The organism is Pseudomonas sp. IT-P4, assembly GCF_949767755.1.
GTDB classification, from domain to species: domain Bacteria; phylum Pseudomonadota; class Gammaproteobacteria; order Pseudomonadales; family Pseudomonadaceae; genus Aquipseudomonas; species Aquipseudomonas monachiensis.
In genome coordinates this window covers 1-45,621 of sequence record NZ_CATKPX010000039.1, presented here as the reverse complement: position 1 = coordinate 45,621, position 45,621 = coordinate 1, and the positions used below count along the sequence as shown (strand labels likewise).

The 45,621-nt window shown below is 60.3% G+C and carries 38 protein-coding genes and 1 pseudogene; 19 read left to right on the top strand and 20 right to left on the bottom strand.

Annotated elements, in window-relative coordinates; all coding sequences use genetic code 11:
- The 4 genes and pseudogenes from ACM6IT_RS17190 to ACM6IT_RS17175 form a co-directional block, all read right to left on the bottom strand.
- Nucleotides 1–495 (bottom strand): contractile injection system protein, VgrG/Pvc8 family (locus ACM6IT_RS17190; protein WP_414918396.1); only part of this gene is annotated, 495 nt, incomplete at its 3' end.
- A 272-nt stretch (nucleotides 496–767) separates the two neighbouring features.
- The gene (locus ACM6IT_RS17185; protein ID WP_414914028.1) at nucleotides 768–1,094 is read right to left on the bottom strand and encodes a DUF6124 family protein; all 327 of its coding nucleotides are present in this window, start codon (nucleotides 1,092–1,094) and stop codon (nucleotides 768–770) included.
- A gap of 417 nt (nucleotides 1,095–1,511) precedes the next feature.
- A complete protein-coding gene (locus tag ACM6IT_RS17180; RefSeq protein ID WP_414914027.1) occupies nucleotides 1,512–1,880 on the bottom strand; it encodes a DUF4440 domain-containing protein in 369 nt (122 codons plus the stop codon).
- Nucleotides 1,881–1,927: 47 nt separating this feature from the next.
- Nucleotides 1,928–2,110: pseudogene (locus tag ACM6IT_RS17175) on the bottom strand (phosphohydrolase); the annotation flags it as partial.
- Between the two features lie 267 nt (nucleotides 2,111–2,377).
- Here ACM6IT_RS17175 and ACM6IT_RS17170 point away from each other — a divergent pair.
- Nucleotides 2,378–2,632, top strand: coding sequence for a hypothetical protein (locus tag ACM6IT_RS17170; RefSeq protein ID WP_409078301.1), 255 nt, complete (start codon nucleotides 2,378–2,380; stop codon nucleotides 2,630–2,632).
- Between the two features lie 210 nt (nucleotides 2,633–2,842).
- On the opposite strand, the gene ACM6IT_RS17165 is transcribed toward ACM6IT_RS17170, so the two are convergent.
- The 9 genes from ACM6IT_RS17165 to ACM6IT_RS17125 all read right to left on the bottom strand — a co-directional run bounded on the left by ACM6IT_RS17165 (nucleotide 2,843) and on the right by ACM6IT_RS17125 (nucleotide 14,781).
- Nucleotides 2,843–3,823: a peptide ABC transporter ATP-binding protein gene (locus ACM6IT_RS17165; protein WP_056728287.1), complete on the bottom strand. Its 981-nt coding sequence runs from the start codon at nucleotides 3,821–3,823 to the stop codon at nucleotides 2,843–2,845.
- Complete coding sequence (locus tag ACM6IT_RS17160; protein ID WP_056728291.1) at nucleotides 3,823–4,791, bottom strand: ABC transporter ATP-binding protein; 969 nt, start codon at nucleotides 4,789–4,791, stop codon at nucleotides 3,823–3,825. The genes ACM6IT_RS17165 and ACM6IT_RS17160 overlap by 1 nt, the downstream gene beginning before the upstream one ends.
- Before the next feature lie 10 nt (nucleotides 4,792–4,801).
- Nucleotides 4,802–5,713, bottom strand: a complete 912-nt coding sequence (locus ACM6IT_RS17155; RefSeq protein WP_056728293.1) for an ABC transporter permease subunit — start codon at nucleotides 5,711–5,713, stop codon at nucleotides 4,802–4,804.
- Nucleotides 5,714–5,723: 10 nt separating this feature from the next.
- Nucleotides 5,724–6,734, bottom strand: a complete 1,011-nt coding sequence (locus ACM6IT_RS17150) for an ABC transporter permease subunit (RefSeq protein WP_056728294.1) — start codon at nucleotides 6,732–6,734, stop codon at nucleotides 5,724–5,726.
- Nucleotides 6,735–6,806: 72 nt separating this feature from the next.
- Entirely contained in the window at nucleotides 6,807–8,402 is a 1,596-nt protein-coding gene (locus tag ACM6IT_RS17145) for an ABC transporter substrate-binding protein (RefSeq protein ID WP_414918395.1), read from the bottom strand.
- Between the two features lie 78 nt (nucleotides 8,403–8,480).
- Entirely contained in the window at nucleotides 8,481–9,914 is a 1,434-nt protein-coding gene (locus ACM6IT_RS17140; protein WP_056728298.1) for an OprD family porin, read from the bottom strand.
- A gap of 174 nt (nucleotides 9,915–10,088) precedes the next feature.
- Entirely contained in the window at nucleotides 10,089–11,690 is a 1,602-nt protein-coding gene (locus ACM6IT_RS17135) for an ABC transporter substrate-binding protein (protein ID WP_414914026.1), read from the bottom strand.
- A gap of 302 nt (nucleotides 11,691–11,992) precedes the next feature.
- Nucleotides 11,993–13,618 carry an ABC transporter substrate-binding protein gene (locus tag ACM6IT_RS17130; RefSeq protein WP_056728300.1) on the bottom strand — a complete coding sequence of 542 codons (1,626 nt, stop codon included), beginning with the start codon at nucleotides 13,616–13,618 and terminating at the stop codon, nucleotides 11,993–11,995.
- 446 nt (nucleotides 13,619–14,064) lie between these two features.
- Nucleotides 14,065–14,781 carry an SIMPL domain-containing protein gene (locus ACM6IT_RS17125; RefSeq protein WP_223542499.1) on the bottom strand — a complete coding sequence of 239 codons (717 nt, stop codon included), beginning with the start codon at nucleotides 14,779–14,781 and terminating at the stop codon, nucleotides 14,065–14,067.
- A gap of 378 nt (nucleotides 14,782–15,159) precedes the next feature.
- Between ACM6IT_RS17125 and ACM6IT_RS17120 the strand changes: the two genes are divergently transcribed.
- The 9 genes from ACM6IT_RS17120 (at nucleotide 15,160) to ACM6IT_RS17080 (ending at nucleotide 26,681) form a co-directional block, all read left to right on the top strand.
- The gene (locus tag ACM6IT_RS17120; protein WP_056728304.1) at nucleotides 15,160–16,422 is read left to right on the top strand and encodes an ATP-binding protein; all 1,263 of its coding nucleotides are present in this window, start codon (nucleotides 15,160–15,162) and stop codon (nucleotides 16,420–16,422) included.
- On the top strand, nucleotides 16,415–16,975 hold the full coding sequence (locus ACM6IT_RS17115) for a response regulator transcription factor (protein ID WP_007973041.1): 561 nt from the start codon (nucleotides 16,415–16,417) through the stop codon (nucleotides 16,973–16,975). The genes ACM6IT_RS17120 and ACM6IT_RS17115 overlap by 8 nt, the downstream gene beginning before the upstream one ends.
- A 97-nt stretch (nucleotides 16,976–17,072) precedes the next feature.
- Nucleotides 17,073–18,800: an ABC transporter ATP-binding protein/permease gene (locus ACM6IT_RS17110; RefSeq protein ID WP_056728306.1), complete on the top strand. Its 1,728-nt coding sequence runs from the start codon at nucleotides 17,073–17,075 to the stop codon at nucleotides 18,798–18,800.
- A 156-nt stretch (nucleotides 18,801–18,956) separates the two neighbouring features.
- Entirely contained in the window at nucleotides 18,957–19,706 is a 750-nt protein-coding gene (locus tag ACM6IT_RS17105) for a FadR/GntR family transcriptional regulator (RefSeq protein WP_177336501.1), read from the top strand.
- A gap of 350 nt (nucleotides 19,707–20,056) precedes the next feature.
- Complete coding sequence (gene kdgD / locus ACM6IT_RS17100) at nucleotides 20,057–20,968, top strand: 5-dehydro-4-deoxyglucarate dehydratase (RefSeq protein WP_056728312.1); 912 nt, start codon at nucleotides 20,057–20,059, stop codon at nucleotides 20,966–20,968.
- A 61-nt stretch (nucleotides 20,969–21,029) separates the two neighbouring features.
- Entirely contained in the window at nucleotides 21,030–22,475 is a 1,446-nt protein-coding gene (locus tag ACM6IT_RS17095; RefSeq protein ID WP_414914024.1) for an aldehyde dehydrogenase family protein, read from the top strand.
- A gap of 146 nt (nucleotides 22,476–22,621) precedes the next feature.
- Entirely contained in the window at nucleotides 22,622–23,989 is a 1,368-nt protein-coding gene (locus ACM6IT_RS17090; RefSeq protein ID WP_409078300.1) for an MFS transporter, read from the top strand.
- 11 nt (nucleotides 23,990–24,000) lie between these two features.
- Nucleotides 24,001–25,554, top strand: coding sequence for a galactarate dehydratase (garD, locus tag ACM6IT_RS17085; protein WP_056728321.1), 1,554 nt, complete (start codon nucleotides 24,001–24,003; stop codon nucleotides 25,552–25,554).
- A gap of 185 nt (nucleotides 25,555–25,739) precedes the next feature.
- Nucleotides 25,740–26,681 (top strand): AEC family transporter, encoded by a 942-nt coding sequence (locus ACM6IT_RS17080; protein ID WP_056728322.1) that lies wholly within the window; start codon nucleotides 25,740–25,742, stop codon nucleotides 26,679–26,681.
- Nucleotides 26,682–26,781: 100 nt separating this feature from the next.
- Here the strand turns inward: ACM6IT_RS17080 and ACM6IT_RS17075 are convergent, their stop codons facing one another.
- The 6 genes from ACM6IT_RS17075 to gatC form a co-directional block, all read right to left on the bottom strand.
- A complete protein-coding gene (locus ACM6IT_RS17075) occupies nucleotides 26,782–27,162 on the bottom strand; it encodes a carboxymuconolactone decarboxylase family protein (protein ID WP_046040018.1) in 381 nt (126 codons plus the stop codon).
- Nucleotides 27,159–28,220, bottom strand: a complete 1,062-nt coding sequence (locus tag ACM6IT_RS17070; protein WP_414918394.1) for a calcium/sodium antiporter — start codon at nucleotides 28,218–28,220, stop codon at nucleotides 27,159–27,161. The genes ACM6IT_RS17075 and ACM6IT_RS17070 overlap by 4 nt, the downstream gene beginning before the upstream one ends.
- A 50-nt stretch (nucleotides 28,221–28,270) precedes the next feature.
- Nucleotides 28,271–28,645, bottom strand: a complete 375-nt coding sequence (locus ACM6IT_RS17065; protein WP_223542495.1) for a septal ring lytic transglycosylase RlpA family protein — start codon at nucleotides 28,643–28,645, stop codon at nucleotides 28,271–28,273.
- Nucleotides 28,646–28,834: 189 nt separating this feature from the next.
- Complete coding sequence (gene gatB / locus ACM6IT_RS17060; RefSeq protein ID WP_056728336.1) at nucleotides 28,835–30,280, bottom strand: Asp-tRNA(Asn)/Glu-tRNA(Gln) amidotransferase subunit GatB; 1,446 nt, start codon at nucleotides 30,278–30,280, stop codon at nucleotides 28,835–28,837.
- Nucleotides 30,281–30,290: 10 nt separating this feature from the next.
- On the bottom strand, nucleotides 30,291–31,742 hold the full coding sequence (gene gatA, locus ACM6IT_RS17055) for an Asp-tRNA(Asn)/Glu-tRNA(Gln) amidotransferase subunit GatA (protein WP_414918393.1): 1,452 nt from the start codon (nucleotides 31,740–31,742) through the stop codon (nucleotides 30,291–30,293).
- A gap of 17 nt (nucleotides 31,743–31,759) precedes the next feature.
- Nucleotides 31,760–32,047, bottom strand: coding sequence for an Asp-tRNA(Asn)/Glu-tRNA(Gln) amidotransferase subunit GatC (gene gatC / locus ACM6IT_RS17050; RefSeq protein ID WP_007901429.1), 288 nt, complete (start codon nucleotides 32,045–32,047; stop codon nucleotides 31,760–31,762).
- A gap of 210 nt (nucleotides 32,048–32,257) precedes the next feature.
- Between gatC and mreB the strand changes: the two genes are divergently transcribed.
- The 8 genes from mreB to tldD all read left to right on the top strand — a co-directional run bounded on the left by mreB (nucleotide 32,258) and on the right by tldD (nucleotide 43,453).
- Complete coding sequence (mreB, locus tag ACM6IT_RS17045; protein WP_002555108.1) at nucleotides 32,258–33,295, top strand: rod shape-determining protein MreB; 1,038 nt, start codon at nucleotides 32,258–32,260, stop codon at nucleotides 33,293–33,295.
- A gap of 143 nt (nucleotides 33,296–33,438) precedes the next feature.
- The gene (mreC, locus tag ACM6IT_RS17040; protein WP_409078339.1) at nucleotides 33,439–34,560 is read left to right on the top strand and encodes a rod shape-determining protein MreC; all 1,122 of its coding nucleotides are present in this window, start codon (nucleotides 33,439–33,441) and stop codon (nucleotides 34,558–34,560) included.
- Nucleotides 34,560–35,051, top strand: coding sequence for a rod shape-determining protein MreD (gene mreD / locus ACM6IT_RS17035; RefSeq protein ID WP_007970244.1), 492 nt, complete (start codon nucleotides 34,560–34,562; stop codon nucleotides 35,049–35,051). Before mreC ends, mreD begins: the two co-directional genes overlap by 1 nt.
- A gap of 32 nt (nucleotides 35,052–35,083) precedes the next feature.
- The gene (locus ACM6IT_RS17030; protein WP_414918392.1) at nucleotides 35,084–35,692 is read left to right on the top strand and encodes a Maf family protein; all 609 of its coding nucleotides are present in this window, start codon (nucleotides 35,084–35,086) and stop codon (nucleotides 35,690–35,692) included.
- Nucleotides 35,693–35,737: 45 nt separating this feature from the next.
- A complete protein-coding gene (rng, locus tag ACM6IT_RS17025; protein WP_056728345.1) occupies nucleotides 35,738–37,195 on the top strand; it encodes a ribonuclease G in 1,458 nt (485 codons plus the stop codon).
- Between the two features lie 75 nt (nucleotides 37,196–37,270).
- The gene (locus tag ACM6IT_RS17020) at nucleotides 37,271–41,074 is read left to right on the top strand and encodes a YhdP family protein (RefSeq protein ID WP_414918391.1); all 3,804 of its coding nucleotides are present in this window, start codon (nucleotides 37,271–37,273) and stop codon (nucleotides 41,072–41,074) included.
- A 69-nt stretch (nucleotides 41,075–41,143) separates the two neighbouring features.
- Nucleotides 41,144–41,998 (top strand): carbon-nitrogen hydrolase family protein, encoded by an 855-nt coding sequence (locus ACM6IT_RS17015; protein ID WP_056728349.1) that lies wholly within the window; start codon nucleotides 41,144–41,146, stop codon nucleotides 41,996–41,998.
- Between the two features lie 12 nt (nucleotides 41,999–42,010).
- The gene (tldD, locus tag ACM6IT_RS17010) at nucleotides 42,011–43,453 is read left to right on the top strand and encodes a metalloprotease TldD (RefSeq protein WP_056728350.1); all 1,443 of its coding nucleotides are present in this window, start codon (nucleotides 42,011–42,013) and stop codon (nucleotides 43,451–43,453) included.
- 124 nt (nucleotides 43,454–43,577) lie between these two features.
- Here the strand turns inward: tldD and yjgA are convergent, their stop codons facing one another.
- Complete coding sequence (yjgA, locus tag ACM6IT_RS17005; RefSeq protein WP_056728351.1) at nucleotides 43,578–44,102, bottom strand: ribosome biogenesis factor YjgA; 525 nt, start codon at nucleotides 44,100–44,102, stop codon at nucleotides 43,578–43,580.
- Between the two features lie 108 nt (nucleotides 44,103–44,210).
- On the opposite strand from yjgA, the gene pmbA reads away from it, so the two are divergent.
- Complete coding sequence (pmbA, locus tag ACM6IT_RS17000) at nucleotides 44,211–45,557, top strand: metalloprotease PmbA (RefSeq protein WP_056728352.1); 1,347 nt, start codon at nucleotides 44,211–44,213, stop codon at nucleotides 45,555–45,557.
- Nucleotides 45,558–45,621: the final 64 nt, after the last annotated feature.

Genomic DNA, 45,621 nt, shown 5'->3' with positions numbered 1-45,621 from the left:
TTCGCGCCGGGGGTACTCGCGGTGCAGGTGGAAGAGGAAGTCCTGGCCCCGGAAATCGTGACGGCCGCGCAGGATGTGCTCGACGATTTCCGGCACCGACCGGTGCTGGTAGATCCGGTATTGCCGGCCCCGCGCGAGCAGCGCCAGACGCGGTTGCAGGGTGACTTCGTAGCGTGCCTCGTCGACGGAAGCGGACAGGCGTTTGAAGCCACTGATTACCCCGTGCAAGGTGCGCAGCGGCTTGACTTCGGACGGTTCGAAGATCAGCGACGAGACCTTTTCCGGCAGTGCGTGCAGGCTGAAGCTGGCGGGTTGGCCAAGCATGAGCTCGGCGTCGATGTCGAGTTGGCTGGAGGTGAACTCGATGTGGTAGCTGAACGGCTGGCTGAGGTGTTCTTCGCCGTGGAAGGCCAGGACGTCGAGGGGGGCGTCCAGCTCCCGGACCCAGAGTGTGTGGCGGCTGTGGTCGAACAAGGTGCGCAGTACGTTGGACAAAATCAGGCCTCCCTGGGCTGTTGAAGCGGACGGGGAGGCTTCGTTGCCTCCCGCGTTCAAGCGCTCGACAGCTTTCAGGAAGGTAAAAAAGGTTGATATAGGAAGCATCCGACGCTCGCGTAGGATGCATCCGAGTGTTGATGCAACGTACCTGTAGGACCGTTCGCGATTTTGTCGGCGCCAGGTGCAGCGGCTGCTTTTTGACAGGGTTAAAACAATGGAGCCGAGCGCTGTGGCGAGGAAGCCGCTTCCTGCGCCACAAGGTTCAGCACTTAATCCAGCGGAGCGACGTTATCCAGTGCGCGGTTGACTGCCAGGTCGGCCAGCATGATCACCTGTTGGATACCCAGCAACATGCTGCGCTGCGGGCCGTCCAGGAAGGTGGCGAAATCGCTGGCCATGACGCTTGCCGAGGCCAGTGATTCGCAGGCATGGGCCAACAGGCTTTCGGTGTCGATGTCGGGTGCAATGACGAACATCGTGCTGGGATTGTGCGGTGCGTTGCTTTTCAGGATGGCGGGTTTTAGATGGAGTCTGGAAGCGCGGTGGGTGGCGCTTTCGGCTTCTGATTCAGGGGGATTGGGCGTGTGTTTAACCATGGCGCGTCTCCTATGAAAACTCGAACCACCATGACCTATCGCTAAACAAGTAAGGGTGGCAGCTGTACGCAGGTTAGCGATCCGGGACACAGGAACCCCGGGTAGACCCGCAGGTCTCCCACGCACAGCCGCCATGACACAAATTGCAGACATGAAAGACTGCACTTAAGTCTGGGGCGCTGTGACGCCTATGAATGGTTTGGATCGCTAAACCCGGCCGCTGGATTGGCAGCGGCGCGCAAACGATAGAGACCAGGGTCCTAGCGCACAAGCCGGCGGATTCTGGCGTAGTTGTAGGCAATGGCGCAAGGCGGTGTAGTTGCACTTCGAGTCCTACAACCGCTCTGGATTTGTCCGCCGCAAACCCCTGTAGCGAGCTTGCTCGCGAGGGATCCGGATTCGCCATGAATGCCTGCGTCATTGTTCACTGGGAATCAATGTCCCCTGGTGGAAAACCATCTGCCACTGCTCGCCCCGATTACGCCAGATGGAGCTACGCAAACTGTGGACTGCGCCGGGATGGCCGTGGCTGTCGACGTAACAATGATAAGTCACCAAGGCGGTCTCTTCTGACAATGCCTTGATGGCAAAATGGCTGATGCTCCGTTGGATAAACGACTCATGGGGCAACTGCTCGACCACCTCGGCCTTGCTCCAGATGCCGCCAATGGCGCTGAACTCGATAAAGTCATCCGCGAGCAAGCGTGAGATTTCTTCAGCATTTCGTCGAGTCGTGTGTGACAGGAGGCGTTGTTCAAGTTGCAGCAGTGTTTGCGACAGATCCATGGCGCTTGTCCTTTCCTGAGTTGTGCAGGTTCAGTGCTCCTGGCGCATCAGCCAATCCCGATCTCTTCCTTGAACTGCTCCACAAACCCCTTCAAACGCTCATGACGAACCTGCGCCAGACGTTGCCCCGTCGCAGTCTGGAAACCGTCTGCCAGGTGCAGCAGCTTGGTCTGGAAATGGTCGATACAGAAGCGAGTGTCGTCATAGTCGCGGTCATTGGCCTGTTGATCATGCTGCGTCCTTTGAGTAAACGTGCCGATCGCGGAAGTCCTGTCCTGCGTACATCCCGCGAATCCTGCGAGGAATTCTGTGGGAGCACAAGCGTTCTGGAAGGCGGAACACGCTTTGATCTTTTCGGCATAACTTTTATTCCAAACCAGTCTCCAAACCCATGGCATTTTCCCCCGATCGACAACGTCCAACTGGAGAACCCGGCTGATCGGAACTAGATTTGACTCAGCGCCAGACAGGCACTCAACGAAAGGACGGAATCGGCTATGAACAGATTGTTTCGCGTTTTACTGCTGTTGAAGGTGATGGTGATGCTCTCGCTCGGCACTTCGATGGCGTGGGCCGAGTGTATCGATCATGGGGAACAGGCTTCGAGCGGGCAGGCGGGTTATGCGGGGTTGATGATCGCCAAGTCCGAATCGGAACCGGGAGATCAGGGGCAGGGTGGTGCGGACAACGACGATGACTCGACCACCGACGAGCCGGACACCGATGAAGAAGAGGGCGACAGCCAGACGTAGTCGCTCGATAGCGGGCAAAAGAAAACCCCTTCTACCTGAGTGATGCTCAATCGAGGTGGAAGGGGTCGGGTTAACGCGTATTTACTTGAACTGCTCAATCCCTGTGGGAGCGGGCTTGCTCCGGGCGGCGTTCCGACGAAAGCGATCTGTCAGTCGACATTGATGTTGACTGGAATGACGCCTTCGCGAGCAAGCCCGCTCCCACATTTTTTATGCCGCGCCGTCGAGGAATTGCTCGGCGTAGTGGCAAGCCACCTGGCGGTTGTCGAGCAGGCGCAGGGCCGGCTCTTCAGTGCTGCAACGCTCGGTGGCGTACGGGCAGCGCTTGTGGAAGGCGCAGCCGGACGGCGGGTTCAGCGGGTTGGGCAGTTCACCGACGATCTTGATTTTTGGCTTGTCCGGATCCGGGTGGATGGCCGGCGTCGCCGACAGCAGCGCCTGGGTATAGGGGTGCAGAGGGCGTGAGTAAATGTCCTCTTTCGTGCCCATTTCCACCGGACGACCGAGGTACATCACCATCACGTGGTCGGCAACGTGGCGTACCACTGCCAGGTTGTGGGAGATGAACACGTAGGCGGTGTTGAACTCTTGCTGCAAATCCATGAACAGGTTGAGCACCTGCGCCTGAATCGACACGTCCAGCGCCGAGGTCGGTTCGTCCGCCACCAGCACTTTCGGTTGCAGCATCATCGCCCGGGCCAGGGCGATTCGCTGGCGCTGGCCGCCGGAGAACATGTGCGGATAACGCTGATAGTGCTCGGGACGCAAGCCCACCTGCTTCATCATCGCCTGGACTTTCTCGCGACGTTCGGAGGCGCTCAGGCTGGTGTTGATCAGAAGCGGTTCTGCAAGCTGATCACCGACTTTCTGCCGTGGGTTCAACGAGGCGTACGGGCTCTGGAACACCATCTGCACGTCTTTGCGCAGTTGCTTGCGCTGGGCCTTGTCGGCCCCGGCAACTTCCTGCCCGGCGATTTTCAAGGAGCCGGAGGACGGCTCTTCGATCAGGGTCAGGGCACGTGCCAGGGTGGACTTGCCGCAACCCGACTCGCCGACGACAGCGAGGGTCTTGCCGGCTTCCAGTTCGAACGACACGCCGTTGAGGGCGCGCACGGTGGCGTGCCCCTTGAACAGGCCTCGGGACACCTCGTAGTGACGGGTCAGGTCGCGGGCGGTAAGAACGACGGCCATTACGCCACCTCCTGGTTCAGCGGGTAGAAGCAGCGAGCGAGGCTGTTGCTTTTCTGGTCAAGGGCCGGACGTTGTTGACGGCAGTTGTCTTTCACGTACGGGCAGCGCGGCGACAGCAGGCAACCCTGCGGACGGTCGTAGCGACCGGGCACGATGCCCGGCAGGGTCGACAAACGCGCGGCGCCGAGGCTGTGTTCCGGAATCGCCTTGAGCAGCGCTTCGCTATACGGGTGCGCCGGGATGTCGAACAGTTGCGGCACCTGACCGACTTCGACCGCCTGGCCGGCGTACATCACGCACACGCGCTGGGCGGTTTCGGCCACGACGGCGAGGTCGTGGGTGATCAGCACCAGGCCCATGTTCTGCTCTTTCTGCAACGCCAGCAGCAGGTCCATGATCTGTGCCTGGATGGTCACGTCCAGCGCCGTTGTCGGTTCGTCGGCGATCAGCAGTTTCGGTTCGCCGGCAATCGCCATGGCAATCGCGACACGCTGGCTCATGCCACCGGACAGTTGATGCGGGTAAGCGTCCATACGGCTGGCGGCACCCGGGATCTCGACTTTTTCCAGCAGTTCGATGGCGCGTTTGCGGGCCGCCTTGCCGGACATTTTCAGGTGCAGGCGCAGCACTTCTTCAATCTGGAAGCCGACGGTGTAGCTCGGGTTCAGCGCGGTCATCGGATCCTGGAAGACCATGGACAGGTCTTTACCGACGATCTGTCGACGCTGACGATTGTTGAGCTTGAGCATGTTCTTGCCGTCGAAGTTCAGGGCGTCAGCGGTGACGATCCCCGGATGCTCGATCAGGCCCATCAGCGCCATCATGGTCACGGATTTGCCGGAGCCGGACTCGCCAACGATGGCCAGCACTTCGCCCTTGTCCACTTTCAGGTCGAGGCCATCGACCACTGGCGTGGCGTTTTTGTCGCCGAAGCGAACGTTGAGATTCTTGATTTCTAGCAGTGACATGGGAATCTCCTCAGGCGGCGTTCTTGAGTTTCGGGTCCAGCGCATCGCGCAGGCCGTCGCCCATCAGGTTGATTGCCAGCACGCTGAGCAAAATGGTCAAACCAGGCAGGCTCACCACCCACCAGGCGCGTTCGATGTAGTCGCGGGCCGAAGCCAGCATGGTGCCCCACTCAGGGGTTGGCGGTTGTACGCCAAGGCCGAGGAAGCCCAGTGCGGCGGCATCGAGGATCGCCGAGGAGAAGCTCAGGGTGGCCTGAACGATCAGCGGCGCCATGCAGTTGGGTAGCACGGTGACGAACATCAGGCGCGGCAAGCCGGCACCGGCCAGGCGCGCGGCGGTCACGTAGTCGCGGTTCAGTTCGCCCATCACCGCAGCGCGGGTCAGGCGAACGTACGACGGCAGGGACACCACGGCGATGGCGATCACGGTGTTGATCAGGCCAGGGCCGAGGATGGCGACGATCGCCACGGCCAGCAGCAGGGACGGCAGGGCCAGCATTATGTCCATCAGACGCATGATGGTCGGACCGAGCACGCGCGGGAAGAACCCGGCGAACAGGCCCAGCAGGATGCCCGGAATCAGTGACATCACCACCGACGACAAGCCGATCAGCAGCGACAGGCGCGAACCCTGGATCAGTCGCGACAGCAGGTCGCGGCCCAGTTCATCGGTACCGAGCAGGAACTGCAGTTGCCCACCTTCGAGCCAGGCTGGCGGGGTCAGCAGGAAATCGCGGTACTGCTCGCTAGGATCGTGAGGGGCAACCCACGGGGCGAAGATGGCGCAGAAAATCACCAGCAGCATGAACATCAGGCCGGCGACGGCGCCTTTGTTCTTGGAGAACGCTTGCCAGAATTCTTTGTATGGAGACGGGTACAGCAGGCTTTGATCGACTGCTACCGATGGAATTGGAGTGGTCATGGTCATGATCTCAGCGCTGATGACGGATGCGTGGGTTGGCAAAGCCGTAGAGGATGTCCACTACGAAGTTGACCAGAATCACCAGGCAGGCGATTAACAGGATGCCGTTTTGTACGACCGGGTAGTCCCGGGCACCAATGGCTTCGATCAGCCATTTGCCGATGCCGGGCCACGAGAAGATGGTTTCGGTCAGGACCGCACCGGCCAGCAGCGTTCCGACTTGCAGGCCGACCACCGTCAGTACCGGGATCAGCGCGTTACGCAGGCCGTGTACGAACACGACGCGCGCCGGCGACAGGCCTTTGGCCTTGGCGGTGCGAATGTAGTCTTCACGCAGCACTTCGAGCATCGACGAGCGGGTCATCCGCGCGATCACTGCCAGCGGAATGGTGCCGAGCACAATGGCCGGCAGGATCAGGTGGTGCAGGGCGTCGAAGAAGGCGTCCGGCTCGTCGGCCAGCAGCGTGTCGATCAGCATGAAGCCGGTGCGCGGCTCGATGTCGTAGAGCAGGTCGATCCGCCCGGACACCGGGGTCCAGCCCAGGCTCACCGAGAAGAACATGATCAGGATCAGGCCCCACCAGAAGATCGGCATCGAGTATCCCGCCAGGGAGACACCCATCACCCCATGGTCGAACAGGGATCCTCGCTTGAGTGCCGCGATCACCCCGGCCAGAAGGCCCAGGATGCCGGCGAACAACAGGGCGGCCATGGACAGTTCCAGGGTCGCGGGGAACAGGGAGGTGAATTCGCTCCACACACTTTCACGGGTACGCAGGGATTCCCCGAGATCGCCGTGGGCCAGCTTGCCGATGTAATCCAGGTACTGGGCATACAGGGGTTTGTTCAGACCTAGGCGTTCCATTGCCTGAGCGTGCATTTCGGGATCGACCCTGCGTTCTCCCATCATGACTTCCACGGGGTCGCCCGGGATCATGCGAATCAACGCGAAAGTCAGCAGGGTGATGCCGAAGAACGTGGGGATCAATAACCCCAGTCGGCGGGCAATAAAACTAAACATCGTGTGTTGTACCTCATCAGCCGGTTAGGCGTGCCCGGCATGCCTGGGTCAGGAATGCCGGGAGTTTTCTTATTACTTCACCTGGGTGGTGGCGAAGTTATTCGTGGTCAGGGGGCTAATGTGATAGCCCTCTACGTTGTTGCGCATTGCGGTAAACATTCTAGTGTGGGCCAAGCTGATCCACGGTTGGTCCTGGTTGAAAATAAGCTGGGCCTGCTCGTACAGGGCTGCACGCTCGGCCGGGTCGGTTTTTTCCCGGGCCTGATCGATCAGGGCCTGGAACTTGTCATTGCACCAGCGCGCGTAGTTTTCGCCGTTCTTGGCCGCTTCACAACTGAGCATAGGCGTCAGGAAGTTATCCGGGTCGCCGTTATCGCCCGCCCATCCGGCGGAAACCATGTCGTGCTCGCCGTTTTTCGCGCGTTTGAGCATTTCGCCCCATTCCATCACGCGAATGTCGATCTTGATCCCGACCTTGGCCAGGTCGGCCTGCATCATCTGCGCACCGAGCATCGGGTTCGGGTTGGTTGCACCGCCTCCGTTGCGGGTGAACAGGGTGAAGGTGGTGCCTTCCGGTACGCCGGCTTCCTTGAGCAGGGCACGGGCCTTGTCCAGATCGCGGACCGGGTTCTTCAGGGTGTGGTTGTAGCCCAGCAGGGTGTCCGGGAACGGGTTGACGGCGGCTGTTGCATTGCCCTTGCCGAACAGCGCGTTGACAGCCGCTTCCTTGTCGAAGGCGATGTCGATGGCTTTACGCACCCGTACATCGCTAAGGTACTTGTGCGTGGTGTTGATGGCGATGTACGCGACGGTCATCGCATTCAGCTCATCGACTTTCAGCTTGTCGTCTTTCCTGATGCTCGGAATGTCATCCGGTTTTGGATACAGCGCGACCTGGCACTCGTTGGCCTTGAGCTTCTGCAGGCGCACGTTGTTGTCGGTGGCGATGGCCAGGATCAGCGCATCAGCCGGAGGCTTGCCTCGGAAGTAGTCCGGGTTGGCCTTGAAGCGAACCTGGGCGTCCTTGTTGTAGCGCTGGAAGACGAACGGGCCGGTGCCGACCGGCTTGTTGTTCAGGTCGCCGGTCTTGTTGGCCTTGAGCAACTGGTCGGCGTACTCGGCGGAGTAGATCGACGAGAAGGCCATGGCGATGTCGGCCAGGAACGGCGCTTCGCGACGGGTCAGGGTGAACTTGACCGTGTTGTCGTCGACTTTCTCGACGCTTTTCAGCAGTTCCTTGAAGCCCATGCTTTCAAAGTACGGGAAGCCCACGCTCGACAGTTTGTGCCATGGATGAATCGGGTCCAGCTGGCGCTGGAAACTCCAGACCACGTCGTCGGCATTCATGTCGCGGGTCGGCTTGAAGTATTCGGTGGTGTGGAACTTGACGCCTTTACGCAGATGAAACGTGTAGCTCAGACCGTCTTCGCTGATGTCCCAGGAATCGGCCAGTGCCGGAATCACTTCGGTGGTACCGGGCTTGAAGTCTGCCAGGCGATTGAAGATGGTTTCGGCCACCGCATCGGCTGTGACTGCAGTCGTGTACTGGACCATGTCGAAGCCTTCGGGGCTGTTTTCGGTACAAACCACCAGGGGTTTGGCCGAGACACCAACAGCGACACTGAGCAACGCAGCCGCGATGGCCGCACGTAGGGGAAGCATTTTCATCAAGAACCCTCTGCAATCAGTTAAAGGACAAAAGCCGAACGGCCGATCCGTCATTGAATCAGCCGTTCGGCACGGGCATTACAGGATGTTGAACGGAACCGTGGTCACGAGACGGAACTCGTTGATGCTGCCATCAGCCTGGTTTTCGCTGGCACGGTGAGCGGTGTAGGTGCCGCGAATCGTGGTGGCCTTGAGCGGGCCGCTCTGCACGGCGTAGGTCGCGCCGATGCCGTATTCATAGTGGTGTTCGCCATCCTGGGACTGGATGCCATCGTAACCCTTGCCTGCCACGCCGCCGTTGCCGGTGTAGTGAGTACCGTCGATACCCCAGCCGCGAGCCTGGTAGATGTTGAACTTCAGGCCTGGCACGCCGTATTCGGCCATGTTCAGACCGTAGGCAACCTGGAACGATTTTTCGTTCGGGCCGTTGAAGTCCGACAGCAGGGAGTTGGCCAGGTAGATACCGTTGGTTTCGTGCAGGTAGTCGAAGTACTCGTTACCGTTCACTTCCTGATACGAGAGGGTCAGGGTATGGGCCTGGTGGGTCAGGCCGAACGACAGCGAGTAGGTGTCGTTGTCGATATCGCCGATCAGGGCTTTACCGGTTTCCTTGGTTTTGTAGTAGTTCAGGCCGGTGGTCAGGCTCAATACCTGGCTGTCGCCCAGTACGTGGGAGGCGCCGAAGTAGTACTGGTTCCAGATGTCTTCAGCCTGGGTCGCCCAGAGGCTGGTGGTCAGGCTGGCAAATGGGGTGTAGGTGATACCGCCGGTGTGAACGTGGTCGGTTTCGACGATGCCGTTGGCGTATTCGGTGCGGAATTTGCGCTGGCTTTCTTCGGTACGCGGTGAGTTGCGGTCGAAGGTGGCCAGGTCGAAGGCCAGGTTGTTCAGCTCTTCGCTGTGCAGGGCCACGCCCTGGAAGCTCGAAGGCAGTGCACGGTTACCGATTACGTCGACCATCGGGCTGCTGAAGTTCATGCGGCCGGCGGTCAGGGTGCTGTTGGAAACACGGGCCTTGACGTTGGCCAGGCCCAGTTTGCTCCACTGGCCTTGAGCGTCGCCGCCCTCTTTGGTCAGGGTACGGTTGTTGCCCGCGCCTGGACGACTGCCTGGTGCGCCGCCGTTGTTCGACGCCAGGTCTTTGCGGTCCTGGTCCAGGGCGATGGCGTTGTACGCCGCCACTTCAGTGCTGAAGCCCACGGTGCCTTCGGTGAAGCCCGAGTTGTACTTGAGGATGGTGCCCTGGACCCAGTTGATCCGGCGATCGGTCGGGGTCGAAACGCCGTCTTTTTTGTAGGCGAATTTGGCGCCGCGGTGCAGTTGCTCATTGGCGTACCAGTTACGCGTGGTGCCGGTGATCGACTGGCCTTCGACAAAGCCAGTGGCTTCGCTCTGGGCGTTTTTCTCGTTCACGGTAACCGGGGTGAAAGCCTGGCTTTGGGTTTCTGCGTAAGCCGTGGCGGTTACGCTGCTGATGGCCAAGGCCAATAACGCGGTGCTGCTCAGTTTCATGGGTAAAGCTCCTTACTTTCTTTTTTTTATGCCGGTCTTTTTTTGTGATCCGGCTATTGGTTTAGAACTCATTCACGGCATCGCAAACGTTTGCTGTCGGCCAAATTGACAAAAGACGGCAAAGCGTCTGCGTGAGGGCGGAAAATCCGCCCCCCGGCATTTCTGGCTAATCGGTTATTTTTCGATGCTGACACCCGAGAAAACATTGCGACCGAACGGGCTCACCTTGAACCCTTCGATTTTGGCGCTCAGCGGCTGGTTGACCGTTGAGTGGGCGACCGGCGTGATCGGTACCTGCTGCTTGAGGTACTGCTGCGCCTGTTTGTAGAGCTGGGTGCGCTGTTCACGGTCGGTGACGACCTTGGCCTGCTTGATCAGCTTGTCGTAGGCCGGATCACACCACATCGAGTAGTTGTTGCCGCCAATGGCGTCGCAGCTGTAGAGCGTGCCCAGCCAGTTGTCCGGATCACCGTTGTCACCGGTCCAGCCGATCAGGCTGATGTCGTGCTCGCCATTCTTGGTGCGCTTGATGTACTCGCCCCACTCATAGCTGACGATCTTGACCTTGAGGCCGATCTTCGCCCAGTCAGCCTGGAGCATCTCGGCCATCAACTTGGCGTTGGGGTTGTACGGACGCTGGACCGGCATGGCCCAGAGGGTGATCTCGGTGCCTTCCTTGACGCCGGCAGCCTTGAGCAGCTCCTTGGCTTTTTCCGGGTTGTAGGCGGCGTCCTTGATCGTGTCGTCGTAGGACCATTGGGTTGGCGGCATGGCGTTGACCGCCAGTTGCCCCGCGCCCTGGTAGACGGCATTGAGAATGCCTTGCTTGTTCACCGCCATGTCCAGCGCCTGGCGCACTTCGAGCTGGTCGAAGGGTTTGTGGCGCACGTTGTAGGCGATGTAGCCGAGGTTGAAGCCAGGCTTCTCGATCAGTTGCAGGGCCGGGTCGCTCTTCAGCGCGGTTACATCGGCAGGGCGTGGATGCAAGGTGATCTGGCACTCGCCGGCCTTGAGTTTCTGCACGCGCACCGAGGCGTCGGTGTTGATGGCGAAAATCAGGTTGTCGAGCTTGACCCGGCTCGGGTCCCAGTAATGCTGGTTGCCGGTGTAACGGATGTTCGAGTCTTTCTGGTAGCTCTTGAACACGAACGGCCCGGTGCCGATCGGCTTCTGGTTGATGTCGCTCGGCTTGCCCTCGGCCAGCAGCTTGTCGGCGTATTCGGCCGAAAGGATGGCGGCGAAGCTCATGGCGATGTTCTGGATGAACGCGGCGTCCACGCTATTGAGCGTAAAGACCACGGTCAGCGGCCCGGTCTTTTCGACCTTGGCGATGTTCTTGTTCAGGCTCATGCCGTTGAAGTACGGAAACTCTGTCGGATAAGCCTTACGGAAAGGTTGTTGCGGGTCGAGCATGCGATTGAACGTGAACAACACGTCATCGGCGTTGAAGTCCCGGGTCGGCGTGAAGTATTTGGTGGTATGAAACTTCACCCCTTCGCGCAGGTGGAAGGTGTATTTGAGGCCGTCCTCGGAAATATCCCAGCTCGTGGCCAGGCCCGGTACGACGTTGGTCGCGCCTTTTTCAAACTCTGCCAATCGGTTGTATAGCGGCTCGGCGGCGTCGTTGTCAGTCGCAGTGGTGTACTGCGCCGTGTCGAAACCGGCGGGGCTGCCTTCGGAGCAGAACACCAGGCTGTTGTTGGCGGCCTGGCTGATGGAAGTGGCGCCCAACAGACCGGTGCCCAGCAAAGCGGATAAAACCAGGGTATGGCGCATAACGCTTCCTTTTCTCTCAAATGTTGTCAATGAGCCGCCGTCCCGTGCGCGGACGTAGAGGCATCACTGATTTCAAACCATGCACACAGCAGTAACCGATGACCCACGCGTGCACTGGTCAGATCCCGACGGTATGAGCCATGGGTCCGACAGTAAATGCGTAGAGTCCTAAAGACTCGTAGGAAATGGCAACGCGTCCTCGCCCGATGCTGTAGTCAGCTGCGGATTAGGATGTAGGCGAATTCCTGCTTTCTCGGAAGATAAAGCAACGGCGACGTCAGGAACGTCGCCGTTGCAAAACCTTATTTGCTGACGCTGACGCCGTAGAAGGAGTTCAAGCCAAATGGGCTGATCTTGAAGTCCTGCACGTTGGCGCGCATGGGTTGGAACACCGTCGAGTGAGCGATAGGTGTCATAGGCACGGCATCCTTGAGGACGTGTTGCGCCTGTTTGTACAGTTCGGTGCGTTTGCCTTGGTCCGAAGTGCGCTTGGCTTGCTTGACGATGTCGTCAAACTTCTTGTCACACCATTTGGAGAAGTTGTTGCCTTCCAGCGAGTCGCAGCCGAACAGAACGTTCAGCCAGTTGTCCGGATCACCATTGTCACCGCTCCAGCCAATCAGCATCGCCTGGTTCTCGCCACCTTTGGAGCGCTTGATGTACTCGCCCCACTCGTAGCTCTGGATCTTGACCTTGAGGCCGATCTTGGACCAGTCGGACTGCAGCATTTCTGCCATCAGCTTGGCGTTCGGGTTGTAAGGACGCTGTACCGGCATCGCCCAGAGAACGATTTCGGTGCCCTCTTTGACGCCGGCTTCCTTGAGCAGCTCTTTGGCTTTCTCAGGGTTGTACGGCGCATCCTTGATAGTGGTGTCGTAGGACCACTGGGTTGGAGGCATGGCGTTGACGGCCAGTTGGCCGGCGCCCTGGTACACGGAGTCGATGATCTGTTGCTTGTTGACCGCCATGTCCATTGCCTGGCGTACCTTCAGGTCAGCCAGCGGGTTCGCATCGGTTTGTCCCTTGACCTTGGGCATCACGTTGTAGGCGATGTAGCCGAGGTTGAAACCAGCCTGGTCAGGCAGCTTCAGGGTCTTGTCTTCGCGCAGTGCCTTCAGGTCGGCCGGACGAGGGAACAGGGTGACCTGGCACTCGTTCTTCTTCAGCTTCTGGATACGTACCGATGGGTCGGTGGTGATGGCGAAGATCAGGTTGTCGATCTTCACGTCGTCAGGCTTCCAGTAGTCCTTGTTCCCGGTGTAGCGGATGTTGGAGTCTTTCTGGTAGCTCTTGAACACGAACGGGCCAGTACCAACCGGCTTCTGGTTGATGTCGGCGGCCTTGCCTTCCTTGAGCAGCTGGGCAGCGTACTCGGCGGACTGGATCGAGGCGAAGCTCATGGCCATGTTCTGGATGAACGCGGCATCAACGTCCTTGAGGGTGAACTTGACAGTCTTGTCGTCGACTTTATCGATCTTGGTGATGTTGGTATCCATCCCCATGTCGGTGAAGTACGGGAATTCGGTCGGGTACGCTTTGCGGAACGGGTCATCCTTGTTAATCATGCGATTAAAGGTGAACAGCACGTCGTCGGCGTTGAACTCACGAGTTGGCTTGAAGTACGGCGTGGTATGGAACTTGACGCCTTCACGCAGGTGGAAGGTGTAGGTCAGGCCGTCATCGGAGACGTCCCAGCTGGTCGCCAGTCCAGGAATTACCGCGGTGCCGCCGCGCTCGAACTGCGTCAGGCGGTTGAACATGGTTTCTGCAGAGGCGTCGAAGTCGGTTCCGGTGGTGTATTGACCTGGATCGAAACCGGCCGGGCTCCCTTCGGAGCAGAACACCAGGTTAGTCGCTGCTTGGGCGAACGGTGCGCTGGCTAACAAGCTTGCGCCAACTAAGAACGGAATGACCGCGTGTTTAAGCATGGTGGCCTCATGATTTGTTGTCATTTTTGGAATTAGAGGACGACCTCGTGAGTCGTGCCTGCGGATACTTATGCAGGGGCCATACCCAATGCAAGATCCAGAGCGACTACAAGCCTTAAACGGTGGCACGAACGTACCTTAATGTCGCATTTGTATAATTGCTGACGCATTTGACCGTTTGCGCAGCATTTTTACGGTGCAAATGACGCACTTTTAGAGTGCGTTCCTGACTCGGGTTGCTCCTGCGTGGGGCGGGGTGTTACTTATTCATACCCCGGATTGTGGGGTGGGCACGGCGTGAATAAGAGTGGTTATTGTTGCACCGATAGTGGCCAATCGACGGCTTTTCTCGGGTGGACCTATCCAGTTATAGCTCATGCCTGAAAACTGCCAAAAAAAACGGCGATCATTTTTATGATCGCCGTTTTTGTTTACGGGCTATCGATTCAAGGCATCAGCACTTCAATCGAGCCATCGGCGGTCATGCTGACCTGGCTGGTACCGGCCTCGACATCCGGCGTCACCGGTGCGCTGTCCATGGCGGCGGCTTTCATCATCATTGGCGCGCGCATGTAAGGCTGTGGATAACCGTTGCTGTTGAGGTTCAGGTTGACGATTTTGTAGCTCTTGCCGCCCAGAGCATCAGTCGCAAGCTGGGCGCGGGCCTTGAACGCGGTCACGGCATCCTTGAGCAGGGCGTCTTCGCTGGCCTTGCGGGTCGGGGTGGCGATGGCGAAGTCCATGCCGCCCATTTTCAGGTCGGTGAGCAGTTCGCCGGTCAGCTTCGACAGCGCAGCGAAGTCCGAGCTTTCCAGGCGCAATTCGGCACGCTCGCGCCAGCCGGTGATTTTCTGGCCCTTGGTGTCGTAGATCGGGTAGCTGTTGCGACTGCCCTGGCGCAGGGTGATGTTCTTGACTTGCTTGGCCTGGGCCAGCGCCTTATTCATGGTGGTGCTGACATCGGCGGCGAGTTTGGCCGGGTCGGTGTTCTGTTCTTCGGTGTAGAGGGTCACGATCATCAGGTCGCGCGCCACTTCCTGACTGACTTCGGCGCGCAGGGAAATCTGGTTGTAATGAAGCTCGTCGGCGGCCAGGGCCGGGAGGCTGGCGACGGTGCCAACGCTCAGGGCGAGGAGGGCGGCGCTGCGGCGGAATGTGTGCATGAAGGCTCCTTGAAAGGTGCGCAGGGGTATGATCCAGGCCTGCGTGAAACCATCAGACTCTAGCTTTTATGCTCCGGTTCGCACAGTTACAACTTCTATACAGAACTGATGGTGCGCGCAGGGCTTTTTGTGGCGAGGGAGCTTGCTCCCGCTCGGCTGGGAAGCAGTCGTAAAATCGGTATGCAAATTTTCTTTGTGTTACACAGTTGAATGCTTAGGGCCTGCTGCGCAGTCCAGCGGGAGCAAGCTCCCTCGCCACAAAAGCGTTCCCTTAAAACATTGAGCTTGGCTGTGGCCGTTTGCCGCACTTTTGCCTGTCAGCCCCCGTGCTTGGTTATACTCCCTGCGATCCGCCTGGAGCGCTCATCAGGAGAGCTCATGCTCGCCCCCGTTCAAATCACTTCCGCCACTCGCCAGAACCTCTGGCGGCTGACGTTCATCCGCACGTTGGTGCTGGCCGCCCAGGCCGGTTCCGTTGGCCTGGCCTACTGGCTCGAATTGCTGCCACTGCCCTGGTTTCAACTGGCTGCGACGCTCGCATGTTCAATGCTGCTGTGCGTGTTCACGGCCATTCGCCTGCGCACTTCGTGGCCGGTGACCGAGCTCGAATACGCCGTGCAACTGGCCTGCGACCTGTTTATCCACAGTGCGCTGCTGTATTTCTCCGGTGGCTCGACCAACCCCTTCGTCTCCTATTACCTGGTGCCGCTGACCATTGCCGCGGTAACGTTGCCATGGCGTTATTCGGTGATCCTGTCGGGTATTGCGCTGACGATGTACACGCTGTTGCTGGCGCAGTTCTACCCGCTGCAAACCTTCCCGATCGCTCGGGAAAACCTGCAGGTCTATGGGATGTGGTTGAGCTTTGCCCTCGCGGCTGCGGTGATCACCTTCTTCGCCGCGCGCATGGCCGAAGAACTGCGTCGCCAGGAAGAGTTGCGCGCCATTCGTCGCGAAGAAGGCCTGCGCGATCAGCAACTGCTGGCCGTCGCCACCCAGGCCGCCGGCGCGGCCCATGAACTGGGCACGCCGCTGGCGACCATGAGTGTGCTACTCAAGGAAATGCGTCAGGATCATCATGATCCGATGTTGCAGGACGACCTGAGCGTGCTGCAGGATCAGGTCAAGTTGTGCAAGCAAACCTTGCAGCAACTGGTGCGCGCCGCCGAGGCCAATCGCCGGTTGGCGGTGGAGATGCAGGACGTCACCGATTGGCTCGATGAAGCCCTCAATCGCTGGCACCTGATGCGCCCGGAAGCCAGTTATCGCTTCCAGCGCCTCGGCCAGGGCCCGGTCCCGCGCATGGCGCCGCCGCCGGACCTGACCCAGGCTTTGTTGAATCTGTTGAACAACGCTGCCGATGCCTGCCCCGAAGGGCTGCAAGTGACGCTGGACTGGGATTGGGAAAACCTGACCATCAGCATTCGTGACCATGGCGCTGGCGTGCCTCTGGCCATCGCCGAGCAAATCGGCAAACCGTTTTTTACCACCAAGGGCAAAGGCTTCGGCCTGGGCCTGTTTTTGAGCAAGGCCAGCGTGACACGCGCCGGCGGCTCAGTGAAACTCTACAGTCATGAGGAAGGTGGCACGCTCACCGAGCTGCGCCTGCCCCGTGTCGCCCGAGGAAACGAACATGAGTGAAGAGATCCAAGTCGAAGGCGAAGAACTGCCACATTTGTTGCTGGTCGATGACGACGCCACATTCACCCGCGTCATGGCCCGCGCCATGGCCCGCCGCGGTTTTCGCGTCAGCACTGCCGGTTCCGCCGAGGAAGGCCTGGAGCTGGCCAAGGCCGATCTGCCGGATTATGCCGCACTGGACCTGAAGATGGACGGCGATTCCGGCCTGGTACTGCTGCCCAAGTTGCTGGAAATGGACCCGGAAATGCGCGTGGTGATCCTCACCGGTTACTCGAGCATTGCCACCGCCGTCGAGGCGATCAAGCGTGGTGCCTGCAACTACCTGTGCAAGCCGGCCGACGCCGACGACGTGCTGGCGGCGCTGCTGTCCGAGCACGCCGACCTCGACAGCCTGGTGCCGGAAAACCCGATGTCCGTGGACCGCCTGCAGTGGGAGCACATCCAGCGCGTGCTGACTGAACACGAAGGCAACATCTCCGCCACGGCCCGTGCCCTGGGCATGCACCGCCGCACCCTGCAGCGCAAACTGCAGAAGCGTCCCGTTCGCCGCTGAACCTGCGCTGAATGAATGCGGGCCGTATCTCGCGACAAACCGGACCGATCATCTATGATCGGTTCGTGTGCGTACTTTTCTCTATCGAGCCTTATCCATGAATCAGAACGCTGAGTATTCCGCGGTCAACGACGCCGTGCGCGGGCAGTTTTTTCGCAAAGTGTGGGCGATGATCACGCCTTACTGGCGCAGTGAAGAGAAGGCCAAGGCCTGGACGCTGCTGATCGCGGTGATAGCGCTGTCGCTGATCAGCGTGGGGATCTCGGTGTGGTTCAACACCTGGTACAAGGACTTCTACAACGCCCTGCAAAAGAAGGACGAGGCCGCGTTCTGGCAACTGATCCTGTACTTCTGCGCGATTGCGGCGGTGGCGATCGTCGGCGCGGTGTACCGGCTGTACCTGACGCAAATGCTGACAATCCGCTGGCGGGCATGGCTCACCGAAAAGCACTTTGCACGCTGGCTCGCCGACAAGAATTACTACCAGCTGGAGCAGGGCGGTTACACCGATAACCCGGACCAGCGGATTTCCGAAGACCTCAACAACTTCACCTCCAACACCCTTGAGCTGGGTATCGGGCTGCTGCGCAATATCGTCAGCCTGGTGTCGTTCTCGATCATTCTGTGGGGCGTGTCGGGCAGCATTGAGGTATTCGGCATCACCATTCCCGGCTACATGTTCTGGTGCGTGCTGGTTTATGCGGTGGTCGGCAGTTGGCTGACGCATTTGATCGGTCGTCGCCTGATCGGCCTGAACAACCAGCAACAACGCTTCGAAGCCGACCTGCGTTTCTCAATGGTGCGAATTCGCGAGAATGCCGAAAGTATCGCGTTGTACAACGGCGAGCCGAACGAGAATCGTCGGTTGAGTGATCGCTTCGGGATGGTCTGGCATAACTTCTGGGACATCATGAAAGTGTCCAAGCGCCTGACGTTCTTCACCGCCGGTTACAGCCAGGCCGCCATTATCTTCCCCTTCATGGTTGCCGCCCCGCGTTACCTTTCCGGCAAGATCGAACTGGGCGAGCTGATGCAAATCAGCTCGGCGTTCGGCAACGTGCAGGAAAGCTTCAGCTGGTTTATCAGTGCCTACCAGAGCCTCGCTTCCTGGCGCGCCACCTGCGATCGTCTGTTGAGCTTCCACCAGGCCATGCGTGATAACGAAGAGCGTGCGCCGGCCATCGACGTACAGAATTCGGGCTCGGTGCTGAAGGTGCACAACCTCGGCCTCGACCTGACTGACGGTCGCCACCTGCTGTCCAACGCCGACATGACCGTGGAGGAGGGCGAGCGTGTGATGCTCAGCGGTCGTTCCGGCAGCGGCAAGTCGACGCTGCTGCGGGCGATGGGACATCTGTGGCCGACCGGCCACGGCAGTATTCGTCTGCCATCGGCGCGCTACCTGTTCCTGCCGCAAAAACCGTATTTGCCGATTGGTACCCTGCGTGATGTCCTCAGTTATCCACAGCCCGGCGATACCTATCCGAACGAACGCTACGCGCAGGTGCTGGAAACCTGCCGCCTGCCGCACCTGATTGCCCGTCTCGACGAAGCCAATCACTGGCAGCGCATGTTGTCACCGGGGGAGCAGCAGCGCCTGGCTTTCGCCCGTGCGCTGCTTTATGCACCACAATGGCTGTACATGGACGAAGCCACCTCGGCGATGGACGAAGAAGACGAGGCCACGCTGTATCAGGCGCTGATCGACGAGTTGCCGGGGCTGAGCATTGTCAGCGTGGGCCATCGCAGCAGCCTGAAACGCTTCCACCCGCGGCACATTCGTATCGAGAATGGCCATCTGGTGGACCAGGCCGTGACCGCATAAACACCACAAATCCTGTAGGAGCTGCCGCAGGCTGCGATCTTTTGATCTTGAAAAATCAAAGTCAAAAGATCGCAGCCTGCGGCGGTGGTGATCGTACAACCGCGTTGCGCTATGATGCGCTTTCAGCCGCCGATTTTTTCGAGACAGATGTTCACCATGGAAAACCCGAACGACGCTCCACGTCTCCCACGCAAGCGCCGCAGCCTCGCTCAGGAACTGGTGACGGTGCTGTCCGAGCAGATCCGCGACGGTCATCTCAAGCGTGGCGACAAGTTGCCCACCGAGTCAGCCATCATGGATGCCCATGGTGTCAGCCGTACGGTGGTGCGCGAGGCGATTTCCCGTTTGCAGGCGGCAGGGCAGGTGGAAACCCGCCACGGTATCGGCACCTTCGTGCTCGACACACCGAGCCCGAGCGGTTTCCGTATCGACCCGGCGACCGTCGTGACCTTGCGAGATGTGCTGGCGATCCTGGAACTGCGCATCAGCCTGGAAGTGGAGTCCGCCGGATTGGCGGCGCAACGTCGTAGTCCGGAACAGTTAGCCAATATGCGCGCCGCCCTCGACGCGTTGAATGAAAGCGCCGCTCACGCCAGTGACGCCGTAGCCTCGGACTTCGCCTTCCACCTCGAAATCGCGCTGTCCACCGGCAACCGTTATTTCACCGACATCATGACCCACCTGGGTACCAGCATCATTCCGCGCACACGGCTGAACTCCGCGCGCCTGGCCCATGACGACCAGCAGCACTACATGGGTCGCCTGAGCCGTGAGCACGAAGAGATCTACGACGCCATTGCCCGCCAGGATTCCGATGCGGCGCGTGCGGCGATGCGCCTGCACCTGACCAACAGCCGTGAGCGGTTGCGTCATGCCCATGAAGAGGCTGAGGCGCAGCGGGTTTAGGTTTTTTGCTTTTGGTGATGGGTCGCCCGATAAGCCGTCTTCGACTTGCTCGCGAAGGGGCCGCAAGCCATCCCGCAAGACCTTCGATCAGCCTCTTTTTTACTTATCTCCTGCTTCAATCTTCCGACAACGTATCTCCTGAACACCTGTTTTTCGAGGTGTGATCTTCCCTGCGCTCCCCTGAAGAAGCCCTCTAAAACAGGACTTCAACGAATTCTTGTCGAACAGTTTTTCACACCCGGCGATGAAATGCAGTTGACGGTTGTATTTTAAGTTGTACGATGACCTACAACTTCAGCGCGGGCTGAACGGTTTTCTCACACAACGTCGTTATCCAGGGTGTTCGAATAATGAATCCACAAGAACTGAAGTCCATCCTCTCTTCCGGTCTGCTGTCTTTCCCGGTTACCGATTTCAATGCTCAGGGCGACTTCAATCGCGCGGGTTACATCAAGCGTCTCGAATGGCTGGCCCCATACGGCGCCTCGGCTCTGTTCGCCGCGGGCGGTACCGGTGAGTTCTTCTCTCTGGCGGCCAGCGAATATTCGGAAATCATCAAGACGGCCGTCGACACTTGCGCCTCCAGCGTGCCAATCCTGGCCGGCGTGGGCGGTTCGACCCGCCAGGCCATCGAATACGCACAGGAAGCCGAGCGCCTGGGCGCCAAAGGCCTGTTGCTGCTGCCGCACTACCTGACCGAAGCCAGCCAGGACGGCGTTGCCGCGCACGTTGAAGCCGTGTGCAAATCGGTCAACATCGGCGTGGTGGTCTACAACCGTAACGTCTGCCGCCTGAACGCACCGCTGCTGGAACGTCTGGCCGAGCGCTGCCCGAACCTGATCGGCTACAAGGATGGCCTGGGTGATATCGAGTTGATGGTGTCGATCCGTCGCCGCCTCGGTGATCGCTTCAGCTACCTGGGTGGCTTGCCGACCGCCGAAGTCTACGCCGCGGCCTACAAGGCGCTGGGCGTGCCGGTCTACTCCTCGGCGGTGTTCAACTTCATCCCGAAAACCGCGATGGACTTCTACCACGCGATCGCTCGTGAAGATCACGCCACCGTCGGCAAGATCATCGACGACTTCTTCCTGCCGTACCTGGACATCCGTAACCGCAAGGCCGGTTATGCCGTGAGCATCGTCAAGGCCGGGGCAAAGATTGCCGGCTACGACGCAGGTCCTGTGCGTGCACCGCTGACCGACCTGACCGGCGAAGAGTACGAAATGCTCGCCGCGCTGATCGACAAGCAGGGCGCGCAGTAATACATCCGATTAAGTAAGGCCGCTGAGCAATCAGCGGCCTTTTGCGTGAGGAGATCTTCAAGTGGCTGATTCAAAGCGTTTCGATAACTACATCAACGGCGAATGGGTTGCCGGTGGCGATTATTCGACCAACATCAACCCGTCCGAACTGAGCGACGCCATCGGTGACTACGCCAAGGCTGACCTGGCTCAAGTCCACGCCGCCATCGACGCCGCCCGTGCCGCGTTCCCGGCCTGGTCCACTTCCGGCATTCAGGCGCGTCACGACTCCCTGGACAAAGTCGGTACTGAAATCCTCGCCCGACGCGAAGAACTCGGCACCCTGCTGGCCCGGGAAGAGGGCAAGACCCTGCCTGAAGCCATCGGCGAAGTGACCCGCGCCGGTAACATCTTCAAGTTCTTCGCCGGCGAGTGCCTGCGCCTGTCCGGCGACTACCTGCCGTCGGTGCGTCCGGGCGTCAACGTTGAAGTCACTCGCGAAGCCTTGGGCGTGGTCGGTCTGATCACCCCGTGGAACTTCCCGATCGCCATCCCGGCATGGAAAATCGCCCCGGCCCTGGCCTACGGCAACTGCGTCGTGCTGAAACCCGCGGACCTGGTTCCGGGTTGCGCCTGGGCCCTGGCTGAAATCATCTCCCGCGCAGGCTTCCCGGCCGGTGTGTTCAACCTGGTGATGGGCAGCGGTCGTGTGGTTGGCGATGCACTGGTCCACAGCCCGAAAGTCGATGGCATCAGCTTCACAGGTTCCGTGGGTGTCGGTCGTCAGATCGCCGTCAGCTGCGTATCGCGCCAGGCCAAGGTCCAGCTGGAAATGGGCGGCAAGAACCCGCAGATCATTCTCGACGACGCTGACCTCAAGCAAGCGGTCGAGCTGTCGGTACAGAGCGCGTTCTACTCCACCGGCCAGCGTTGCACCGCTTCCAGCCGCTTTATCGTCACCGCTGGCATCCACGACCAGTTTGTCGAAGCCATGGCCGAGCGCATGAAGTTGATCAAGGTCGGCCACGCGCTGAAAGCCGGCACCGACATTGGTCCGGTGGTTTCCCAGGCTCAGCTTGAACAGGACATGAAGTACATCGACATCGGCCAGTCCGAAGGTGCGCGTCTGGTCAGCGGCGGTGCTCTGGTGACCTGCGACACCGAGGGTTACTTCCTCGCGCCAACCCTGTTTGCCGACAGTGAAGCCTCGATGCGCATCAGCCAGGAAGAAATCTTCGGCCCGGTAGCCAACATCGTCCGCGTCGCCGACTACGAAGCCGCGCTGGCCATGGCCAACGACACCGAGTTCGGGTTGTCGGCGGGCATCGCTACCACGTCCTTGAAGTACGCCAACCACTTCAAGCGCCACTCCCAGGCCGGGATGGTGATGGTCAACCTGCCGACCGCCGGTGTGGATTACCACGTTCCGTTCGGTGGGCGTAAAGGTTCATCCTATGGATCACGTGAGCAAGGTCGCTATGCGCAAGAGTTCTACACGGTCGTGAAGACCAGTTACATCGGTTCGTAAACGCAATACCTCTGTAGGAGCTGCTGAAGGCTGCGATCTTTGCTTTTGAAGATCAAAAGATCGCAACCTCGTTTCACTCGGCAGCTCCTACAGGGAAATACCAAAGATTCACCCCGCATAAAAATAATCAGTGGGAGTACATCTACATGCAATCGACCAAGCCGACTCACGTCCGCTATTTGATCCTGCTCATGCTGTTTCTGGTGACCACGATCAACTACGCCGACCGGGCTACCATCGCAATCGCCGGCTCCAGCCTGCAAAAAGACCTCGGCATCGACGCCGTTACCCTCGGCTACATCTTCTCCGCATTCGGTTGGGCCTACGTGGCCGGGCAAATTCCCGGTGGCTGGCTGCTGGACCGCTTCGGTTCGAAAAAAATCTACGCACTGAGCATCTTCACCTGGTCGCTGTTCACCGTGCTGCAGGGGTATGTCGGCGAGTTCGGCATGTCCACCGCCGTGGTCGCGCTGTTCATGCTGCGCTTTTTGGTGGGCCTGGCCGAAGCGCCATCCTTCCCCGGCAACGCACGCATTGTGGCCGCCTGGTTCCCGACCGCTGAACGCGGCACCGCCTCGGCGATCTTCAACTCGGCGCAGTATTTTGCCACCGTGTTGTTCGCACCGCTGATGGGCTGGATCGTCTACAGCTTCGGCTGGCAGCACGTGTTCATCGTCATGGGCGTGATCGGCATCATCTTCTCCGGGATCTGGCTGAAAGTGATCTACAGCCCACGCCAGCACCCGATGATCAATGACGCCGAGTTCAAGCACATCGCCGACAACGGCGGCATGGTCGACATGGACCAGGACAAGGGCAAAGGCAAAAAGGCCGACGGTCCGAAGTGGGACTACATCCGCCAATTGCTGACCAACCGCATGATGCTCGGCGTGTACCTGGGCCAGTACTGCATCAACGGCATTACCTATTTCTTCCTGACCTGGTTCCCGGTGTACCTGGTGCAGGAGCGCGGCATGACCATCCTCAAGGCCGGTTTCATCGCGTCCTTGCCGGCGATCTGCGGCTTCATCGGTGGTGTGCTCGGCGGGGTGATTTCCGATTACCTGCTACGTAAAGGCCATTCCCTGACCTTCGCCCGCAAGGCACCGATCATTGCTGGCCTGCTGGTTTCCAGCAGCATCGTGGCGTGCAACTACGTGGACGTAGAATGGATGGTCGTCGGCTTCATGGCCCTGGCGTTCTTCGGCAAAGGCGTGGGCGCACTGGGCTGGGCGGTGGTGTCCGACACCTCGCCGAAGCAGATCGCCGGCCTGAGCGGTGGCCTGTTCAACACCTTCGGTAACATTGCGTCGATCACCACTCCGATCGTGATCGGCTACATCATCAGCTCCACCGGTTCGTTCAAATGGGCGCTGGTGTTCGTCGGTTGCAACGCATTGGTCGCGGTGTTCAGCTACCTGGTGATCGTGGGCCCGATCAAGCGCGTGGTGCTCAAAGAGCCACCAGCGAACGGTACTGAAGCCCCTGGCAAATTGTCTCAAGCGCATTCCTGAGGAGCGGCGTCATGCAGTTGATTGAACATTCCGACTCGCCGCGCTACATCCGCCTGCACGAGCGGGACAACGTAGTGATCGTGGTCAATGATCAGGGTGTACCGGCCGGCACCGAGTTTGCCGATGGTTTGGTCACCGTGGACTTCGTGCCACAAAGCCACAAGGTCACCCTGGAAGACATTCCAGAGGGTGGCCAGGTGATTCGTTATGGCCAGGTCATTGGCTATGCCTTGCAGCCGATCCCCCGCGGCAGTTGGGTCAAGGAAGATCAACTGCGCATGCCGACCGCGCCACCGCTGGACAGCCTGCCGCTGTCCACCGATGTGCCGGCCGCGCAGGCACCGCTGGAAGGTTTCACCTTCGAGGGTTATCGCAACGCCGACGGCACCGTCGGCACGCGCAACATTCTGGGTATCACTACCACCGTGCAGTGTGTGACCGGGGTGCTCGATCATGCGGTCAAGCGCATCAAGGATGAGTTGCTGCCCAAGTACCCGCACGTCGATGACGTGGTGGCGCTGACCCACAGCTATGGCTGTGGCGTGGCGATCACCGCGACTGACGCGTACATCCCGATCCGCACTGTGCGCAACCTGGCGCGCAACCCTAACCTGGGTGGCGAAGCCTTGGTGATCAGCCTGGGCTGCGAGAAATTGCAGGCCGGGCAAGTGATGCACGACAACGACAGCTCGGTGGATCTCAGCGAGCCTTGGTTATACCGCTTGCAGGATTCCAGTCACGGTTTCACCGAAATGATCGAACAGATCATGGAACTGGCCGAGACACGCTTGAAGAAGCTCGATCAACGTCGCCGGGAAACCGTGCCGGCGTCCGAACTGATTCTGGGCATGCAATGCGGTGGCAGTGATGCGTTCTCTGGCATCACCGCCAACCCGGCGCTCGGTTATGCCTCGGACCTGCTTCTGCGGGCCGGTGCGACGGTGATGTTTTCTGAAGTCACCGAAGTACGTGATGCCATTTATTTACTGACCTCACGGGCGGAAAACCAGGACGTCGCCCAGGAACTGGTGCGGGAAATGGACTGGTACGACCGCTACCTGGCCAAGGGCGAGGCGGATCGCAGTGCCAACACCACCCCAGGCAACAAGAAGGGCGGGTTGTCGAACATTGTCGAGAAATCCCTGGGATCGATCGTCAAGTCCGGCAGCAGCGCGATCAACGGCGTGCTTGGCCCTGGCGAGCGTTTCAAGCGCAAAGGCCTGATCTTCTGCGCGACTCCGGCCAGCGACTTTGTTTGCGGGACTTTGCAGTTGGCGGCGGGGATGAACCTGCACGTGTTTACCACCGGTCGTGGCACGCCTTACGGGCTGGCCATGGCACCAGTGGTGAAGGTCTCGACCCGGACCGAACTGGCACAACGCTGGCCGGACCTGATCGACATCGACGCGGGCCGAATCGCTACCGGACGCGCTTCCATCGAGGAGCTTGGCTGGGAGTTGTTCCACTACTACCTGGACGTGGCCAGCGGCAAGCAGCAGACGTGGGCTGAAAAGCACAAGCTGCATAACGACATCACCTTGTTCAACCCGGCGCCGATCACTTAAGACCGAGTCGCCTGCTTCGCGAGCAAGCCCGCTCCCACACTGGATTGTCGTCGCGCACAAATTTTGTGTTCGACACTGATCAAATGTGGGAGCGGGCTTGCTCGCGAAGGCGATCTAGCAGGCGCCGAAGTCTTCAGTGGCTTATCATTAGCCCCCTAACGACGCCCACCAAGGTTACCCCCGGCATGCTGGCAATTTTCCTCGAAACCCTGAACATCACCGCGCCGGTGTTTGCCATGCTGTTTCTCGGGGTGCTGCTCAAGCGCATCGACTGGATCAACGACAACTTCATCCACACCGCATCGTCACTGGTGTTCAACGTCACCATGCCGGCGTTGTTGTTTCTGGGCATCCTGCATGCCGACCTGCACGCGGCGCTGCAACCGGCGCTGCTGATCTATTTCTCCCTCGCGACCCTGGCGTGTTTTGCCATCGCCTGGGGTTGGGCGATCTGGAAGTGCCCGCGGGAAGACCGGGGGATCTACACCCAGGGTGCGTTTCGCGGTAACAACGGGGTCATCGGCCTGGCACTGGCGGCAAGCATGTACGGCGACTACGGGATTTCACTCGGGGCGATCCTCGCGGCGCTGGTGATCCTGTTCTACAACACCCTCTCGACCATCGTGCTGGCGGTGTACAGTCCGGTGATCAAGTCCGATCCGTGGAGCATCTGCAAAAGCGTGTTCAGCAATCCGCTGATCATCAGCGTGATCGTGGCTGCCCCCTTTGCCTATTTCAAGATTGGCTTGCCTGGCTGGCTGGAAACCTCCGGCCAGTATCTGGCGCAAACGACCTTGCCGCTGGCGCTGATCTGCATCGGCGGCACGCTGTCCCTGGCCGCGCTGCGCAAAAGCGGCAACATGGCGCTGAGTTCAAGCCTGGTGAAGATGATCGGTTTGCCGGTACTGGCAACACTGGGCGCGTGGTTGTGGGGCTTTCGCGGGGCGGAACTGGGGATTCTGTTCCTGTACTTCGGCAGCCCGACCGCCGCTGCCAGTTTCGTCATGGCCCGGGCGGCGGATGGCAATCACGAGTTGGCGGCGGCGATTATCGTGATCACCACGCTGATGGCGGCGGTCACCACCAATGTCGGGATCTTCTTTTTGCAGTGGGGTGGGTGGATTTAAAGGCAAGGGTCAAAAGATCGCAGCCTGCGGCAGCTCCTACAGGAAAACGCATTCCAATGTAGGAGCTGCCGCAGGCTGCGATCTTTTCAAAGCAATAAAATTATTCCGGCTTCTGGTAACTGTCGATCACTTCCTGCGCCGCCCGAAACGCATCAATCGCCGCCGGCACACCGGCATACACCGCGCAATGCAGCAGCGCCTCGCGAATCTCATCCACAGTGCAGCCATTGTTCAGCGCACCGCGCACGTGACCTTTCAATTCCTGCGGGCACTTGAGTGCAGTCAGGGCGGCAAGGGTGATCAGGCTGCGGGTTTTCAGTGGCAGGCCTTCGCGATTCCACACACCGCCCCAGGCGTGTTCATTGACGAAGTCCTGCAGCGGCTGGGTGAATTCGGTGGCATTGCCCAGTGCGCGGTCGACGAAGGCGTCGCCCATCACTTGGCGGCGGACTTCAACGCCGGGTTTTTTATTCTCGGTCATGGGGCTTCCTTCTTATGGTGTTGGCGACGCCAGGCGCGTAGTGACGTGAACAACAAAAACGCCACCAGCGCCGGCAGGACGAAAAACAGCATCAAGTGTTCCAGCTTGCCGGCCAGTGGCATACCGGTGGTGAACGACACCACGTGTAGCCCATACGCCAGGTACAAACCCAGAAACAGCAGGCCTTCGGCGCGGGTCACCCGGTAGCCGGAGTAGAACACCGGCAGGCACAGCGCCGCGACGCCGAGCATCACCGGCAGGTCAAAATCCAGGGCGTTGGGCGACACCGACAGCGGCGACGGTGCCACCAGCGCGGTAAAACCGAGCACACCCAGGAGGTTGAACAGGTTGCTGCCAATCACGTTGCCCACGGCAATATCGCGCTCGCCGCGCATGGCCGCGATCAACGAAGTGGCCAGTTCAGGCAGTGAGGTGCTGACGGCGACGATGGTCAGGCCGATGATCCGCTCCGACAACCCAAGATCGGTGGCCACCACAACCGCCGCGCCCAGCAGCAAGTGCCCGGCGTACACCAGCATCGCCAGCCCGGCGACGATCATCAGCAGGCTGCTCAGCCATGGCGCTTGCCCATGATGGTCATGGCTCGATACCGGCCGTCCCGAATGCCGTGACTGGCGCAGCAACAAGCCCAGGTAAATCGCCAGTGCCGTCAGCAGCATCACGCCGTCGGCCCGGGACAGTTCTTCATTCCAGGCGAGTACGAACACCAGCAGGCTGGCGCCGATCATCAACGGAATATCCAGGCGTACCAATTGCCGGAAAACCCGCAAAGGAATGATCAGCGCGGACAACCCGAGGGTGACGAGGATGTTGAAAATGCTGCTGCCGATCACACTGCCGACGGCGATGTCGGCAGTGTGCGCCAGGGTCGCTTGCAGGCTGACCGCCATTTGCGGCGCGCTGCTGCCGAGGGCGACGATGGTCAGGCCGATGATCAGCGGTCGTACGTGCAGCCGCGCGGCGATGCGTACGGCGGCGCGCACCATCAATTCGGCGCCGACAATCAGCAGGAACAATCCGCTGAGCAATTCGATCACACTGATCAGGGGTAAATCGGCTAGTCCGAAAATGGTCGGGGCTCCATCGGTCAGTCGTCCAGGGCTTGCACGCGAACCTTCGCAGTGCCGCTGCGCAGCATGCCCAGGCGCTCGGCGGCTTCCCGGGACAGGTCGATCAGGCGGCCACGGGTGTGCGGCCCGCGATCATTGATGCGTACCACGCAGGATTTGTCGTTATTCAGATTGGTGACCTTCACCCGCGTACCAAAGGGTAGCTGGCGATGGGCGGCGGTCATGGAATTCATGTTGAAACGCTCGCCGTTGGCGGTGCGTTTTCCTTGGTGTTTGGCGCCGTAGTACGAAGCCACGCCGGTTTTGTCGTAGCCATGCGGATCGACGGTGTCGGTGCTGGCGCAACCCGCCAACAGAGAGAGCAGGGCACAGGCGCCGAATAGACGTTTCATTTCAAAGGCTCTCAAAATAGTTGTGGCGAGGGAGCTTGCTCCCGCTCGGCCGCGAAGCGGTCGCAAAATCAGACAATGCATTTTCTGAAAAAATGCGGTGACTGATTTGGGTCTGCTTCGCAGTCCAGCGGGAGCAAGCTCCCTCGCCACAGGGAATGGAGCCAGATTTTAAAGCTGGCTCCATCCTCATCAGCCTTCGAGCTTGCTTTTAAGCAGTTCGTTGACCTGTTGCGGGTTGGCCTTGCCTTTGGAGGCTTTCATCGCCTGACCGACGAAGAAGCCGAACATCTTGCCGCGCTTGGCTTCGTCTGCCGCGCGGTATTGCTCGACCTGCTCGGCGTTGGCCGCGAGCATTTCGTCCAGCACCGCCGAAATGGCGCCAGTATCGGTCACTTGCTTGAGACCGCGCTTGTCGATGATCTCGTCCGCGCTGCCTTCGCCATTGGCCATCGCTTCAAACACCACCTTGGCGATCTTGCCGGAGATGGTGTTGTCCTTGATGCGCAGCAGCATGCCGCCCAGAAGCTCGGCGGAAACCGGCGACTCTTCGATGTCCAGGCCTTGCTTGTTGAGCAGACTGCCCAACTCGACCATCACCCAGTTGGCCGCCAGTTTGGCGTCGCCGCCGATGCTCGCGACTTTCTCGAAGTAATCGGCTTGCTCGCGGCTGGTGGCCAGGACGCTGGCGTCATAGACCGACAGGCCGAACTGCTCCTGGAAACGCTCGCGTTTCTGCGGTGGCAATTCCGGCAAGGTGCCGCGCACGTCGTCGAGGAACGAATTCTCGATAACCACCGGCAGCAGGTCCGGATCGGGGAAGTAACGGTAGTCGTTGGCTTCCTCTTTGCTGCGCATCGGACGGGTTTCGTCCTTGTTCGGATCGTACAGGCGGGTCTGCTGGATGACCTTGCCGCCGTCTTCGATCAGCTCGATCTGACGCTGGATTTCGCTGTTGATCGCCTTCTCGATGAAACGGAACGAGTTGACGTTCTTGATCTCGCAGCGGGTGCCGAACTCGACCTGGCCTTTCGGCCGGATCGATACGTTGCAGTCGCAGCGCAGCGAACCTTCGGCCATGTTGCCGTCGCAGATGCCCAGGTAGCGCACCAGCGCGTGGATCGCCTTGACGTAGGCCACGGCTTCCTTGGCGCTGCGCATGTCCGGTTCGGAGACGATTTCCAGCAGCGGTGTGCCGGCACGGTTCAGGTCGATGCCGGTGGCGCCGCTGAATTCTTCGTGCAGACTCTTGCCGGCGTCTTCTTCCAGGTGCGCGCGGGTGATGCCGACACGTTTGACCGTGCCGTCCTCGAGGGCGATGTCCAGGTGGCCCTTGCCGACGATCGGCAGCTCCATCTGGCTGATCTGGTAGCCCTTGGGCAGGTCCGGGTAGAAGTAGTTTTTACGGGCGAACACGTTGTGCTGGCCGATCTCGGCGTCAATCGCCAGACCGAACATCACCGCCATGCGCACCGCTTCCTGGTTCAGCACCGGCAGCACGCCGGGCATGCCCAGGTCTACGAGGCTGGCCTGGGTGTTCGGCTCTGAACCGAACGTGGTGGAACTACCGGAAAAGATTTTCGACCGGGTGGTGAGCTGGGTGTGAATCTCCAGCCCGATCACGACTTCCCATTGCATGTGTGTCTCCTCAGAAGCCGGTTGGGGTGCGGGTGTGCCAGTCAGTGTTCAACTGGTACTGGTGCGCAACGTTGAGCAAGCGGCCTTCCTGGAAATACGGGGCGAGCAGTTGCACGCCGACCGGCAGACCGTCGACAAAACCTGCCGGCATGGACAAGCCCGGCAGACCCGCGAGGTTGGCGGTGATGGTGTAGACGTCTTCCAGGTACGCAGCGACCGGGTCGCTGTTCTTGGCGCCAAGCTTCCAGGCCGGGTTCGGCGTGGTTGGGCCGAGGATGATGTCGACCTCATTGAAGGCCGCCATGAAGTCGTTTTTGATCAAGCGACGAATCTTCTGCGCCTTCAGGTAATAGGCGTCGTAGTAACCGGCGGACAGCGCGTAGGCACCGACCATGATCCGGCGCTGTACTTCCGGGCCGAAGCCTTCGCCACGGGAGCGTTTGTACAGGTCGATCAGGTTGACCGGGTTTTCACAGCGGTAGCCGAAGCGCACGCCGTCGAAACGCGACAGGTTGGACGAGGCTTCCGCCGGGGCGATCACGTAGTACGCAGGGATCGCGTGCTGCATGTTCGGCAGGCTGATTTCCTTGATCACGGCGCCGAGCTTTTCCAGCTCCCTGACGCTGTTGTGGATCAGCTCTGCGATACGCGGGTCGAGACCGGCGCTGAAGTATTCCTTCGGCACGCCGATGCGCAGGCCTTGCAGCGAGCCGCTGAGGCTGGCGCTGTAGTCCGGTACGGGCTCATCGATGCTGGTGGAGTCGTTCGGATCGAAGCCTGCCATACCTTGCAACATAATCGCGCAGTCTTCGGCGGTGCGTGCCATCGGGCCGCCCTGGTCGAGGCTGGACGCGTAGGCAATCATGCCCCAGCGCGAAACACGACCGTAGGTCGGTTTCAGGCCGGTGAGGTTGGTCAGGGCCGCAGGCTGACGAATCGAACCGCCCGTGTCGGTGCCGGTGGCCGCAGGCAACAGACGAGCGGCAACCGCCGCAGCGGAGCCGCCGGACGAACCGCCCGGAACGTGTTCCAGGTTCCACGGGTTTTTCACCGCGCCGTAGTAGCTCGACTCGTTGGCCGACCCCATGGCGAATTCGTCCATGTTGGTCTTGCCCAGGGTCACGGCCCCGGCCGCAGCCAGTTTGGCGACCACGGTGGCGTCGTACGGTGCTTTAAAGTTGTCGAGCATCTTCGAGCCGCAGCTGGTGCGAATGCCCTGGGTGCAGAACAGGTCTTTGTGGGCGATCGGCGCGCCGAGCAGGGCGCCGCTCTCACCGTTGGCCCGGCGGGCATCGGCGGCTTTCGCCTGCGTCAGCGCCAGGTCCTCGGTGAGGCTGATGAAACTGTTGAGCTGCGGATCGAGCTGGGCGATGCGCGCCAGCAGGACCTTGGTCAGCTCTTCGGAGGAAAACTTTTTATCGGCGAGTCCGCGGGCGATCTCGGCCAGAGTCAATTGATGCATTGCAGGCTCTTTCCCTATTAGTCGATGACTTTCGGAACCAGGTACAGGCCGTTTTCGACCGCTGGTGCGATGGACTGGTAGGCCTCGCGGTGATTGGTCTCGGTCACGACGTCTGCGCGCAGGCGCTGGCTGGCTTCCAGTGGGTGGGCCAGCGGTTCGATACCGTCGGTATTGACCGCCTGCATTTCGTCGACCAGCCCGAGAATGCTGTTGAGGGCCGAAGTGATGTGTGGAAGATCGGCATCATTGAGGCCAAGGCAGGCCAGATGAGCGATTTTTTCCACGTCGGAGCGTTCAAGCGCCATGGGATTCTCCAGTGGAAAACAAAACGGACCGCGTCCGTGTGTTAGATTGTCGGAACACTACCGCACTTCTACGGTCATAAGGCCGCGATTGTGGGGCTTGGTGCACAGAAAAGCGGCCAATTTAACATATTGGCGCCTTGCCCAAAATCCCTGTCGTTGTTAGAGTTTGCCGCACTTTTTTACCCACGCGTTGCCTAGGGTCCCTTTCCCATGTTCAAGAAACTGCGTGGCATGTTTTCCAGCGATCTTTCCATTGACCTGGGCACTGCCAACACCCTTATTTACGTGCGCGAGCGCGGTATCGTCCTGAATGAGCCATCGGTTGTGGCCATTCGGACACACGGTAACCAGAAAAGTGTCGTTGCTGTCGGCACCGAAGCCAAGCGCATGCTGGGCCGTACGCCGGGCAACATTGCTGCCATTCGTCCGATGAAGGACGGCGTGATCGCCGACTTCAGCGTGTGCGAAAAAATGCTGCAGTACTTCATCAACAAGGTTCACGAAAACAGCTTCCTGCAGCCTAGCCCTCGCGTGTTGATCTGCGTTCCGTGCAAATCCACCCAGGTTGAGCGTCGTGCAATCCGTGAATCGGCCCTCGGTGCCGGTGCCCGTGAAGTGTTCCTGATCGAAGAGCCAATGGCTGCTGCGATCGGTGCCGGCCTGCCGGTAGAAGAAGCTCGCGGTTCGATGGTCGTGGATATCGGTGGCGGTACCACTGAAATCGCACTGATCTCCCTGAACGGTGTGGTTTACGCCGAATCCGTGCGCGTTGGCGGCGACCGCTTCGACGAAGCGATCATCACCTACGTGCGTCGCAACTACGGCAGCCTGATCGGTGAGTCCACCGCCGAACGTATCAAACAGGAAATCGGTACCGCCTACCCGGGCGGCGAAGTTCGCGAAGTCGACGTCCGCGGCCGTAACCTGGCCGAAGGCGTTCCACGGGCATTTACCCTGAACTCCAACGAAGTGCTGGAAGCTCTGCAAGAGTCCCTGGCGACCATCGTTCAGGCGGTGAAAAGCGCCCTGGAGCAATCGCCGCCGGAACTGGCTTCCGACATCGCCGAGCGTGGCCTGGTACTGACCGGTGGTGGCGCCTTGCTGCGTGACCTGGACAAATTGCTGGCCCAGGAGACTGGTCTGCCGGTGATCGTTGCCGAAGACCCGCTGACCTGCGTTGCTCGCGGCGGTGGCCGTGCATTGGAAATGATGGATAAACACACCATGGACCTGCTTTCCAGCGAATAAGTCGCCGGATTGCCTCTATGCTGTTGAGCGCGCAGGCGGCACTTTGCAGTGCTGCCTGTTCGCGTTTATCTTCTGTCAGTCTGCATCCAGGCCGGATTGCTGCCGTATGAATAAACAGAACATTTGCCTGGGAGGAGCGGCTTATTAAACCGCTTTTCACCAAGGGCCCTTCACTGGGCGTGCGCCTGTTGGTGCTGGTCGTGCTATCGGTCGCGCTGATGGTGGTCGATGCCCGTTTCAGTCTGCTCAAGCCTGCACGCAGCCAGATGTCGCTGGTGCTGATGGACGCCTACTGGATCACCGACCTGCCCGGACGACTGTGGGAAGGCGTTGCCAGTCAGTTTGGCAGCCGGACCGAACTCGTCGCCGAAAATGAAAAACTCAAGACTGAAAACCTGCTGTTGCAGGGGCGCATGCAGAAGCTGGCCGCCCTGACCGAGCAGAACGTTCGGCTGCGCGAGTTGCTCAACTCTTCGGCACTGGTCAATGAGAAGGTCGAAGTGGCCGAGTTGATCGGCATGGACCCCAACCCCTTTACCCATCGCATCATCATCAATAAAGGTGAGCGCGACGGCGTGGTCCTCGGTCAGCCGGTACTCGATGCCCGTGGCCTGATGGGGCAGGTGGTCGAGTTGATGCCCTACACCTCCCGCGTCTTGCTGCTGACCGATACCACCCACAGCATTCCGGTGCAGGTGAACCGTAACGGTTTGCGAGCGATCGCCAGCGGCACCGGCAACCCGGAGCGTCTCGAGTTGCGGCATGTGGCCGATACCGCCGACATCAAGGAAGGCGACTTGCTGGTCAGCTCCGGCCTCGGTCAGCGTTTCCCGGCGGGTTATCCGGTGGCGACGGTCAAGGAAGTGATTCACGATTCCGGCCAGCCGTTTGCCATTGTCCGCGCCGTTCCAACCGCCGCCTTGAACCGTAGCCGTTACCTGCTGCTGGTGTTCAGCGACAACCGGACCGCCGAAGAGCGCGTCAACGCTGCCGCCCAGGCTCAGGAAAGCCTGGATGCACAGGGCGGTGGGCCGACCATTCCGGCGACGGTTCCGAAACTGGCCAGCCCTGCGGCCCCCGCTGCACCGGCTGCCGCACCGGCGATTCCTGCCACGGCGGCGCCTGCGGCCACCGCGCCAGCCAAGCCAGCGACCACGCCAGCCAAGCCTGCGGCAGCTAAACCGCCGGCGGCGCAACCCGCTGCCGCGAAGCCTGCGGCCAAACCGCCAGTGTCCGCGCCGGCCACTCCAGTGGGGAGAGAATAATGGGCGGTGTAAAAGCATCCCGAAACGGCTGGATAGTCTGGCTGACGTTTGCCGTCGGCCTGCTGCTGAGTGTTTCACCTCTGCCGCAATTCATGGAAATCCTGCGTCCGTTGTGGCTGGCCTTGTTGCTGGCATTCTGGGCGTTGAACCTGCCGCAGACCGTCGGGATGGTGACGGCGTTTTGCCTGGGGCTGGCTGAAGACGTGCTCTACGGTACCTTGCTGGGGCAGAATGCCTTGATCCTGACGCTCATCACCTATTTGGTGCTGGCGCTGCAGCAACGCCTGCGGATGTTCCCGATGTGGCAGCAGAGCCTGGTGATCCTGGTGATCTTCGGCCTCGCCCAGCTTGTACAACTGTGGCTCAGTGCCTTGACCGGCAATCGTCAGCCGACGCTGGCGCTGGTGCTGCCGGCACTGGTCAGTGCGCTGCTCTGGCCCTGGATCAGTTTCGGTTTGCGCGGACTGCGTCGACGCTACAAAATCAATTAATTCGCTCAGGCATTGGACAGGGAGAGGTCTTGATGAAACGGTTGTACCTCGCCTCTGGTTCGCCGCGTCGACGTGAACTGCTCACGCAGATCGGCGTTCCGTTCTGCGCCGTCAGTGCGGATATCGATGAAACTCCTTTAGCTCAAGAATCCCCGTCGGCCTATGTCGAGCGTCTGGCGCGCGGCAAGGCCGAGGCCGGGCGCGGCAGCGTCGTGTCTGACGAACCGTTCTGTGTGCTCGGTGCCGATACCGCCGTGGTGCTCGATGGAAAAATTCTCGGCAAACCGGTTGATCAGGCGGATGCGTGCGCCATGCTGATGATGCTGTCAGGGTGTGAGCATGAAGTGCTGACCGCGATTGCCGTGCTCGATGGCGAACGTTGCGAATCCCGGGTTGTCACCAGCCGCGTGCGTTTTCGGGATATCAGTCGTGAAGAAGCCGTGGCCTACTGGGCCAGCGGCGAACCACAGGACAAGGCGGGCGGTTATGGCATTCAAGGACTGGGTGCGGTGTTTGTCGCCGGGCTCGATGGAAGTTATTCAGCGGTGGTCGGACTGCCGCTTTGCGAAACCGCGGAACTGCTCGGCCATTTCGACATACCCTGTTGGCAACCCCGGAACGCACACCAAGCAACGTTTTGAACAGATGCGGCCATTATCGTGAACATGCCTGAACGAGACCCTGCCATGAGTGAAGAGATTCTGATCAACATCACGCCGATGGAATCGCGCGTGGCGGTGGTCGAAAACGGTGTCCTGCAAGAGGTCCACGTCGAGCGTACGCAAAAGCGCGGGATCGTCGGCAACATCTATAAAGGCAAAGTCGTGCGGGTATTGCCGGGAATGCAGGCGGCATTCGTCGATATCGGCCTGGACCGTGCCGCGTTCATTCATGCGTCGGAAATTTCCCTGCGCGAAGGCCCGGCGGTCGAAAGCATCAGTGCTCTGGTGCACGAAGGCCAGAGCCTGGTGGTGCAAGTGACCAAGGATCCGATCGGTTCCAAGGGCGCACGCCTGACCACCCAGCTCTCGATTCCTTCGCGTTACCTGGTGTACATGCCGCGCACCGCTCACGTCGGCATTTCCCTGAAGATCGAAGACGAAGCCGAGCGCGACCGCCTCAAGCAGGTGGTCACCGACTGCGTGGCCAAGGAAGGGATCAAGGAGGCCGGCGGTTTCATCCTGCGCACGGCAGCCGAAGGTGCCGGCGCCGATGAAATCCTCATGGACATCCGTTATCTGCGCCGTCTCTGGGATCAGATCAACGCCCAGATCAAAACGATCAGTGCGCCTAGCGTGATCTACGAAGACCTCGGTCTGGCGCTGCGCACTCTGCGTGACCTGGTGAGCCCGAAAATCGAGAAGATCCGCATCGACTCCCGGGAAACCTTCCAGAAAACCACGCAATTCGTCGCCGAACTGATGCCCGAGATTGCTGACCGCCTGGAGCATTACCCGGGTGAGCGTCCGATTTTCGACCTGTATGGCGTCGAAGACGAAATCCAGAAGGCGCTCGAGCGCAAGGTCCCGCTCAAGTCCGGCGGTTATCTGGTGGTCGATCCGGCGGAAGCCATGAGTACCATCGACGTCAACACAGGGGCATTTGTCGGCCATCGCAATCTCGAAGAGACCATCTTCAAGACCAACCTCGAAGCCGCGACGGCCATCGCCCGTCAATTGCGTCTGCGTAACCTGGGCGGAATCATCATCATCGACTTCATCGACATGGAAGATGAAGAGCACCAGCGCCAGGTGTTGCGCACGCTCGAAAAGCAACTGGAGCGCGATCACGCCAAGACCAACATCATCGGTATCACCGAACTGGGCCTGGTGCAGATGACCCGCAAGCGCACCCGCGAAAGCCTTGAGCAAGTGCTGTGCGAACCGTGCAATGCCTGTCAGGGGCGGGGCAAGCTCAAGACCCCGGAAACCGTTTGCTACGAAATCTTCCGCGAAATCCTGCGTGAGGCTCGCGCCTATCAGGCGGAAGGCTATCGTGTATTGGCAAACCAGAAAGTGGTGGACCGCCTGCTCGACGAAGAGTCGGGTAACGTCGCCGAGCTCGAAGGATTTATCGGGCGCACCATCCGCTTTCAGGTCGAAACCATGTATTCCCAGGAACAATACGACGTGGTGCTGCTCTGAAGCGTTTCGTCTTGATTGTTCGAGAAGGGCTGGCCTCAGCTTTTTGCAAAACTTTTGCCATGGGAGCCACCTGACATGGATCGTCTGACACGCATTTTGGCTGTTCTGACCCGCTGGGGGCTGGGCCTGTGCGCGTTGGTTTTGGTGTTGATGGCGCTCTACGTCAGCCTTGGCCGGGAGCTGACGCCGTTAGTCGCCGAGTACCGTGCCGACATCGAGACCAAAGCCAGCGATGCCTTGGGCATGCCGTTGCAAATCGGCGAACTCGAAGGCAACTGGAGTGGATTCGCCCCCATATTAATGGCCCGCGACGTGACAGTCGGCGAGGGCGCCAATGCCTTGCGCCTGGATCAGGTGCGCGCGGTACCGGACCTTTGGGCCAGCCTGTTGGCCCGTCAGGTACGCATCGCTCATCTGGAATTCAGCGGTCTGAAGATCAACCTCAAGCAAGCCGAAGACGGTCAATGGGCGCTGGAAGGTCTGCCGGTGAAGCAGGACCAGCCCGCCGATCCGGAGCAACTGCTCAATCGCATGCAGATGATCCAGCAACTGTCGGTGCTCGACAGCCAGGTAACCTTGCAGCCGTTTGGCGAATCGCCGCTGACCCTGACTTACGTCGGCCTGAATCTGAAGGTCGGGGCGTCACGGCAGCGGCTCGACGCACGGCTGACCCTGCCTGACGGGCAACCGGTGGCCATGAGCCTGCGTACCCGTATTCGAGCCAGTCAATGGAAGGACGGTGAAGCCGAGGTCTACCTGAGCCTGCCGCAAAGCGACTGGTCGAAGTGGTTGCCTGAACGTCTGACCCAACAGTGGAATTTTTCCGAGATCAAGGCCGGCGGCGAGCTGTGGGTGACCTGGGGCAAAGGCACCTTGCAAAGCGCTGCGGTGCGCTTGAACGCGCCACAACTCAAGGGCGCCTATGCCGAGCGCAAGCCGATCCAGATCAATAACCTGGCGCTCAATGGTTACTTCCAGCGCAGTGCCAAAGGCGCGTCGGTGACTCTGGACTCCCTGGCGATGAACTTCGGCGAGACCCGCTGGGAAACGCATCTGCAGCTCACGCAAAACGCCGCCACTAATAAAACCGAAGAACTCTGGCACCTGCAAGCCGACCGGGTTGATCTCACTCCGCTGACCCCGCTGCTTAACGCCCTGGCGCCGTTCCCGAAAGATTTCGCCACGCTCGTCGAGCGGTTAAAAGTCACGGGTGGCCTGCGTAACGTGCTGGTCGACTTCCGCCCCAATGCCACCGACGACAGCAAGTTCGGGTTTGCCGCCAACCTCGACCAGGTAGGCTTCGACGCCTATCACGGTGCGCCGGCGGCACGAAATGTCAGCGGCAGCATCAGCGGTGACCTGGGGCAAGGTGAACTGCGCATGGATAGCAAGGATTTCATGCTGCACCTGGACCCGATATTCGCCAAGCCATGGCAGTACATTCAGGCCAATGCGCGGTTGACCTGGAAGCTCGATAAAGAAAGTTTCACCCTGATCGCGCCGTATCTGAAAGTGCTGGGCGAGGAAGGCAAGATCGCCGGCGACTTCCTGATTCGCCTGCATTTCGATCACACCCGGGAAGACTACATGGACCTGCGGGTCGGCATGGTGGACGGCGACGGTCGCTACACCGCCAAGTACTTGCCGACCGTCCTCAGCCCGGCGCTGGACGAATGGCTGCGCACTGCGATTCTCAAGGGCGCGGTGGATCAGGGCTTCTTCCAGTATCAAGGCTCGCTCAGCCACGGTGCCGCGGACGTTGATCGCAGCATCAGCCTGTTCTTCAAGGTTCACGATGCCGAACTGGCCTTCCAGCCGGGCTGGCCCCATGTCAGCAAGGTCAGCGGCGATGTGTTTGTCGAAGACAGCGGCGTGCGGATTCTGGCCAGCACGGGCCAGTTGCTCGATACGCAGGTCAACGATATCTACGTCAACATTCCCCATGTGCCGACCGGGCAGAACGTTCATTTGTTCCTCGATGGCGGATTTGCCGGCGGTTTGGGCGATGGCCTGAAAATCCTCCAGGAAGCGCCGATCGGCACCGGGCCGACCTTTGCCGGCTGGGAAGGCGAGGGTGACCTGCAAGGCAAGTTGAAGCTGGATATTCCCTTGGCAAAAGGCGAGGAACCGAAGATCCTCGTCGACTTCAAGACCGCCAGGGCACGCTTGAAACTGGCCGAACCTGCGCTGGAACTGAGCCAGCTCAAAGGTGATTTCCGTTTCGACAGCGACGAAGGCCTGAGCGGGCACAACATCAATGCCCGGGCGTTCGACAAGCCCGTCACCGCACGGATTTATGCCGATGGCAGCCCGGGCAGGCTCAAAACCCGGGTGTCCGCGACAGGGCAGGTCGAGGTCAGGAGACTGACCGACTGGCTGAAGGTGACCCAGCCTCTGCCGGTGAGCGGCGTGATCCCGTATCAACTGCAACTGACCCTGGACGGCGCCGACAGCCAGTTGATGGTCAATTCCAGCCTCAAGGGCGTGGCCGTCGATTTGCCTGCACCGTTCGGCATGACTTCCGAGGCTGGGCGCGACACGACGTTCCGCATGACGTTGCAGGGCGACGAGCGACGCTATTGGGTCAACTACGGGGATCTGGCGAGTTTCACGTTCGCGGCCCCAGCCAGCAATTTCGCCGATGGTCGCGGGGAATTGTCCCTCGGTGGCGGCGAAGCCGTGTTGCCTGGCACCAAAGGCCTGCGGATACGGGGCGTGCTGTCGGAGTTGGACGTTGGCCCGTGGAAGGATCTGGTGGACAGGTACGCCGGACAAGACCCCGGAGGCAGCGCCAGGCAATTGCTCAGTGGCGCGGATTTCAAGGTCGACAAGCTCAGCGGTATCGGCACTACCCTCGATCAGGCCTCGATCCAGCTGGTGCGCAAGCCTTCTGCCTGGGCGCTGCAACTGGACAGCCAGCAGATCAAGGGCAGTGCCAACCTTCCCGATTCGAAGGCCACGCCAATCGCGATCAATCTTCAAACCGTGCGCCTGCCCGCGCCGGACCCGACCGTGCTGGCCGATGAAAACTCACCGGATCCGCTGGCGTCGGTGGACCCGACGAAAATCCCCGCGATGGACATCACCATCAATCAGCTATTCCAGGGCCAGGATCTGGTGGGGGGCTGGTCGCTGAAGATTCGTCCAACGCCCAAGGGCATCGTGTTCAACTCCCTGGACCTGGGCCTCAAGGGCATTCTGTTGGTGGGCAGCGGCGGCTGGGAAGGCGTGCCGGGTGCCAGCAACAGTTGGTACAAGGGCCGCATCAGCGGCAAGAACCTTGCAGACGTGCTCAAGGGCTGGGGGTTTGCGCCGAGCGTCACCAGCCAGGACTTCTATATGGACGTTGATGGCCGCTGGCCCGGCTCACCGGCCTGGGTGGCGACCAAGCGTTTTTCCGGCACGCTCGATGCGACGCTCAATGAGGGGCAGTTCGTCGAGGTTGAAGGCAGTGCCCAGGCGCTGCGGGTATTTGGCTTGCTCAACTTCAACTCCATCGGCCGGCGCCTGCGCCTGGACTTCTCCGACCTGTTCGGCAAAGGCCTGAGTTATGACCGGGTCAAGGGGCTGCTGGTCGGGACCGATGGTGTGTATGTCACCCGTAAGCCGATCCAGCTGACGGGCCCGTCGAGCACCATTGAACTCGACGGCACACTGAACATGGTGGCCGATCAGATCGATGCGAAACTGATGGTGACCTTGCCGGTGACCAATAACCTGCCGATTGCCGCATTGATCGTCGGCGCACCCGCGGTCGGCGGGGCGCTGTTCCTGATCGACAAGCTGATCGGTGACCGGGTCTCCCGTTTCGCCAGTGTGAAGTACACCGTCAAAGGGCCGTGGAAAGAACCGAAGATTACCTTCGACAAGGCTTTTTGAGATCCTTTTGAAAAGGCGCTCGGCAAGCCTATGGAGTAGCATGGCCGCATACGATTCCAGGAGTGCGCCATGTCCGTAGCGGTGATTCAAATGGTCAGCCAGAGCGATGTGCTGGCCAATCTGGCCCAGGCCCGTCGGCTGCTCGAGCAAGCGGCCGACGGTGGCGCGAAACTGGCGGTATTGCCGGAAAACTTCGCCGCCATGGGCCGGCGTGACATAGCCGACATCGGGCGCGCCGAAGCACTGGGTGAAGGCCCGATCCTGCCCTGGTTGAAACAGACCGCACGTGACCTCAAGTTATGGATTGTAGCCGGCACGTTGCCGTTGCCGCCGGTCGATCAGCCGACGGCCAAGGTGCATGCCTGTTCGTTGCTGGTCGATGACCAGGGTGAAACGGTGGCGCGCTACGACAAGCTGCACCTGTTCGACGTCGACGTGGCCGACAATCGCGGCCGTTATCGGGAATCCGATGACTATGCTTATGGCAGTGGGGTCGTCGTGGCGGACACACCGGTTGGACGGGTTGGCCTGACGGTCTGTTACGACTTGCGCTTCCCTGAGTTGTACAGCGAATTGCGCGCGGCCGGCGCGGAACTGATTACCGCCCCTTCGGCCTTCACGGCGGTGACCGGCGCGGCGCATTGGGATGTGCTGATTCGCGCACGGGCCATCGAGACACAATGTTATGTGCTCGCGGCCGCCCAGGGTGGGACGCATCCGGGGCCGCGGGAAACCTTTGGCCATGCCGCCATCATCGACCCGTGGGGGCGTGTGCTGGCACAACAGGATCAAGGCGAGGCCGTGCTGCTGGCCGAACGCGACAGCAGCGAACAGGCGTCCATCCGGGCGCGGATGCCGGTGTCCAGTCACCGGCGCTTTTTCTCGCAGGGCGCCCAGCGACCTGCATCAGAACGACGAATTTAAGGCGTAAAGCATATGAGCGAGTTGTTGTCCTCAGTCAGTGAACACCTGCTGGCGCCCGGTGGCGTCACGATCGAGAGCCTGCAAGGCGTGCTCGGCGACCTGGCCGGGCCGGGCATCGATGCGGCCGACCTGTATTTCCAGGGGCAGATCTCCGAGTCCTGGGCGCTGGAAGACGGTATCGTCAAGGAAGGCAGCTTCAACCTCGACCAAGGTGTGGGCGTGCGCGCGCAATCGGGTGAAAAAACCGGTTTTGCCTACAGCAATGCCATCACCCTGGAAGCCCTTGGCGCGGCGGCGCGGGCCGCCCGTTCGATTTCCCGGGCCGGGCAGCACGGCACCGTACAGGCATTCACCAGCCAGGATGTCGCGCAGTTGTATGCGCCGGACAATCCCCTGGAAGTGCTGACCCGTGCCGAGAAAGTCGATTTGCTCAAGCGAATCGATGCCGCGACCCGCGCCCTCGACCCTCGCATCCAGCAAGTCACCGTGAGCATGGCCGGTGTGTGGGAACGGATTCTGGTGGCTTCCACTGACGGCGGTCTGGCGGCGGATGTGCGCCCGCTGGTGCGTTTCAATGTCAGCGTGATCGTCGAGCAGAACGGCCGTCGCGAGCGCGGCGGTCATGGCGGTGGCGGTCGCACCGATTACCGTTATTTCCTCGGCGAAGACCGCGCCATGGGCTATGCCCGTGAAGCGTTGCGCCAGGCGCTGGTCAACCTGGAAGCCATTCCGGCCCCGGCCGGTACCTTGCCGGTGGTGCTCGGTTCCGGCTGGTCGGGCGTACTGCTGCACGAAGCCGTCGGTCATGGCCTGGAAGGCGATTTCAACCGCAAGGGCAGTTCGGCTTATAGCGGGCGCATGGGCGAGATGGTTGCGTCGAAGCTGTGCACCATTGTCGATGATGGCACCCTGGCCGGTCGCCGTGGCTCGTTGAGCGTCGACGACGAAGGCACGCCGACCGAGTGCACCACGCTGATCGAAAACGGCGTCCTCAAGGGCTACATGCAGGACAAGCTCAACGCCCGCCTGATGGGCGTGGCACGCACCGGTAACGGTCGTCGCGAATCCTACGCGCACTTGCCGATGCCGCGCATGACCAACACCTACATGCTCGCTGGCGAAAGCGACCCGGCGGAAATCATCGCCTCGGTGAAGCGTGGCATCTACTGCGCCAACCTGGGTGGCGGTCAGGTGGACATCACCAGCGGCAAGTTCGTGTTCTCCACCAGTGAGGCGTACCTGATCGAGGACGGCAAGATCACCGCTCCGGTCAAGGGCGCGACCCTGATCGGCAACGGGCCGGAAGCCATGAGCAAGGTATCGATGGTTGGTAATGATCTGTCGCTGGACAGCGGCGTGGGCACGTGTGGCAAGGATGGGCAGTCGGTGCCGGTGGGTGTCGGCCAGCCAACGCTGAAGATTGATGCGATCACCGTGGGTGGCACGGGCGCATAACGACGGGGATATCCCCTGTAGGAGCTGCCGTAGGCTGCGATCTTTACCCAGACAATTGAGTTCTGAGCGAAAGATCAAAAGATCGCAGCCTTCGGCAGCTCCTACAGGACGGGAAGGGCGTTACTCAGCGCAGACCGCGTTGAGTCTCGTCCAGCTCACGGATGTACTTGAAGATTTTACGGCTGGAAGCAGGAGGCTTGTTTTGCGCAACCTCATGCTGGGCCTGACGGATCAGGGAACGCAATTGCTGGCGGTCCGCGTCCGGGTAATCGACGACGAACTTTTCCAGAACGGCATCGTCGCCGGCAATCAGACGATCACGCCAGCGCTCCAGGTTATGGAAGCGTTCGTTGTATTGACGGGTGGAGGCATCGAGTTGATCGAGCAGAACCAGAATGGCGGCAGTGTCCTGATCGCGCATCAGTTTACCGATGAACTGAAGGTGCCGTTTACGCGCGATATTCGCGGTGTGCTTGGGCGCATCGGCCAGAGCCCGACGCATTCCGTCGGTCAAGGGCAGTTTTGCCAGCAAGTCAGGCTTGAGTGTTGTAAGGCGCTCGCCAAGGTCAACCAGAGCATGCAGCTCGCGTTTTACCTGGGATTTGCTTTTTTCTCCCGTATCGAGGGAGTCGTCGTAAGAATCAACCATGGTGGCCGTCCGCAAAGAAACGCCGCCATGATAACCAGTCGGGGGCCGCTTGTCCGGCCCGGTCGCTCGATGACCGTTACCGAAAGCAGAATTTGAGTGGAGAACAGCATGAGTGCAGTTGAAAGCGTCGGCCCACAAGCGTTGCCGGCACTGCAGGAACAAGTCGAGCAGATCATCGCTGAAGCCAAACGCCAGGGCGCCAGTGCCTGTGAAGTGGCGGTGTCACTGGAGCAGGGTTTGTCGACCACGGTGCGTCAGCGTGAAGTCGAAACCGTTGAATTCAACCGCGACCAGGGTTTTGGCATCACCTTGTACGTCGGTCAGCGCAAAGGCTCGGCCAGCACTTCGGCCAGCGGCCCTGATGCGATTCGCGAAACCGTCGCCGCTGCACTGGCCATCGCCAAGCACACCTCGGAAGACGAAGCCTCGGGTCTTGCGGATGCCGCGCTGATGGCGCGGGATATTCAGGATTTCGACCTGTTCCACCAATGGGACATCACGCCGGAACAAGCCATCGAACAGGCCCTGGCCTGCGAAGCCGCGGCGTTTGCCGCCGACAGCCGGATCAAGAACGCCGACGGCACCACCCTCAGTACCCATCAGGGCTGCCGCGTTTATGGCAATAGCCACGGGTTTATCGGCGGTTACGCATCGACTCGCCACAGCCTGAGCTGCGTGATGATCGCCGAGGCCGATGGCCAGATGCAGCGTGATTACTGGTACGACGTGAACCGCCAAGGCAATCTGCTCGCCGACCCGGTGAGCATCGGTCAGCGCGCAGCGCAAAGGGCGGCGAGCCGTCTGGGCGCGCGTCCGGTGCCGACTTGCGAGGTGCCGGTGCTGTTTTCCGCAGAGTTGGCCGGAGGGCTATTCGGCAGTTTCCTGTCGGCGATTTCCGGCGGCAGCCTGTATCGCAAGTCTTCGTTCCTTGAGGGCACTCTCGGGCAGAAGCTGTTTCCGGAGTGGCTGACCATCGACGAGCGTCCGCATCTGATGCGTGCCATGGGCAGCGCAGCGTTCGACGGTGATGGTTTGGCAACCTACGCCAAACCGTTCGTCGAAAAAGGCGAGTTGGTGTCGTATATCCTCGGCACCTATTCCGGCCGCAAGCTCGGCATGCCGAGCACGGCTAACGCCGGCGGCGTGCACAACCTGTTCGTCACCCATGGCGACGAAGACCAGGCCGCCTTGCTGCGGCGCATGGGACGTGGCTTGCTGGTGACTGAATTGATGGGGCAGGGCCTCAACATGGTGACCGGCGATTACTCCCGTGGTGCAGCGGGTTACTGGGTCGAGAACGGTGAAATCCAGTTCGCGGTGCAGGAAGTGACCATCGCCGGCAACATGCGCGACATGTTCAAGCAAATCGTGGCCGTGGGTAACGATCTTGAATTGCGCAGCAACATTCGCACAGGTTCGGTGCTGATCGAGCGGATGACGGTGGCGGGTAGCTAAGCCTCGGCCGCTGTACAAAAAAAGGCGCGTCACCCATTGGGTGGCGCGCCTTTTTTATTACTAC

Bases quoted from the DNA above. Each gene is read 5' to 3' on its own strand.
- ACM6IT_RS17185 (WP_414914028.1), bottom strand. From the start codon at position 1,094: ATGGTTAAACACACGCCCAATCCCCCTGAATCAGAAGCCGAAAGCGCC.
- ACM6IT_RS17180 (WP_414914027.1), bottom strand. From the start codon at position 1,880: ATGGATCTGTCGCAAACACTGCTGCAACTTGAACAACGCCTCCTGTCA.
- ACM6IT_RS17170 (WP_409078301.1), top strand. From the start codon at position 2,378: ATGAACAGATTGTTTCGCGTTTTACTGCTGTTGAAGGTGATGGTGATG.
- ACM6IT_RS17165 (WP_056728287.1), bottom strand. From the start codon at position 3,823: ATGGCCGTCGTTCTTACCGCCCGCGACCTGACCCGTCACTACGAGGTG.
- ACM6IT_RS17160 (WP_056728291.1), bottom strand. From the start codon at position 4,791: ATGTCACTGCTAGAAATCAAGAATCTCAACGTTCGCTTCGGCGACAAA.
- ACM6IT_RS17155 (WP_056728293.1), bottom strand. From the start codon at position 5,713: ATGACCACTCCAATTCCATCGGTAGCAGTCGATCAAAGCCTGCTGTAC.
- ACM6IT_RS17150 (WP_056728294.1), bottom strand. From the start codon at position 6,734: ATGTTTAGTTTTATTGCCCGCCGACTGGGGTTATTGATCCCCACGTTC.
- ACM6IT_RS17145 (WP_414918395.1), bottom strand. From the start codon at position 8,402: ATGAAAATGCTTCCCCTACGTGCGGCCATCGCGGCTGCGTTGCTCAGT.
- ACM6IT_RS17140 (WP_056728298.1), bottom strand. From the start codon at position 9,914: ATGAAACTGAGCAGCACCGCGTTATTGGCCTTGGCCATCAGCAGCGTA.
- ACM6IT_RS17135 (WP_414914026.1), bottom strand. From the start codon at position 11,690: ATGCGCCATACCCTGGTTTTATCCGCTTTGCTGGGCACCGGTCTGTTG.
- ACM6IT_RS17130 (WP_056728300.1), bottom strand. From the start codon at position 13,618: ATGCTTAAACACGCGGTCATTCCGTTCTTAGTTGGCGCAAGCTTGTTA.
- ACM6IT_RS17125 (WP_223542499.1), bottom strand. From the start codon at position 14,781: ATGCACACATTCCGCCGCAGCGCCGCCCTCCTCGCCCTGAGCGTTGGC.
- ACM6IT_RS17120 (WP_056728304.1), top strand. From the start codon at position 15,160: ATGCTCGCCCCCGTTCAAATCACTTCCGCCACTCGCCAGAACCTCTGG.
- ACM6IT_RS17115 (WP_007973041.1), top strand. From the start codon at position 16,415: ATGAGTGAAGAGATCCAAGTCGAAGGCGAAGAACTGCCACATTTGTTG.
- ACM6IT_RS17110 (WP_056728306.1), top strand. From the start codon at position 17,073: ATGAATCAGAACGCTGAGTATTCCGCGGTCAACGACGCCGTGCGCGGG.
- ACM6IT_RS17105 (WP_177336501.1), top strand. From the start codon at position 18,957: ATGGAAAACCCGAACGACGCTCCACGTCTCCCACGCAAGCGCCGCAGC.
- kdgD (WP_056728312.1), top strand. From the start codon at position 20,057: ATGAATCCACAAGAACTGAAGTCCATCCTCTCTTCCGGTCTGCTGTCT.
- ACM6IT_RS17090 (WP_409078300.1), top strand. From the start codon at position 22,622: ATGCAATCGACCAAGCCGACTCACGTCCGCTATTTGATCCTGCTCATG.
- garD (WP_056728321.1), top strand. From the start codon at position 24,001: ATGCAGTTGATTGAACATTCCGACTCGCCGCGCTACATCCGCCTGCAC.
- ACM6IT_RS17080 (WP_056728322.1), top strand. From the start codon at position 25,740: ATGCTGGCAATTTTCCTCGAAACCCTGAACATCACCGCGCCGGTGTTT.
- ACM6IT_RS17075 (WP_046040018.1), bottom strand. From the start codon at position 27,162: ATGACCGAGAATAAAAAACCCGGCGTTGAAGTCCGCCGCCAAGTGATG.
- ACM6IT_RS17065 (WP_223542495.1), bottom strand. From the start codon at position 28,645: ATGAAACGTCTATTCGGCGCCTGTGCCCTGCTCTCTCTGTTGGCGGGT.
- gatB (WP_056728336.1), bottom strand. From the start codon at position 30,280: ATGCAATGGGAAGTCGTGATCGGGCTGGAGATTCACACCCAGCTCACC.
- gatA (WP_414918393.1), bottom strand. From the start codon at position 31,742: ATGCATCAATTGACTCTGGCCGAGATCGCCCGCGGACTCGCCGATAAA.
- gatC (WP_007901429.1), bottom strand. From the start codon at position 32,047: ATGGCGCTTGAACGCTCCGACGTGGAAAAAATCGCTCATCTGGCCTGC.
- mreB (WP_002555108.1), top strand. From the start codon at position 32,258: ATGTTCAAGAAACTGCGTGGCATGTTTTCCAGCGATCTTTCCATTGAC.
- mreD (WP_007970244.1), top strand. From the start codon at position 34,560: ATGGGCGGTGTAAAAGCATCCCGAAACGGCTGGATAGTCTGGCTGACG.
- ACM6IT_RS17030 (WP_414918392.1), top strand. From the start codon at position 35,084: ATGAAACGGTTGTACCTCGCCTCTGGTTCGCCGCGTCGACGTGAACTG.
- rng (WP_056728345.1), top strand. From the start codon at position 35,738: ATGAGTGAAGAGATTCTGATCAACATCACGCCGATGGAATCGCGCGTG.
- ACM6IT_RS17020 (WP_414918391.1), top strand. From the start codon at position 37,271: ATGGATCGTCTGACACGCATTTTGGCTGTTCTGACCCGCTGGGGGCTG.
- ACM6IT_RS17015 (WP_056728349.1), top strand. From the start codon at position 41,144: ATGTCCGTAGCGGTGATTCAAATGGTCAGCCAGAGCGATGTGCTGGCC.
- tldD (WP_056728350.1), top strand. From the start codon at position 42,011: ATGAGCGAGTTGTTGTCCTCAGTCAGTGAACACCTGCTGGCGCCCGGT.
- yjgA (WP_056728351.1), bottom strand. From the start codon at position 44,102: ATGGTTGATTCTTACGACGACTCCCTCGATACGGGAGAAAAAAGCAAA.
- pmbA (WP_056728352.1), top strand. From the start codon at position 44,211: ATGAGTGCAGTTGAAAGCGTCGGCCCACAAGCGTTGCCGGCACTGCAG.